Genomic DNA, 55,791 nt, shown 5'->3' on the forward strand with positions numbered 1-55,791 from the left:
AGGGCAGGCCCGGCGGTGTCCGGTGCGTGCGATCGCAAGGCGGAGGGTCGCCCCGATACTGGTTGTATCGGGGCGACCCGACAACGCGGCGAGCGGGCGTGCCGGGCGCCGCCGGGCAGACGGGACTTTCGACACACGCCCTAGGGGGCCCCGCAGCCGCTCAAGGCACCTCGCCCCGGCTGCGCGCGTTGACGTGCGCGGTGGCGGCGCTCAGGCGCTCGGCCGAGGTGGCCTCCCGCACCCCCTCGGGCTCCACGTCCCACTCCCGCCCGCCGCCCAGCGGGCGGATCTGGACGTAGGGCCCCTCGTGCCCCATGAGCCTCCCGACCCGTCCGGTGCGGATCTCGACGACGTACGACCCGATGGACAGCGTCACGATCGACTCTCCTCCCTCGGCAGTACGGCGGCGGCGAGGAGCCGGGCCGTTTCCACCGTGCAGCATCCCAATTCCACGAGCGGCCTCGGGGGATCGGCGGCGAGGGTGACGACGTCGAGGCCGAGCGAGGGAAGGGTGATTCCCGCACTCGCGAGCGCCTCGCGCAATTCCGCCACCGCCTCCTGCGCGGCTCCGACCGTCCCCGTGGACGCCTTCGTGATGTCTTCCTTCACCAACGTATGCCTTTCTGAATCCATTTCCCGCTTCGCCTCTCCAGAGTGACCCCTGATCCGTAGAATCGACAGCTGCGCACGCCGACAACTGCGCGGTAGGACAGGGGAGTTAAGTCATGGCCAGAGGCAAGCGGCAGGACGTGTGGGAGTTCTTCGGAGAAGTTCTGAAGGAACGCAGGGAGGCGGCGGGACTCTCCCAGGGCGACCTGGGCGGACGGGTGTTCGTTTCGGGCGGCTACATCGGTCTGTTCGAGCAGGGAATTCGAAAACCACAGCTCGATGTGGCGAAACGAATCGACGAGGTCCTACAAACCGGCGGTATTTTCGAACGAACATGGCGCAAGCTCATCGACAACTCACCGTACGCGTCCTATTTCCACGCGGTCGCGGAGCTGGAGCGGGTGGCGACCAGGATCTGCGAGTTCGCCCCGATGGCCATGCCGGGCCTGCTCCAGACGGCGAGCTACACGAAGGCCCTGACAGTCGCCACGTATCCGTTCGCCACGGAGCAGTACATCGACGAGCAGATCACCGGCCGACTGGAACGGGCTGCGATCCTCCAGGACGCTACAAGGCCCGAGTATTGGGTCGTACTGCACGAGAACGCGGTACGCGCCTCCGTGGGCGGCGCCGCCATCATGGCCGAGCAGCTGGAGCACATTCTGGCGCTGGCCCGGAAGCGGTGGGTGCTGGTGACAGTGGTACCGCGCGCGGTCGGAGCACACGCGCACATGACCGGGACACTCAAGCTCATGGAGTTCGCGGACCAGCCGCCAACGGCCTATACGGAGACGGAGTTTTCGGGGACGCTCCTCGACGATCCGGCGGTGGTGAAGCAGGCACAGCACGCCTACGATCTGCTCAGGGTTGCCACCTTGTCGCCGGAGGCGTCCCTCGAACTGATCGAGTCGGCGGCGGAGGACTTCAGACGATGCGCTCGTACGACCTGACTCACGCCAACTGGTTCAAAAGCAGCTACAGCAACGCGTCGGGCGGCGACTGCGTCGAAGTCTCGTACGACTTCGCTGGCGCCGCCTGGCGCAAAAGCACCTACAGCAACGGTGAGGGCGGCAGCTGCGTCGAGGTCCTCGACGACGTCCCCGGTGTCGTCCCCGTCCGGGACAGCAAGAACCCCGGCCCCGTCCTCGTCGTCCCCGCCACCGCCTGGGCCGCCTTCGTCGCCGGCGTGCGGAGATGACGACGACCCCGTCCATACCCGTCGTCCAGGGCGCGAAGAAGACCTCGCTCCGGTTCGACGGCGACGCGCTGCTCCTGAGCAGGCCGCACGAGGAGGCCCGCATACCGCTGGCGGCGGTGGGACGGGTCCTGGCCGAGGGCCGGTCGGTCACGGTCGAGCTGACGGCCCCGGCGGGCTCCGTACCGTCCGCGCACCGGATCGACGGGACGAGCGAGGCGGCGGCCACGATGTTCGCGGCGGCCGTCAACGCCGCCCTGCCGGGCGCGGCCGGGCGGGACACGACGGTCGACGGGGCCGACCTGGTCGAGGCCCGCACCCTTTCCCTGAGCCGGCGGGCGCGGAAGCTGCGAATCATCAAGCGGGGGTCGTACGGCCTGCTCGGCGCGCTCGTCGTCGCGGGCGTGCTCGTCTGCGCGCTCGGGGACCCGTTCGTCCTGATCATGCTCGTCCCCGGCGGCGTCGTGGGGACGGCGGGCCTCGCCGCCGGGGCGAACGCGCTGGCTAACTGGTACCGCGAGTGGCGTCTGGTCCGGCACGGCGTCACGACCTTCGCGGCGGAGAATCCGCAGGAGCCGGGAACGTACCTCTACGTGGACCCGGCGGGCCTGATCCGCCACGTGTTCACCTGGCCGGGCCGCATGGGCGTCAAGATCAGTTACGACTCCCGGGACCCGGGGAACGTCGTCCTGCCGAGGGCGGCCCTGCTGCGGCGCGGGGAGTTCTGCGCGGGACTGTTCCTCGTGCTCCTGGGCCTGGGCGCGTACGCCTCCGCGATCGCCATGGCCGTCCTGACGATCCTCGATCCCACGGCGCTTGACGGCCCCGCCTAGTCATACTTATGGAAGTCATAAGGTGGACTTATGACCTCATAGGCAGGGGCGGGGTACCGCTCCGGGTCGTGCATTATTTAGGGTGACCTAAGTGTCGGCGGCTCCGCCGCCATGTCGCTGCGAAGGGAACCCAGTCATGCCCCGCCCCCTCCGGGTCGCGATCGTCGGCGCCGGCCCCGCCGGAATCTACGCCGCCGATGCGCTGCTGAAGTCCGAGGCCGCCGCCGAGCCGGGCGTGTCGATCGACATCTTCGAGCGGATGCCGGCGCCCTTCGGCCTCATCCGCTACGGCGTCGCCCCCGACCACCCGCGCATCAAGGGCATCATCAACGCGCTGCACCAGGTGCTCGACAAGCCGCAGGTCCGCCTGTTCGGCAACGTCGACTACGGCACCGACGTGCACCTGGACGACCTGCGCTCCTTCTACGACGCCGTGGTCTTCTCGACCGGCGCCATGGCGGACCGCGAGCTGAAGATCCCCGGCGTGGAGCTGGACGGCTGCCTCGGCGCCGCCGACTTCGCCTCCTGGTACGACGGCCACCCGGACGTCCCGCGCACCTGGGACCTGTCCGCCGAGAAGGTCGCCGTCCTCGGCGTCGGCAACGTGGCCCTCGACATCGCCCGCATCCTGGCGAAGACGGCGGACGAGCTGCTGCCGACCGAGATCCCGGCCAACGTCCACGAGGGCCTGAAGGCCAACAAGGCCCTTGAAGTGCACGTCTTCGGCCGCCGCGGCCCGGCGCAGGCGAAGTTCAGCCCGATGGAGCTGCGCGAGCTGGACCACTCCCCCAACATCGAGGTCATCGTCAACCCCGAGGACATCGACTACGACGAGGGCTCGATCGCGGACCGCCGCAAGAACAAGCAGACCGACATGGTCGCGAAGACCCTGGAGAACTGGGCGATCCGCGACATCGGCGACCGCCCGCACAAGCTCTTCCTGCACTTCTTCGAGTCCCCGGTCGAGGTCCTCGGCGAGGACGGCAAGGTCGTCGGCCTGCGCACCGAGCGCACCGAGCTGGACGGCACCGGCAACGTCAAGGGCACCGGGCAGACCACCGACTGGGACGTCCAGGCCGTCTACCGCGCGGTCGGCTACCTCTCGGACGAGCTGCCGAAGCTCCCGTGGGACGCCGTCAGCGGCACCGTCCCGGACGAGGGCGGCCGGGTGATCCAGGAGAACGGCGAGCACCTGGCGTCGACCTACGTCACCGGCTGGATCCGGCGCGGCCCGGTCGGCCTCATCGGCCACACCAAGGGCGACGCCAACGAGACCGTGGCGAACCTCCTGGACGACTTCGCGAACGGGCGCCTGCTCGACCCGGCCACCCCGGAGACGGACGCGGTCGTGGCCTTCCTGGAGGGCAAGGGCCTCACGTACACCACGTGGGAGGGCTGGTACGCCCTGGACGCCGCCGAGAAGGCGCTCGGCGAGCCGCAGGGCCGCGAGCGCGTGAAGATCGTGGAGCGCGAGGACATGCTGCGCGCGAGCGGCGCGATCCAGTAGCCGTCGCTCCGGTACGTCGACCGCGAGGGCTCGGAGGGGATCCGGGTCCTCGCGGAGTCGTCTCCCGGGACTTCTCCCGGCTCAGGAGACGGTCCGCGCGGAGGTGAGCAGCCGGACGGTGTCGTCCGGGGCCAGCGAGAGCGCGTTGCCGACGGTGCCGAGGACCTCCATCTCGGCCGGGATGTACGGGCCGTCGGCCAGGGCGATCCGGGCCGCCTGGACGAGGATCGACTCCCGTCCGGAGGGGGCCAGGTGCGGGGAGAGCGGCTCCAGGGCCTCGTGGAGCTCGATCGCGAGGAGCGTGCCCTCGGGGTTCACCTCGGGCATGAAGCGCCCCGTGTCGGCCTCCAGGGCCTCCACGAGGTCGACGAGCTGGACGGCCGTGCACTCCGTGAAGCCGGCGGAGCGGACCGCGCTGACGGCCCGGTCCAGGACGGCGCGGGAGTCGGTGCCGCCGGCCGCGAGGACGGCCAGGGCGACGGTGTGCACCCCGTCCCGCAGCATCGCGGAGAAACGGCTCGTCGTCGGGTGGTCGAGCACCTCCGTACCGAAGTGCGTGTGACAGGCCGCGCACTCGACGACGGGGCCCGTACAGCCCCGGGGCAGGACGGGGACGCCCAGGACGGCGAACCTGCGGCGGCCGGTGCGGCGCCGGTAGTTGCGGTCGCCCCCGCACACCTCGCAGAAGAACTCGCCGTCCCCCACGGTGTTCCAGGAGGTGCGGATCCCGCAGATGCCCACTTTCCCACCACGTGAATTCCGGGCAGACCGCATACGCACCTCCTCGACGCCCCGGCTGCGCTGCCGGCGTGGGCGTGATGTTAGCCACATCCGTGATGTGGCGTCAGTACCCCGTCGTCAGTTCACCGGGGAGATGGCCGAGACACGTCACCGTTCGACCGCCCCGGAATCACCCTCACGAGTGGTCCCGCGACCGCCTCCCCGCCCGTGCACGGCGCTGCCCCGCACCCTCCGGGAGGGTGCGGGGCAGCGGTGCCGGAGCAGGTCAGCGGGCGGAGCGGTTGACCGCCGAGATGACCGCCTTCAGGGAGGCGCGGGTCGTGTTGGCGTCGATGCCGATGCCCCACAGGACCTTGCCGTCGATGGCGCACTCGATGTAGGAGGCGGCCTGCGCGGAGGCGCCCTCGCTCATCGTGTGCTCCTGGTAGTCCAGCAGGCGGGCGTCCACGCCGACGGCCTGGAGGGCGGCGAAGAAGGCCGAGATCGGGCCGTTGCCGGAGCCGGTCAGGACCGTGTCGACGCCGTCCACGACCGCCTCGACGGTCAGCGTGTCCGTGCCGTCGGTGTCGGAGGTGGTCTGGCCGGAGCGCAGCTGGATGCGACCCCAGCGGGCCGCGGTGTCGTCCGGGCTGGGCAGGTACTCGTCCTGGAAGACGGACCAGATCGCGGCCGGCGTGACCTCGCCGCCCTCGGTGTCGGTCTTCTGCTGGATGATCCGGGAGAACTCGATCTGCATCCGGCGGGGCAGGTCCAGCTTGTGGTCGTTCTTCAGGACGTACGCGATGCCGCCCTTGCCGGACTGCGAGTTGACCCGGATGACGGCCTCGTAGGAGCGGCCGACGTCCTTGGGGTCGATCGGCAGGTACGGGACGGCCCACTCGATGTCGTCCACGGTCTTGCCCCGGGCCGCCGCGTCGGCCTCCATGGCGTCGAAGCCCTTCTTGATGGCGTCCTGGTGGGAGCCGGAGAAGGCGGTGTAGACCAGGTCGCCCGCGTAGGGGTGGCGCGGGTGGACCTCCATCTGGTTGCAGTACTCGCTGGTGCGGCGGATCTCGTCGATCTGCGAGAAGTCGATCTGCGGGTCGACGCCCTGGCTGAACAGGTTCATGCCCAGGGTCACCAGGTCGACGTTGCCGGTGCGCTCGCCCTGGCCGAACAGGCAGCCCTCGACGCGGTCGGCGCCGGCCATGACGGCCAGCTCGGCCGCCGCCACGGCCGTGCCGCGGTCGTTGTGCGGGTGGGCGGAGATGCAGACGTACTCGCGGCGGGTCAGGTTCCGGGACATCCACTCGAACCGGTCCGCGTGCGTGGACGGCGTCGAACGCTCCACGGTGGCGGGCAGGTTGAGGATGATCTCGCGGCCCGGGCCCGGCTGCCAGACGTCGCAGACGGCCTCGCAGACCTCCAGGGCGAAGTCCAGCTCGGTGTCGGTGAAGATCTCGGGGCTGTACTGGTAGCCGAAGGTCGTCTCCGGGCCCAGCAGCTTCTCCGCGTACTCCATCACCAGGCGCGTGCCGTCCACGGCGATCTGCTTGATGTCCTCCTTCGAGCCGCGGAAGACGACCCGGCGGAAGGTGGGCGCGGTGGCGTTGTACAGGTGGACGGTGGCCCGCTTGGCCCCGACCAGGGACTCGACGGTCCGCTCGATCAGGTCCTCGCGGGCCTGGGTCAGGACGGAGATGGTGACGTCGTCCGGGATCGCGCCCTCTTCGATGATGGAGCGCACGAAGGCGAAGTCGGTCTCGCCGGAGGACGGGAAGCCGACCTCGATCTCCTTGTAGCCCATGCGTACGAGCAGGTCGAACATCTCGCGCTTGCGGGCCGGGGACATCGGGTCGATCAGGGCCTGGTTGCCGTCGCGCAGGTCGGTGGACAGCCAGCGGGGGGCCTTGGTGATGCGCCGGTCGGGCCAGGTGCGGTCGGGGATCTCGACGGCCTCGTACCGGCCGTACTTGTGGATCGGCATCCCGGACGGCTTCTGCAGCGGGGCCTCGTTGGTGACGGGCGTGGGGCGGCCGATGAACGGGGACTGCGACATTGCGTAGGGCTCCTCGGGTCCAGCGGAGAGAAGGACGGCCGACTGTCGAACGCAACACCAGGTCCCGCGGGGAGGGGGTCGGCCTACGACTACAGGCCCTCGCCGCGGCAGCTAAGGAGAAGCAGCCCGAAACGCATGATGTGCCGCAGCTTAGCCCAGGGACGTGGAAGCGGACGTCCCGTTCCAGTATGCGGGACGGCCCCGGAATCAAACTCGAACAGTGACGGATCACTCCATTTCGCCAATCCTCGTCTCTCCTGGTGACAGCGCCGTCACGCACTGCCACATTGCTGGAATGACCACTCACACGCCTGTCTTCTGTTCGATCGTGCCGCCGCACCTCCTGGAGCATCTGGCCCAGTCCTCCGACGCCGCCGTGGCCGCCGCCGCCCGCCGCACCCTGGCCGCGGACGCCTCGGCCCGCTCCTTCCGGGCGCTGTCCCGGCCGGGCTCTCCCCCGACGGCCGCCCCCCGCGCCGCCGCCGCGCCGCACCGCACCGTCCACGACTGCCGGCACGGCACCGGCCTGCCGGGCGCGAAGGTCCGCGCCGAGGGCGGGGAGGCGACCGGCGACGCCTCCGTCAACCGCGCGTACGCGGGCCTCGGCGCCACGTTCGACCTCTTCCTGAACGCCTTCGGGCGCGACTCGATCGACGGCTCCGGGCTGCCCCTGGTCGCCTCCGTCCACTACGACCGGAACTACGGCAACGCCTTCTGGAACGGCGAGCAGATGGTGTTCGGGGACGGCGACGACGAGATCTTCCTCGACTTCACCCTGCCCGTGGACGTCATCGGGCACGAACTGGCCCACGGCTTCACCCAGTACACGGCGAACCTGGAGTACTTCAGCCAGTCCGGCGCCCTCAACGAGTCCGTCTCGGACGTCTTCGGCGCCCTCGTGAAGCAGTACGCGCTCGGGCAGGGCGCCGAGGCGGCGGACTGGCTGATCGGTGAGGGCCTCTTCCACCCGGACGTGCAGGGCAGGGCCCTGCGCTCCATGAAGGCCCCGGGCACGGCGTACGACGACGACGTCCTCGGCAAGGACCCGCAGCCCGCCCACATGGACGACTACGTCCGCACGAGCCGCGACAACGGCGGGGTGCACATCAACTCCGGCATCCCCAACCACGCCTTCTACCTGGCGGCGACCGAGCTGGGCGGCAACGCGTGGGAGCGGGCCGGGCAGATCTGGTACGACGTGATGACCGGCGGCACCCTCACCCCGGAGACCCGGTTCGCCGAGTTCGCGGCGGCGACGGCGAAGGCGGCGAAGGACCGGTACGGCGACGGGGCCGAGATCCAGGCCGTCCTGAAGTCCTGGGCGGCGGTGGGCGTGCCGACGGACTGAGCCGGGGTAGGACAAGGTCCATGCGGATTCGAGTACGGCGCACGGGCGGTTTCGCGGGCATCGAGCGGTCGGCGGAGGTGGACACCGCGGGCCGCCCCGACGCCGGGGAGTGGACCGCCCTGGCCGGGGCGGTCCTCGCGGCCGACGGAGACGGTGACGGCGGGGACGGTGACCGCTCCGGCGTCCGGGACGGCTTCTCGTACGAGATCACGATCGACGGGCACACGGTCCGGTGCGGCGACCCGGCGGTCACGAAGGAGCAGCGGGCCCTGATCACCCGGCTCCTGAAGGAAGGCGCGTAACCGGACGCCCCTCCCTCCTCCCCTCTCTCTACTTTCGCCCTGACGTTCGAGTTTCGCCGCGCGGCTTGAAAGGATGGCGCGGCCCGTCAACCTCGCGAAAGTGAAGCCCACATGAATGCCAGTCAGCTCAACCGGCGCGACTTCCTCTCCCTCGGCGGTGTCACCGCCCTGGCCGTCGCCGGGCTCGGAACGGCGGCGGGGACCGCGAGCGCCGCGAGCACGGGCGCCGGGACGGCGGCCACCGCCCTGGCACTGCCGCCGTCGAAGCTCATCCGCGTCGAGGGCAACACCGGCCCGGCCTACTTCCGCGAGAAGGCCGTGCACCGGGGAACGGTCATCCAGTCCCTCGGCTTCGACAACGTCAACCGGCGCCTCTACTTCGCCCAGCTCATCGGCGGCGGCCTCCAGCTCAAGGGCGAGTCCGCGCCGGTCTCCGCCGACGTCCGCGACCTCCACGGCGACCTGGCGATCACCGAGTGGACCCTCGGCGCCGACACGGCGGAGGGCGCCGGAAGCGCGAGGATCACGGGCTACATGTACCTGCGGGGCTTCGGCCACGGCGTCGGCATCGGCGTCGAGCCCTCGGGCAGCAGCACCTACCTGTGGACCGAGGTCGACGCGGTCCAGGACACCAAGGAGGGGACGAGCCGGGGCCGCCGCCTCTGCCGCTTCAAGTTCGCGAGCTCCAGCACGCCGCTGGACGCCACCAGCACCTCGCTGCAGAAGTTCACCCCCGTCCCCGGCAGCGTGAACAACACGGCGGGCGTCGACCCGCTGAACAACCGCCTGGTGGTCCGGTACAGCCTCAACGGGATGCACTACCGGATCTTCGACCTGGCGGCGGCGCGCGCGGGCGACTTCAGCACGCCGCTGGCCGAGATCGCCGAGCCCGCGATCTCGATCGACCGCAACCGCTACGGGAAGCCCTCGTTCCAGGGGTACGCGGTGGCCGGCCAGTACCTGTACATGCTGCACGGCAACTCGTACGGCTACAAGCAGGACCACGACGGCAACGAGTCGACGCCCGAGATCGTCATCTCCCCGCCGGGCGAGGGCAACACCCACCTCACCTCGGTGGACCTGAACACCGGGCAGATCGTCCGGACCTTCCACTCGAAGGCCGGCTACACCCTGCCGTTCCGCGAGCCGGAGGGCCTGGGCATCCAGATCCCGAAGGCGTCCGAGCCCGACGTGTTCCGCCTCTGCATGGGCTTCGCCTCGGGGGAGACCTCGGGCGGGCGCACGGCGTCGGTCTACTACAAGGACTCGCTGATCCAGCCGTGAGGCACCACGACGGCGTGACGGCGTGACGGCATGAGGAAGGGCCGCGTCCGGGGCGTCCCGGGCGCGGCCCCTCCTCATGGGTCCTTCTAGAAGCCCAGCTTCCTGAGCTGCTTCGGGTCGCGCTGCCAGTCCTTCGCGACCTTCACGTGCAGGTCAAGGAAGACCGGGGTGCCGAGCAGGGCCTCGATGTGCTTGCGGGACTTCATCCCGACCTCCTTCAGGCGGCTGCCCTTGGGGCCGATGATGATGCCCTTCTGGCTGGGGCGCTCGATGTACACGTTGGCGTGGATGTCGAGCAGCGGCCGGTCCGCCGGGCGGTTCTCGCGGGGGATCATCTCCTCCACGACCACCGCGATGGAGTGCGGCAGCTCGTCCCGCACGCCTTCGAGCGCGGCCTCACGGATCAGCTCCGCGACCATGACCTGCTCGGGCTCGTCCGTCAGGTCGCCCTCCGGGTAGAGCGGCGGGGACTCGGGGAGGAGCGGGACGAGCAGGTCCGCGACGAGCTGCACCTGCTTGTCGCCGACGGCCGAGACCGGGACGATCTGCTCCCACTCGAAGCCCAGCTCCTTGCCGAGCTGGTCGACGGCGATGAGCTGCTCGGCGAGCGTCTTGGAGTCGACCAGGTCGGTCTTGGTGATGATCGCGACCTTGGGGGTCTTCTTGATCCCGGCCAGTTCCTTGGCGATGAAGCGGTCGCCCGGGCCGAGCTTCTGGTCGGCGGGCAGGCAGAAGCCGATCACGTCGACCTCGGCCCAGGTGGTGCGCACGACGTCGTTGAGCCGCTCGCCCAGGAGGGTGCGCGGCTTGTGGAGGCCGGGGGTGTCGACCAGGATCAGCTGCGCGTCCGGGCGGTGCACGATGCCCCGGACGGTGTGCCGGGTGGTCTGCGGCCGGTTCGAGGTGATGGCCACCTTCTGGCCGACCAGAGCGTTCGTGAGGGTGGACTTGCCCGCGTTGGGGCGGCCGACGAAGCAGGCGAAGCCGGCCCGGTGGACGGCTTCGGTTTCTTGGTTGCGAGCGCTCATGGGGGCCATTGTCCCCGATGAGCGCCCGCGCCACGCACCCAGTGGGTGCGGAGGGTCCGGCGGGGTGCGCTCCGAAGCCCCCGGCGGCTCCCGGCAGGGCACGGCTCCGAAGCCCCGGCGACTCCCGGCAGGGCGCCTCAGCCCGCCGTGACGGCCTGTCGCAGCTTCCCGTCCGGGCCCGCGAGCAGGACCGGGGTCTCCGGGCCGCCGAGGTCCCGCACGGCCGCGCGGTCCGCGTCCGAGGCCGCCTCGGCGGTCGTCACGACGGCCGCCGCCTCCAGGGACTCGGCGCCGCTGGCCACCGCCATCGCGACGGCGGTCTGCAGGGCGCTCAGCCGGAGCGATTCGAGGGCCACGGTCCCGGCCACGTAGGTCCGGCCGGTCTCGTCGCGCACGGCCGCGCCCTCGGCCACGCCGTTGCGGGCCCGCGCGCTCCGCGCCAGGGTGATGATCTTGAGGTCCTCGGCGCCGAGGTCGCCGTGCTCGCTGCTGAGTGTCATGGAGCGAGCATAGGCGGGGCCTCCGCACGCCCCGGACGGGACCTCAGCCCGCCACCGGGTACATCGCCCCGCGCCGCCCCTCCGGGGAGACCAGCCACTCCAGCTTCGCGGCCGTGTCGGCCTCCGGGAGCGGGGTGTGCATCACGACGACCAGGTCGGGACGGGCCGGGATCCTGAGCTGGGTCGCCTCGACGACCAGCGTGCCGACCAGCGGGTGCTCCATCTCCTTGCGGTTCTGGCCGCCCGGCAGGACGTCCCGCCGCTCCCACAGCTCCGCGAACTCCGCGCTCCGCGCCCTGGCCTCCTCGACCACCGCCCGGAAGCCCTCGTCCTCGGGGTTCTCCGAGCAGGCCGACCGGAACTGCGCGACCACCCTCGCCGCCAGCTCCTCCCAGTGGCCCGCCCGGGCGCGGTACAGCGGGTCGGTGAAGAAGGCGACCAGGCAGTTCTGGGAGATTCCCGGCCGCATCCCGAGCACGATCGACGCCGCGTCGTTGTACAGGACCGTGTTCCAGTACGCGTCCATGATGTGCGCCGGGAACGGCATCCACGCGTCGATCAGCCGCCGCAGCCCGTGGCACATGTCCCGGTCCTCGGGGGCCGTCTCCAGGGCCGGCGGGTTCAGGGCCGCCAGGACGTACAGGTGGCGCCGCTCGGCCGGGCTCAGGCGCAGCACCCGCGCCACCGAGTCCAGGACCTGGGGCGAGACCGTGATGTCCCTGCCCTGCTCAAGCCACTGGTACCAGGAGACCCCGACGCCCGCGAGGACGGCGACCTCCTCGCGGCGCAGGCCCGGGGTGCGGCGGCGGCCGCCGTCCGGGAGGCCGGCCTCGGCCGGCCGGACCCGGGCCCGGCGGCTCATCAGGAACTCGCGCAGTTCACCGAGGCGGTGCCGCTTCGCGTCGGTGCTCTCGGCAGCGGTGGCCACGTGTGCTTCCTCCCCCTGGACGCCTGGTGGTGCGATCGGCCCGGATGCCCGGCGGTGCGCGGGCGACCGTCGCCTGGTGGTGCGACCAACAGGATAAGTTCCCGCTCCCCAGCCCTGTTCCCGCCCGCCCAGGGTGGAGCCATGGCAACCCTGACCCCTTCCTCCTCCCCCTCCCCCTCCCCGGACGGGGCCGAGGCCCCCGCTCCCCCGGCCCTCGGCCGGCGCGACCGGCTCGTCCTCTTCGTGCTGTGCGCCGCCCAGTTCATGGTGGCGCTCGACTTCTCCGTGCTGAACGTGGCGCTGCCCGTCCTCGGCCCCGACCTCGGTCTCGACCACTCGGCCCTCCAGTGGGCCGTGACCGCCTTCGCCCTGCCCTCCGGCGGCTTCCTGCTGCTCTTCGGGCGGATCGGCGACCTCTACGGGCGCAAGCGGCTCTTCCTCGCCGGGCTCGCCGTCTTCGGCGCGGCCTCGCTGCTCGCCGCCCTCGCGTGGAACCCGGCCGCCTTCCTCACCGGGCGCGCCCTCCAGGGCCTCGGCGCCGCCGCGATCGTGCCCACCGGCATGTCCCTCCTGACGACCACCTTCCCCGAGGGACCGCTGCGGGACCGGGCGCTCGGCATCTCCGGCACCCTGCTCTCGCTCGGCTTCACCGTGGGCATGGTGCTCGGCGGAGTCATGACCGACACCCTCGGCTGGCGCTCCACGATGGGCCTGCTGGCTCTCTTCACCCTGATCGTGCTGCCGCTGGCGCCGGGCCTGCTGCCCGAGTCGCGGACGCCCGATCGGCCCCGGCTCGACGTGCCCGGCGCGGTCACCTTCACCGGCGGCCTGCTCGCCCTGATCTACGCCCTGTCGACGGCGGCCGAGCGCGGCTTCGGCGGCACGGACGTGCGGATCACCCTGGCGGCGGGCGTGCTGCTGCTCGCGGCCTTCGTGCGGGTCGAGTCCCGGCACGCGGCCCCGCTGGTCTCGCTGCCGATGCTGCGGCGGGGCACGATCGCCTTCGGCAACCTGGGCGGACTCGTCACCTTCGCGATGATGTCGACCGTCGTCTTCGTCCTGACCCTGTACCTCCAGGAGACCCTGGGCCTCTCGGCCTTCGCCACCGGTCTGGTCTTCGGGGCGCAGGGCGTGCTCTCGGTCGTCGCCGGGACACTGGCGCCGAAGGTGATCGGCCGGATCGGCGCCCGCCGCACCCTGGTGGCCTCGCTCGCCGGCCAGGGCCTGCTGACGGCCGCGCTGCTCGGCACGGCCGAGGACTCGGGCGCGGTCCTGGCGACGGTCGCGGTCTCGCTGGCCTCCATGTGCCACCTGGGCGCGATCATCTCGTACGGCCTGACCGTCACCTCCGGCGTCCCCGACGAGGAGCAGGGCCTGGCGACGGGGCTCGTGACCACGACCCAGCAGGTCGGCATCACGATCGGGATCCCGCTGCTCGGGGTGCTCGCCACGACGGGCGGGGACCTGTACGGGGGCGTCCGCACGGTCCTCGCCCTGGACGCGGCGATCGTCCTCGGCACGGCACTGCTCGTCGGCCTGGGCCTGCGGCGCCGGTCCTGAGGACCGTGACGGAGGTCCCGGTTCAGGGCCGGTCGAGGCGGAGCCGTACCGCCTTCGGCAGGCCCGCGACGACGAGGTCGTACGAGTCCTCGACCAGCTCCCGGACCATGGGGGCCGGGAGCTCGCCGACGGTCACCGTGTTCCAGTGCCGCTTGTTCATGTGGTAGGCGGGGGCGATCGCCGGGTGCTCCTCGCGGAGCCGCACGGCCTCGTCCGGGTCGCACTTGAGGTTGACGCGCAGCGGCTCGGAGTCGAGCGCCGACAGGGCGAAGAGCTTCCCGGTGACCTTGAAGACGGAGGTGTCCGGGCCGAAGGGGAACTCCTCCGTCGCGTCGTCGAACTCCAGGCAGAGGGCGCGCAGCTCGTCGGGGGTCACTCGGGCTCCTCGGGGGTCACTCGGGCTCCTCGGGGGTCACTCGGGGTCGGCGGGGGTCACTCCGGGTCGGCGGGGGTCACTCGGATTCCTTCTCCGCTCCGACCGGCTCCACCGGTTCCACGAGGACGGTGACGATCTTGTTCCGGCGGCCGGCCGGGGACTCGGCGGTCAGCCGCAGCGAACGCCCGTCGGGCAGCTCCACCACGGACTTCGCGCCCGAGATGGGGACGCGGCCGAGGGCCTTGGCGAGCAGGCCGCCGACGGTCTCCACGTCCTCGTCGTCGTACTCGTCGGGGCCCAGGCCGTAGAGCTCGCCGAGGTCCCCGATGTCGAGGCGGGCGGTGACCCGGTACCGGTCGTCGCCGAGCTCCTGGACCGGCGGCAGCTCCCGGTCGTACTCGTCGGTGATCTCGCCGACGATCTCCTCCAGGATGTCCTCGATGGTGACGATCCCGGCCGTGCCGCCGTACTCGTCGACGACGACGGCGACGTGGTTGCGCTCCTGCTGCATCTCGCGCAGCAGGTCGCCGGCGTTCTTGGTGTCGGGCACGAAGGCGGCCGGCCGCATCGCGGTCGACACCAGGTCGGACTCCGACTCCCGGTTGACGTGGGTCCGGCGGGCCAGGTCCTTGAGGTAGACGATGCCGACGATGTCGTCCTCGTTCTCGCCGGTGACCGGGATCCGGGAGAAGCCGGAGCGCAGGGCGAGGGTGAGGGCCTGGCGGACGGTCTTGTACCGCTCGATGCAGATCAGGTCGGTGCGGGGCACCATGACCTCGCGCACCAGGGTGTCGCCCAGCTCGAAGACGGAGTGCACCATGCGGCGCTCGTCGTCCTCGATCAGCGACTCCTGCTCGGCGAGGTCGACCAGGGCCCGCAGCTCGGCCTCGGAGGCGAAGGGGCCCTTGCGGAAGCCCTTGCCGGGGGTGAGCGCGTTGCCGATGAGGATCAGGAGCTGCGGGATCGGGCCCATGATCCGGGCGAGGGGCACCAGGACGTACGCGGCGGCGGTCGCCGTGTTCAGCGGGTGCTGGCGGCCGATGGTGCGCGGCGAGACGCCGACGGCCACGTACGAGACGAGGACCATGACGGCGATGGCGACGAGGAGCGCCTCCCAGGTCTCCGGGAAGGCCTCCAGGCAGGCGTACGTCACGAGGACGCCGGCCGCCATCTCGCAGGCGACGCGGACGAGCAGCGCCACGTTGAGGTAGCGGGTCGGGTCGGAGGCGACCCGGGCGAGCTTCTCGGCCCCGCGCCGCCCGGACCGTACGGCCTCGGCGGCGCGGAAGCTGGAGATCCGGGCGAGGCCCGCCTCGGCGCAGGCGGCGAGCCAGGCCACGACGACGAGCGCGACCGCCCCGAGGATCAGCGAGACGTCCATCGGGATCAGGAGACGGTCGGCGCCGGGGAGGGGCCGGTCAGGCCCTTCTCCGCGCGCCAGCCGTCGACGATCGCCGCCTGGAGGCCGAACATCTCGGCCTTCTCGTCGGGCTCCTCGTGGTCGTAGCCGAGGAGGTGCAGCACTCCGTGGACGGTGAGGAGCTGGAGCTCCTCGTCCATGGAGTGCTGCGTCGGCGCGTCCTTGCCCTGCTGGGTGGCGACCTCGGGGCAGAGCACGATGTCGCCGAGGAGCCCCTGCGGGGGCTCCGCGTCGTCCTTCGCCGGCGGGCGCAGCTCGTCCATCGGGAAGGACATGACGTCCGTGGGGCCGGGCAGGTCCATCCACTGGATGTGGAGCTGCTCCATCGCCTCCGCGTCCACGACGATCACCGAGAGCTCGGAGAGGGGGTGGATGCGCATCCGCGCGAGCGCGTAGCGGGCGATGTCGAGGATCGACTGCTCGTCTACCTCGGTGCCGGACTCGTTGTTGACGTCGATCGACATGGTGGTTCTGTGACTACTTCCCGTTGCGGCCGTTGCGGCTGTCGTACAGCTCGTACGCGTCGACGATACGGCCGACGAGCTTGTGCCGGACGACATCCTGCGACGTGAGCGTCGAGAAGTGGACGTCGGGGACCCCGTCGAGGATGTCGCGGACCTGCCGCAGACCGCTCTTCGTCCCGTTCGGCAGGTCGACCTGGGTGACGTCACCGGTGATGACGATCTTCGAGTCGAAGCCGAGACGGGTGAGGAACATCTTCATCTGCTCGGGGTTCGTGTTCTGCGCCTCGTCCAGGATGATGAACGCGTCATTCAGGGTGCGACCCCGCATGTACGCCAGGGGCGCGACCTCGATCGTCCCGCTCGCCATCAGCTTGGGGATCGAGTCCGGGTCGAGCATGTCGTGCAGGGCGTCGTAGAGCGGGCGCAGGTACGGGTCGATCTTCTCGTAGAGCGTGCCCGGCAGGAAGCCGAGCCGCTCGCCCGCCTCGACGGCGGGTCTGGTCAGGATGATCCGGTTGACCTGCTTGGACTGCAGGGCCTGGACCGCCTTGGCCATGGCGAGGTAGGTCTTGCCGGTGCCCGCGGGGCCGATGCCGAAGACGATCGTGTGCTTGTCGATGGCGTCGACGTACCGCTTCTGGTTGAGCGTCTTGGGACGGATCGTGCGTCCTCGGCTGGAGAGGATGTTCTGCGTGAGCACCTCGGCGGGAGTCTCCTCGCCGCCCTCCGCCGTTCCGTCCCCGCTCGCCCTGAGCATGGCGATCGAGCGTTCCACTGCGTCCTCCGTCATCGGCTGACCGGTGCGGAGCACCAGCATCATCTCGTCGAACAGGCGCTGGATCAGAGCGACTTCCGCCGCGTCGCCGACCGCGCTGACCTGGTTGCCCCGGACGTGGATGTCGGTCCCGGGGAACGAGCGCTCGATGACGCGGAGCAGGGAGTCGCCGGAGCCCAGCAGGGTCACCATGGGGTGCTTGGCGGGGACCGCGAAGTGGGCGCGGGCCTGTCCGTGCGCCTCGTCGCGGGGCGCTCCGTCGTGGGCTGTGGGTGTGTGAGTCATGGGCCGGCACTGTGGCCTGCGCATACCTCCCGTACGCGGGGTTCTCGCGGCTCGACAACCTCTCGATCACCAAGCCTACGACCTGGCACCGACAGTGCCTAAGGGGTTTACGAAGGGCCGTTCGAGTGGTGTGTCCGGGAACGGGTCCTACGAGGCGGCCGCGCGGAAGCCGATCGTCGGGACCGCCCTGCGCAGCGGCCAGGGGCGGGCGGGGGCGGGCAGGAGGCGCTCCAGGAAGGCGTAGCGGCCGCGCAGGGCCTCGGGGTCCTGTCGGGCGTCGCCCTGGGCCCGCTGCCACCAGGCGGCGATCTCGTCCCAGGTGGGGGCGGAGAGGGAGCCGCCGAACTCCTGGACGGAGAGGGCGGCGGTGAGGCCGGCGAAGGCGAGCCGGTCGGCGAGGGGCCAGCCGGCGAGGGTGCCGGTGACGAAACCGGCGACGAAGACGTCCCCGGCGCCGGTCGGGTCGAGGGCGGAGACCTGGATGGCGGGGACCTCGGCGGTCTCGCCGGTGGCGCCGTCGACGGCGTAGGCGCCCTCGGCGCCGAGGGTGACCACGGCGTAGCGGACCTTGTCGGCGAGGGCGCGGGCGGCGGCCCGGGGGCAGTCGGTGCGGGTGTAGCGCATCGCCTCGGCGGCGTTGGGCAGGAACGCCTCGCAGTGCTCCAGGTCCGGGAGGGCCGCCAGGTCCCAGCGGCCGGTGTCGTCCCAGCCGACGTCGGCGAAGACCTTGGCACCGGCGCGGGCGGCCTGGGCGACCCACTCCTCGGGGCGGCCGGGGGCGAGGGAGGCGACGGCCGCGCGCGCGTGCGGCGGGCAGGCGGGCAGGGCGCCCTCGGACGGCGGGGCCTCGTGGCCGTGCGAGACCATCGTGCGCTCGCCCTCGTAGGCCATGGAGACGGTGACCGGGGAGTGCCAGCCGGGAACCGTGCGGGAGAAGGAGAGGTCGATGCCCTCGCCCTGCTCCAGGGCGTCCCAGCAGTACTCGCCGTAGTGGTCGTCGCCGAAGGCGGCGGCGAGGGAGGTGTGCAGGCCGAGGCGGGCGAGGGCAGTGGCCATGTTGGCGACACCGCCGGGGCTGGAGCCCATGCCGCGGGCCCAGGACTCGGTACCGCGGACGGGGGCGCTGTCGAGGCCGGTGAAGATGATGTCGAGGAAGACCGTGCCGGTCAGGAAGACGTCGCAGGCGGGGTCGGTGGGCTCGCGCAGGCGCTCCAACGGGTCGACCTCGGCGTCGTGTTGCGGCTGCTCTCCCCTGGGTGTGGTCACGGCGGGCTCCCCGGTCGCGGTGCGGATCCGCCCAGTGTGCCCGATGGGGGTCGGGAGACGGGTGGGACGCACGAGGAGGACGTCTTCTTTACCCGGAAACCGCCCCGCCAAACAGGAAGTGTCGCGGATCACATCCCGTACCGGTGGAAACCGTCTTCTCCCACCCCTCGCCCGCTTGATACACATGATCCCGCGACCCCGTGCCTCTCACGCACCACCGGGCGCTCCACCCCTCCCCTTCTTGTTCCTGGGAACGCCCATGTCGTCGCGGTCTCGCGGCGCGGGGGCCCTCGTCGCCCTCGTCGCACTCTTCACGGCCGGTTACCTGGCCCCGTACCTGCTGCCGACCGTCGTCGGCCGCCTCTCCGCCGGGCTCGGCCTCACCCCCGCGCAGGCGGGCCTGGTCGGCTCCGTGCTGCTGCTCGGCTCCTCGTCCGCCGGTTTCGCGCTCGCCGCGCGCGGGGAGCGGGTCGGACCGCGCCGGGCGGCCCGCGCGGGCCTGCTCGCCATGATCGTCGGGTACGGCTCCGCCGCCGCGACCGGCACCGTGCCGCTGGTGGTCGCGGGTGCCGTCCTCGGCGGCCTCGGCTCGGGCACGGCGACGGCGGTGGCCGCCGCCGGGATCGCCGGGCGGCCGGACCCGCACCGGGCCTCCAGCCTGGGCTTGCTCTCCGTCTCGGCCACGGCGGGCGCCCTCTATCTGACGCTCCCCCACCTGGGCTCCGGCCACGCGCCCCCGCTGCTCGCGATTGCCTGCGCGGCGGTCCTGGTGTGGCCGGTGACGGGCCGTCTGCCGGGCGGTACGCGTGCGGATGCGGGCGCGGGCCGGAAGTCGTCCGCCGGGTCCGTGGCGTCCGTGACGGGCCCGCTGCCGTACCGCCGGGCGGGGGCCGTCCTCGCGGGCGGCATCCTGTGCTGGTCCCTCGCGCAGAACGCGCTGTGGGGCGTGAGCGGCCGCATCGGGACCACCCAGGCCGGGCTCTCCGAGGTCACCGTCGGCGCGGTCTTCGCGGCGGCGCTCGGCGCGGGGCTCGCCGGGGTCACGGCGGCGGGGGCGCTCGGCTCGCGCCTGGGCCGGGCGGTGCCGATCGGGGCCGGCACGGTCCTCATCGCCGGCTGCGTGCTGCTGAGTTCGTCCGCCGGCGGCCTGGTCTCGTTCGCGACCGGCGAGATCCTGTGGAACGCCTTCTACCCGGTCGTCCTGTCCTACCTCCTGGGCCTGGCCGCCTCCCTCGACCCGCGCGGCCGCTGGGCCGTCCTGGTCGGCTCGGCGTCCTCCCTGGGCGTGGCCTGCGGCCCGGTGACCGGCAGCCTCCTCTCGGAGGGCGCGGGCTACCCGGGCATGGGCGCGGTCCTCTGCGCCCTGCTCCTCCTGGTCGCCGCCCCCATGACGGCCGTGGCCCGGCACGTCTCCGGCCGCCCCCTGGTCCCCGGCTCGATCCGCCGCCGCGGCGGCGCCCCCGCGGCCGTCCTGGCCGGCAACGCCTCGGCGACGCCGTCCCTGGTGCCCCAGGTGGGCGCGCCCGAGCAGCCGGTGGCTCCGATCCGGGTCCCGGTCGCGGCGGGCCGTCGGCGGTTGACGAAGTCGACGTTCGGGCTGGCGAGGCCGAGCGATCGGGGGTGAGGGGGGTGGGGGTGCGCGGGGCCGGGTGCGGGTCGGGGGCGCCTGCGGCGGGCTTCTTCCCCACCCCGCCCCTTCCCGAAACCGGGGGCGAGCCCCCGGACCCCGTACGCCCTCCGGGCGTGTCCTCAAACGCCGGACGGGCTGAACTGCAGCCCCGCCGGCGTTTGAGGCGCGGGGTCCGGGGCGGAGCCCCGGTTACGGGAAGGGGCGGGGTGGGGGAACAGGCCCGCCGCAGGCGCCCCCGACCCGCACCCACCCCGCCCCGCCCCGCCCCACGGGCGCCTACGCCCCGCCACCCCCGAACGCATACGCCTCCACCTCCGCCAGATACCGCTCCCGCCGCCCCTCGTCGTCCTCCAGGAACGACGCCAGGAAGGAGTTGCGGGCCAGCTCCCGGAGCTGTTCCTCCGTGAGGCCGAGCGCGGTGCGGACGCCGTCGTAGTTGTCGCCCGCGTAGCCGCCGAAGTAGGCGGGGTCGTCGGAGTTGACGGTGACGAGGAGACCGGCCGACATCATCGCGCGGAGCGGATGGTCGGCGAGGGTGTCGATGACGCGGAGGCGGACGTTCGACAGGGGGCAGAGGGTGAGCGGGACCCGCTCGCGGGCGAGCCGGGCGACGAGGTCGGGGTCCTCCATGCAGCGCAGGCCGTGGTCGATCCGCTCGACACCGAGCACGTCGAGCGCCTCGCGGACGTACGCCGCGGGCCCCTCCTCGCCCGCGTGCGCGACGCGGCGCAGACCGAGCCGGGCGGCCTCCTCGTACACCTCGCGGAACTTGGCCGGCGGGTGGCCGACCTCCGCCGAGTCCAGGCCGACGCCGGTGATCCGGTCCAGGTACGGCTTCGCGGCCTCCAGGGTGGCGAGGGCCGACTCGGCGGACTCGTCGCGCAGGAAGCACATGATGAGCCGGGTGGAGATCCCGTACCGCTCCTCGGCCCGGTCGAGGGAGGCGGTCAGGCCCTCGATCACGGTGCCGATCGGGACGCCGCGGGCGGTGTGCGCCTGCGGGTCGAAGAAGATCTCGGCGTGCCGGACGCCCTGGGCGGCGGCCCGCTCCAGGTAGGCGTCGGCGAGTTCGGTGAAGTCCCCGGCGGTGCGCAGGACCGCCATCAGGCCGTAGTACAGGTCCAGGAAGGACTGGAGGTCGCTGAAGCGGTACGCCTCGCGCAGGGCGTCGGTGTCCGCGTACGGCAGGGTGACGCCGTTGCGCGCGGCGAGCGCGAAGGCCAGCTCGGGTTCGAGGGTGCCCTCGATGTGGAGGTGCAGTTCGGCCTTGGGGAGGGGCCCGGTAGGGAGGTGCATGGTCACGTTCGTTTCGGTACGGGGACCCTCATGAGGTCCTGGGCAATGCTCAGCTCGCCGTCGAACCCGGCCGCCCGCGCCTGCCGTTCGAACTCGGCGGGGTCGTGGTAGCGCTGCGAGAAGTGGGTGAGGACGAGGTGCCGCACGCCCGCGTCCCGGGCGACCGCGGCGGCCTGTCCGGCCGTCAGGTGGCCGTGGTCGGCGGCGAGGCGGACGTCCTCGTCGAGGAAGGTCGACTCGATGACGAGCATGTCGGCGCCGTCGGCGAGGGCGTGCACGCCGTCGCAGAGCCGGGTGTCCATGACGAAGGCGAAGCGCTGTCCGCGCCGGACCTCGCTGACCTCGTCGAGGGTGACGCCGTTCAGGACGCCGTCGCGCTGGATCCGGCCCACGTCGGGGCCCGCGATGCCGTGCTCGGCGAGCTTCCCGGGCAGAATGCGGAGCCCGTCGGGCTCGACGAGCCGGTAGCCGTAGGACTCGACGGGGTGGGAGAGCCGGTGCGCTTCCAGGGTGTACGCGTCGGTGACGGCGAGCGGCCCGTCGGCGGAGACGGGCGCCTCGACCAGCTTCACGGTCTCGCGGTAGGCCGTGGCGTACCGCAGCCGCTCGAAGAAGCGCTGTCCGCTCGCCGGGTAGTGGGCGGTGACGGGGTGCGGGACCTGGTCGAGGTTGATCCGCTGGATCACCCCGGCCAGGCCGAGCGAGTGGTCGCCGTGGAAGTGCGTGACGCAGATCCGGTCGAGGTCGTGCGCGGCGACCCCGGCCCGCAGCATCTGGCGCTGGGTGCCCTCGCCGGGGTCGAACATGATGCCCTGGCCGTCCCAGCGCAGCAGGTAGCCGTTGTGGTTGCGGTGCCGGGTCGGGACCTGGCTGGCGGTCCCGAGGACGACCAGTTCGCGTACGGACACGGCTTATCCGGGCGGCCAGTTGAGGCCGCGGCCGCCGAGCACGTGCGCGTGGGTGTGGAAGACGGTCTGGCCCGCGCCCGCGCCGGTGTTGAGGACGATCCGGTAGCCGGTGCCGTCGGTCTTCTCCTGGGCGGCGACCTCGCCAGCCTCGCGGAGCAGGTCGGCGGCGACGTCCGGCGCGCCGGCCGCGAGGGAGGCGGCGTCCGGGTAGTGGACGCGCGGGATCACCAGGACGTGGGTGGGCGCCTGCGGGTTGATGTCGCGGAACGCGACGGTCGTCTCCGTCTCGCGCACGATCGTCGCGGGCACCTCCCCCGCCACGATCTTGCAGAACAGGCAGTCGCTCTGCGGCTCTCCGGCCATGGTCCGGGCCTCCTCGCCTCCGTCGGTCAGTACACGCGCATGCTATCCGCCGCCACCGACGGGCCCGTTCTTCCGGCCGGTTCAGTCCTTGGGCGCGCGCCGGTTCAGGAACGAGCGGCTCACCCAGTACGTGATGACCACGCCCCAGAACAGCGGCGTCCCGAGCCCGCCGACCACGCCCGCGTCGAGGGACCAGAGGGCCGTCGTCGCCACCGAGTGGAGGCCGAGCAGCCCCACGGCCGTCGCCATGGCGATCACCGGCCGGCAGCCGCGCGCCACGAGCAGCAGCGGGCGGCGCAGCCGGGGCGGCAGCCGGCGGCTCATCCACAGCACCCAGCCGCCCCAGGCGCCGACGAGGATCGCCGTGCCGATCAGGAACTGGACGACCGCCCCGGTCCCGGTCCCGCCGGTGCGGACGGCGGCGGTGGCGTACACGGAGGCGATGAAGCCGATCAGGGCGACCCAGCGGGCCCCGGCGACGGTGTTCCAGGCCATGGCCTCCAGGTTGTAGCGGGCCTTGCGGTCCTGGAGGTCGAGCGCGGCGGAGGCGACGAACCCCTCGGCGGCCTGCGTCCACGCCCCGCGCCGGAACCAGCGGCGCCGCAGCCGGAGCAGCGAGAGGTTGTTGTGGGCCTCGCTGCTCTGCGGGTTGAGGCGCAGCGCCGTCTCGTAGGCCCGCTGCGCGGTGGCGTGGTCGCCCCGGCGCTGGGCGGTGAGGCCGACCAGGAAGTGGGCCGCGTCCTCCTCGGGCGCGAGGTTCACGGCGGTCCGGGCGGCCTCGTACGCCTCGACGGTACGCGCGCGCGTGAAGAAGCGCTCGCCGTGTTCGCCGTGCTCCGCGAGGGCGGTGCCGAGCGCGTAGTGGGTGCCCCAGTAGTGCGGGGCGAGCGTGACGGAGTGCCGGGCACTGGCCTCGGCCTCCTGGTAGCGCTTCTGGGAGAGGAGGATCTGGACGCGCATCAGCCAGGCGCCGAGCAGTTCGGGCTCGGCCCGCAGCGCCTGGTCCGCGGCGGCCAGGGCCGCGTGGTGGTCGCCGCCCCGGTGGTGGCAGCGGGCGAGCAGGACGAGCGCCTCGGCGTCCTCCGGTTCGGTCGCCAGGTGCTGGGCGGCCAGCGCCCCGGCCCGCTCGTACCGTCCGGCCTCGTACAGCGCCTCGGCGCGCCGCAGGGCGGTGCCGTGGGCGCCCCGGGCCTCCGCCTCGCTCACAGCTTGCGCTTCCGCTTGAGGTGGGCGAGCAGGTCGTCGTAGAGGCCGCCCTCGTTGGCGAACATGGCGACGTTTCGGGCGGCGGCGAACCACGGCTCCGTGGACGGCTTGATCTGCTTGGCCGCGCCGAGCAGGTCCTTGGTGGTGATCAGGCGTACGGAGCCGCTGCGGGCGGAGTCGAGGAGCGCGGCCTCGGCGGCGGTCTCGCAGACGTGCGCGAGGTCGGCGCCGGAGAAGTCCTCGGTGGCCTTGACGAGCTTGCCGAGGTCGACGGCCTCGATGGGCCGCTCGCGCAGGTGGTAGCGGAGGATCGCCTCGCGGGCGGCGGCGTCGGGCGGCAGCACGAGCAGGGTGCGGTCGAGGCGTCCGGGGCGGCGCAGCGCGATGTCCACGTCCCAGGGGACGTTGGTGGCGGCGAGCACGAAGACGCCCTCGTTCCCGGCGCCGCTCGCGATGCCGTCGAGCTCGGTGAGGAGCTGGTTGACGACGTTGCGCAGGCCGCTGTGGTGGGTGCGGGAGCGCTTGGCGCCGAGGGCGTCCAGCTCGTCGAGGAAGACGACGCAGGGCGCCTGGCGGCGGGCGGTCTCGAAGATGTCGTGGATGTTCTTCTCGGAGGCGCCGATCCACATGTCGAGGACGTCGGAGAGCGAGACGGTGAGGAAGCTCGCGCCGAGTTCGCCCGCGACGGCCCGGGCGATGAAGGTCTTGCCGCAGCCGGGCGGGCCGTAGAGGAGCAGGCCGCCGCGCAGCGACTTGCCGTACAGCCTGCGCAGTTCGGGGTTGCGCATGGGGGCGAGGAAGGCTGCCTCCAGGCGGTCCTTGACCTCCTCCATGCCGCCGACGTCGCCGAGGCGCACGGAGCCGGGGGCGTCGACGTCCCAGGCGTCCGCGTCGCCTGCGGTCCCGTCGCCGTCGGCGGCCTGCGGGTCCTCCAGGAAACGGGGCCCGACGAGGTCCTGCACCTGCTGCTCGGCGGCGTCCCAGTCGAAGGAGGGGGCGGGGGCGGAAGCGGCCTGTGCGGGCTCGTCCGGGGCCGGGGTCTCCGCGACGGCCGGCGACGGGTCCTCCACGGCGGTCGGCGCCGGGGTCTCCGCGGCGTTCGGCGCCGGGGTCTCCGCGGCGGGCAGGCCCATCGCGCGGACCATCAGGGCGCGGGCGCCCGCGTCCCCGGGCGCGTGCTGGAGGGCGACGGCCGCCTCCGCGACGGCCTCGTCGTTGCGCCCCTCCGCGAGGAGGAGTTCGGCGAAGTGGAGACGCAGGGGCACGTCGCCGGGGGCGGCGGCCACGGCGGCGCGCAGACTGCGGATCAGGGGGGACTCGTCGGCCATGCGGCCACCCTAAGGAGCCGCGGGGGGCCGTCGTCCACCGGGTGCCGCACATCCCCCGTCCGTACACTGCGCCGCATGAGACGGGACGGGGCCCTGCGCGGGCTGACGGTGGACGACGGGACGGTCTGGCTCTGGAACGTCCGGCACCGGCACCCCGACTGCCGGACCGTGCTCGCCCTGCGCCGCGCCGAGCGCCCGCACGCCCTGCTCCGGCTGGTCTTCCGGGAGGCGCCGGGCCGCGCGGTGGCCGGGTTCACGATGGGCAGGCACGAGGTGCTCGCCGTCGACGGCGGCTGGCTCAACCTCGACGAGCCCGGGGTCGTGCGCCGGTTCCTCGACGCGGCGGTCGCCCGGGGCCTCGTACCGACCGCGAACGGGGTTCGGGAGGAGGACGGCCGGCCGCTCTTCGACGAGCTGACGGCGGACGGGGGCTGACGGCCCCGAAGGGCACCCCTCAGCCCCAGCGGCCCGTGCGCCCCAGGACCAGGGCCGTCGCCGCCGTGCCCGCCGTGGAGGTGCGCAGGACGCTGCGGCCCAGCCGGTACGGCTTCGCCCCGGCCGCCTCGAAGGCGGTCAGCTCCTCCGGGGAGACCCCGCCCTCGGGCCCGACGACCAGGACGACCGAGCCCTTCGCGGGGAGGTCGGCGGTGGCGAGCGCGCCGCTGGGGTGGTCGCGGTCCTCGTGCAGGACGGCCGCGAAGTCGGCGCCGGCGAGGAGGGCGGCGACCTGCTTGGTCGTCATGAGGTCTGCGACCTCGGGGAAGCGGGTGCGGCGCGACTGCTTGCCGGCCTCGCGCGCGGTGGACCGCCACTTGGCGAGCGCCTTGAGGCCCCGGTCGCCCTTCCACTGGGTGATGCAGCGGGAGGCGGCCCACGGCACGATCGCGTCCACGCCGGTCTCCGTCATGGTCTCGACGGCCAGCTCGCCCCGGTCGCCCTTGGGCAGCGCCTGGACGACGGTGATCCGGGGCTCCTCCTCGGGGTCCTCGTGGACCTCGGCGATCCGCACGGTGAGCTGGTCCCTGCCCTCGGCGGCGAGCACCTCGCAGGCGGCCCAGCGGCCCCGGCCGTCGACGAGGACGAGCTCCTCGCCCTCCCGCAGCCGCTTCACGGAGACGGCGTGCCGCCCCTCGGGGCCGTCCAGGAGGAAGCTCCCGGCGCCGGGGACGGCGTCGACGACGAAGACGGGTGCGGTCACGAAGTGCTCCTGGGGGCCTGTTCCGAGAGGGCGGTGTCGAGTTCGGCGGCGAGGAGCCCGACCAGTCGCCCGGCGGGGAGTTCGCGGGCGAGGCGGTGGCCCTGGCCGGCCCAGAGGGCCATGCCCTGGGCGTCGCCGGCGGTGGCGGCGGCCTTGCGCAGCGGGGCGGTGAGGTGGTGGACCTCGGGGTAGGCGGCGGGGGCGTACGGGCCGTGCTCACGCATGAAGCGGTTGACGAGGCCGCGCGCCGGGCGCCCGGAGAAGGCCCGGGTCAGGGCGGTCCGGGTGAACAGCGGGTCGGTCAGGGCCCGCTTGTGCAGCGGGTGGGCGCCCGACTCGGGGCAGCCGAGGAAGGCGGTGCCGAGCTGGGCGGCGCCGGCCCCGGCGGCGAGGACGGCGGCGATCTGGGCGCCGCGCATGATCCCGCCGGCGGCGACGAGCGGGAGGCCGGTGCTCTCGCGGACCTGGGTGACCAGGGTGAGCAGGCCGGTGCCGGGCGTGCCGTCCTCGTCCGGGTCGTCGCGGTGCGTCCCCTGGTGCCCGCCCGCCTCGACGCCCTGGACGCAGACGGCGTCGGCCCCGGCGCGCTCGGCGGCGAGGGCCTCCTCGGCGGAGGTGACGGTGACGATCGTGTACGTGCCGACGCGGGCGAAGGAGGCGAGGACGTCGGGCGCGGGGCAGCCGAAGGTGAAGGAGACGACGGGGACCGGGTCCTCCAGGAGGATGGCCAGCTTGGCGTCGTAGGCGTCGTCGCGGGAGTCGTCGGTCTCGCCGAGCGGGGTCCGGTACCAGTCGGCCTCTCCGGCGAGCTGGTGGCGGTAGACCTCGACGGCGGCGGGGTCGGCGGGCCGTCCGGTCTGCGGCATGAAGAGGTTGACGCCGAAGGGGCGCCCGGTGAGCCCGCGTACCTGCTTGATCTCCTGGTAGAGGCCGCCGGCCGTCTTGTAGCCGCCGGCCAGGAAGCCGAGCGCGCCGGCCTCGCAGACGGCTCCGACGAGCTCGGGGCAGGAGGCGCCACCCGCCATGGGGGCCTGCACGATCGGGAACCGAGAGAGATCGTTCAGTGCGGTGGTGGACATATGGGCATCGTGTCATGCCGCGGGGGAGGGACATGGAAAGGGGCGGTATCCATAGATGGACACCGCCCCTCCCCGTGCTCAAGCCCGTACGTACGGGCCGGGCCTACCGCCCGTTGAACGCGTCCTTCAGCCGCGAGAACAGCCCCTGCTGACCGGGCTGGAACTGGCCGGTCGGCCGTTCCTCGCCGCGCAGCTTGGCGAGCTCGCGCAGGAGGCGCTCCTGCTCGGCGTCGAGCTTGCCCGGGGTCTGGACCTCGACGTGCACGATGAGGTCGCCGCGCCCGTTGCCGCGCAGGTGGGTGACGCCGCGCCCGTGGAGCGGGATCGACTGGCCGGACTGGGTGCCGGGCCTGATGTCGATCTCCTCGACGCCGTCGAGGGTCTGCAGCGGCACCTTGGTGCCGAGCGCGCCCGCCGTCATCGGGATCGTCACCGTGCAGTGCAGGTCGTCGCCGCGCCGCTGGAACATCTCGTGCGGGGTCTCGTGGATCTCGACGTACAGGTCGCCGGCGGGGCCGCCGCCGGGGCCGACCTCGCCCTCGCCCGCGAGCTGGATGCGGGTGCCGTTGTCGACGCCGGCCGGGATCTTGACCGTGAGGGTGCGGCGGGAGCGGACCCGGCCGTCGCCCGCGCACTCGGGGCACGGGGTCGGGACGACGGTGCCGAAGCCCTGGCACTGCGGGCAGGGCCGGGAGGTCATGACCTGGCCCAGGAAGGACCGGGTGACCTGGGAGACCTCGCCGCGGCCGCGGCACATGTCACAGGTCTGCGCGGAGGTGCCGGGCGCGGCGCCCTCGCCGGAGCAGGTCGTGCAGACGACCGCCGTGTCGACCTGGATGTCCTTGGTGGTGCCGAAGGCCGCCTCATCGAGGCTGATCTCCAGGCGGATCATGGCGTCCTGGCCCCGGCGGGTGCGCGAGCGCGGGCCGCGCTGCGAGGCCGTGCCGAAGAAGGCGTCCATGATGTCGGAGAAGTTGCCGAAGCCGCCCGCTCCGAAGCCGCCCGCGCCGCCTCCGCCGGAGGCCGAGAGCGGGTCGCCGCCGAGGTCGTAGACCTGCTTCTTCTGCGGGTCCGAGAGGACCTCGTAGGCGGCGTTGATCTCCTTGAAGCGCTCCTGCGTCTTCGGATCGGGATTGACGTCCGGGTGCAGCTCGCGCGCGAGCCTCCGGAACGCCTTCTTGATCTCGTCCTGGGAAGCGTCGCGGCGCACGCCGAGTACGGCGTAGTAGTCCGTGGCCACTTACGACTCCGCCAGGATCTGTCCGACGTAACGTGCCACTGCGCGTACCGCTCCCATCGTTCCGGGGTAGTCCATGCGGGTCGGTCCGACCACGCCGAGTTTGGCGACTGCCTCGCCGCCCGAACCGTAGCCGACCGAGACGACGGACGTGGAGCTCAGCCCCTCGTGGGCGTTCTCGTGCCCGATCCGTACGGTCATGCCCGATTCCTTGGCCTCGCCGAGCAGCTTGAGGAGGACGACCTGCTCCTCCAGAGCCTCCAGGACGGGCCTGATCATCAGGGGGAAGTCGTGTCCGAAGCGGGTGAGGTTGGCGGTGCCGCCGATCATCAGCCGCTCCTCGTGCTCCTCCACGAGGGTTTCGAGGAGGGTCGCGAGCACGGTCGAGACCGTGGCGCGGTCCTCGGCCTCCTCGAAGGACTCGGGGAGGTCCTGCACCAGCTGCGGCACGTCGGCGAACCGGCGGCCGACGACCCGGCTGTTGAGCCGGGCCCGCAGGTCGGCGAGGGAGGTCTCGCCGAAGGGCGCGGGGCAGTCCACGACCCGCTGCTCGACCCGGCCGGTGTCCGTGATGAGGACGAGCATCAGGCGGGCCGGGGCCAGCGAGAGCAGTTCCACGTGCCGGACGGTCGAACGGGTCAGCGAGGGGTACTGGACGACGGCGACCTGCCGGGTGAGCTGCGCGAGCAGCCGGACCGTGCGGCCGACGACGTCGTCCAGGTCGACCGCGCCGTCGAGGAAGTTGTGGATGGCCCGCCGCTCGGGCGTCGACAGCGGCTTGACCCCCGCGAGCCGGTCGACGAACAGGCGGTAGCCCTTGTCCGTCGGGATGCGGCCGGCGCTGGTGTGGGGCTGGGCGATGTAGCCCTCGTCCTCGAGCACGGCCATGTCGTTGCGCACGGTGGCGGGCGACACGCCGAGCTTGTGGCGCTCCGTGAGCGCCTTGGAGCCGACGGGCTCCTCCGTCCCGACATAGTCCTGGACGATGGCGCGCAGCACTTCGAGTCTGCGTTCGCTGAGCATCGTGCGCACCTCCAGCTGTCGTCGGTCGATCCGGTTGCTCCGCTTTTGGCACTCGCCCTGTCCGAGTGCCAGCGATCCCCGGCCAGTGTACGGCGGCACACATCGCTCCTGGCAAGGAGGCGACGCCCCACCGGTTAGCGTCGGTGCATGGACGTCGACTGGGAAGCACGGGGATGGGAACGGCTCGCGGACGGGGTGGGCCGGCGCCGGCTGCCCGTCTGGGACGCCACGGTGGGGCTCGTCGTGGGCGAACGGGCGGTGCTGCTGTACGACACGGGGTCGTCCCTCGCGGAGGGCGCGGAGCTGCGGGCGGAGGTGGCGGAACTCACGGGCGGCCGGAGGGTGACGCACATCGCACTGAGCCATCCGCACTTCGACCACGTGTTCGGCACGGCGGCCTTCGCGGGCGCGGAGGTCTTCGGCGCGGTCGGCACGGAGGAGCTGCTCGCCCGGGGACGGGACCGGGAGGAGCTGCGCGCGGACGGGGTGCGGCAGGGTCTCGACCCGGCGGCGGCCGCGGAGGCGGCGGACGTCCTCGTGGCCCCGCGGCACGTGGTCTCCGGCGAGTGGACGCTCGACCTGGGCGGCCGGCAGGTGCTCCTGGCGAACGTCGGCCCCGGGCACACGGGCCACGACCTGGCGCTCCTGGTGCCCGGTCCGCCGGAGGTGGTCTTCTGCGGGGACCTGGTGGAGGAGTCGGGCGAGCCGCAGGCGGGCCCGGACGCGATCCCGTCCCGCTGGCCGGACGCCCTGGACCGGCTCCTGTCGCTCGGCGGCGGGGACGCGGTGTACGTGCCGGGGCACGGGGCGGTGGTGGACGCCGCGTTCGTACGACGCCAGCGGGAGGAACTGGCGACGCGCTTCTCCGTCGCATAACGTCGCCCGGATGCGCGGCCACGAACCGGACTTGACGCCCTCCTGGCAGCGTCTCCCGGGGGCCGCACCGGATTCCGGCGGTGTCGCGACGCCACGCCCTGGACAGGATGGAGCTCATGCGCAGCTACAACCCGGACCTGACGCCCCCCTGGAAGAAGTCGGCGCCCGTCCCCGAGGTCCCGGCCGACCGCGACCTCGTCGTGGAGGAGGTGGGGACGGGCTTCTGCGGGGCGGTGATCCGCTGCGAGGCGGGCACGGTGACCCTGGAGGACCGCTTCGGGAAGCACCGGGTCTTCCCGCTGGAACCGCGCGGCTTCCTCCTGGAGGGGAAGGTCGTGACCCTGGTCCGCCCGGCCTCGGGACCGGCCCGCCCGACCCGTACGGCCTCCGGCTCGGTCGCGGTGCCGGGCGCACGCGCGCGCGTGGCGCGGGCGGGCCGGATCTACGTCGAGGGCCGCCACGACGCGGAGCTGGTCGAGCGGGTCTGGGGCGACGACCTGCGGATCGAGGGCGTGGTCGTGGAGTACCTGGAGGGCGTCGACGACCTGCCGGCGATCGTCGCGGAGTTCGGCCCGGCGCCCGACGCGCGCCTCGGCGTCCTGGTGGACCACCTGGTCCCGGGCTCGAAGGAGTCCCGGATCGCGGCACAGGTGACCTCGCCGGACGTCCTGGTCGTCGGCCACCCGTACATCGACGTCTGGGAGGCGGTGAAGCCGTCCTCGCTCGGCATCCCGGCCTGGCCGACGGTCCCGCGCGGCCAGGACTGGAAGACGGGCGTCTGCCGCGCCCTGGGCTGGCCGGACCACACGGGCGCGGCCTGGCAGCACATCCTGTCGAGGGTGACGTCGTACAAGGACCTGGAGCCGGCGCTGCTGGGCCGGGTCGAGGAGCTGATCGACTTCGTGACGGCGCCGTAGGACGCCGCCGGACACGCCCTAGTCCACCAGGTCCCGCACCACCGCGTCCGCGAGCAGCCGGCCCCGCAGGGTCAGGACCGCCCGCCCCGCCCCGTACGGGCCGGGGTCCAGGAGGCCGTCCTCCAGGGCCTTGCGGGAGGCGGCGAGGCCCGCGGGCTTGAGCAGGGCCAGCTCGACCCCCTCCCGGAGCCGCAGCTCCAGCAGGATCCGCTCCACCCGCCGGTCCTCCTCGGAGAGGAGCTCGCGGCCCGCGCCCGGCGTCCTCCCGGCCGCGAGGGCCGCCGCGTACGTGCCGGGGTGCTTCACGTTCCACCAGCGGACCCCGCCCACGTGGCTGTGCGCGCCGGGCCCGGCGCCCCACCAGTCGGCGCCGCGCCAGTACAGCTCGTTGTGGAGGCAGCGCCCGGCCTCCGAGGTGGCCCAGTTGGACACCTCGTACCACTCGAAGCCGGCCCCGGACAGCACCTCCTCGGTGATCAGGTACCGGTCGGCGTGCACGTCGTCGTCGGTCATCGGCACCTCGCCGCGCCGGATGCGGCGGGCGAGCTGCGTGCCCTCCTCGACGATCAGGGCGTAGGCACTGACGTGGTCGGGACCGGCGCCGATCGCCGCGTCGAGCGAGGCCCGCCAGTCGTCGTCGGACTCGCCGGGCGTGCCGTAGATCAGGTCGAGGTTGACGTGGTCGAACCCGGCGGCCCGCGCCTCGGCGACGCACGCCTCGGGGCGTCCGGGCGTGTGGGTGCGGTCGAGGACCTTCAGGACGTGCTGCCGGGCGCTCTGCATGCCGAAGGAGATCCGGTTGAAGCCGCCCTCGCGCAGCTCCGCGAGGTACGCCGGGTCGACCGACTCGGGATTCGCCTCGGTGGTGACCTCGGCGTCGTCCGCGAGCCCGAACTCGTCGCGGATCGCCCCCAGCATCCGTACGAGGTCCCCGGCGGCGAGCAGCGTGGGCGTGCCGCCGCCGACGAAGACGGTCCGGACCGGCCGGGGGTCGTCGCCGAGGACCTTGCGGGCGAGCCGGACCTCCTCGGCGACCTGCTCGGCGTAGTTGTCCCGGGAGGCGAGCACGCCCCCCGTGCCGCGCAGCTCGCTCGCCGTGTAGGTGTTGAAGTCGCAGTACCCGCAGCGCGTCGCGCAGTAGGGCACGTGCAGGTAGAACCCGAGCGGGCGCTCCCCGGCCCCTTCCAGGGCGTGCGGGGGCAGCGCCCCGTCCTCGGGAACGGTCTCACCATCGGGCAGTACGGAAGGCATGAGCCCATTGTCCCGTACTGCCCGGGGTGGGCCGGCTGCCTGTGGACAACCGGCTCCCGTGCTGGTCGCCCCCGGTGCGGGGGCGCCGGTCAGGACTCGCGCGAGCCCGCGTACATCTCCTCGATGAGGTGCTTGTACTCGCGCTCCACGACCGGGCGCTTGAGCTTCAGGGACGGGGTCAGCTCGCCGTGCTCGATGTCGAGGTCGCGCGGCAGCAGGCGGAACTTCTTGATCGTCTGCCAGCGCTGGAGGCCCTCGTTGAGGCGGTCCACGTAGCCCTGGATCAGCTTCTCGGTCTGCGGGGCGGCGACGACCTCGGCGTACGACTTGCCCGCGAGGTCGTGGTCGGCGGCCCAGCCGAGGATGGAGGGCTCGTCGAGGGCGATCAGGGCGGTGCAGAAGTTCCGGTCGGCGCCGTGGACCAGGATGTTCGAGACGAACGGGCAGACGGCCTTGAACTGGCCCTCGACCTCGGCCGGCGCGATGTACTTGCCGCCGGACGTCTTGATCAGGTCCTTCTTGCGGTCGGTGATCCGCAGGTAGCCGTCGGCGGACAGCTCGCCGATGTCGCCGGTGTGGAACCAGCCGTCGGACTCCAGGACCTCGGCGGTCTTCTCGGGCAGGCCGTGGTAGCCCTCCATGATGCCGGGGCCGCGCATCAGGATCTCGCCGTCGTCGGCGATGCGGACCTCGGTGCCGGGGAGCGGCTTGCCGACGGTGCCGGTGCGGTAGGCCTCGCCCGGGTTGACGAAGGAGGCGGCGGAGGTCTCGGTGAGGCCGTAGCCCTCCAGGATGTGGATGCCCGCGCCGGCGAAGAAGTAGCCGATCTCGGGGGCGAGGGCGGCGGAGCCGGAGACGCACGCGCGCAGGTTGCCGCCGAAGGCCTCGCGGATCTTGCCGTAGACGAGGGCGTCGGCGACCTTGTGCTTGACGCCCAGGCCGAAGGGCGCGGAGGCGGTGCCGGTGCGGCGGAAGTTGTCCTGGGTGGTCTTCGCGTAGTCGCGGGCGACCTCGGCGGCCCACTGGAAGATCTTGTACTTGGCGCCGCCGGCGGCGCGGGCCTTGGCGGCGACCCCGTTGTAGACCTTCTCGAAGATGCGGGGCACGGACGCCATGTAGGTCGGCTGGACCACCGGCAGGTTCTCGATGATCTTGTCGACGCGGCCGTCGACGGCGGTGACGTGCCCGACCTCGATCTGGCCGGAGGTGAGGACCTTGCCGAAGACGTGGGCGAGCGGCAGCCAGAGGTACTGCACGTCCTCCTGGGTGACGAGGCCGGTCGCGGCGATGGCCTTGGCCATGTACGACCAGTTGTCGTGCGGGAGGCGGACGCCCTTGGGGCGGCCGGTGGTGCCCGAGGTATAGATGAGGGTGGCGAGCTGCGTGGAGGTGATCGCGGAGACCCGCTCCTTGACCGCCTCGGGGTGCGTCTCCAGGTACGCCCTGCCGCGCTCCTCCAGCTCGGCGAGGGTGAGGACCCAGTCGCCGTCGCTCTCGACGCCGGCGGCGTCGACGACGACCACGTGGCGGAGGTTCGGCAGCTCGGCGCGGCGCTCGACGGCCTTGGCGAGCTGGGCCGCGTCCTCCGCGATGAGGACCCTGGACTCGGAGTCCGAAAGGATGAAGGCCGACTCCTCGGCGTTGGTCTGCGGGTAGACCGTGGTGGTCGCGGCGCCCGCGCACATCACGCCGAGGTCCGCGAGGATCCACTCGACCCGGGTGGAGGAGGCGAGGGCGACCCGCTCCTCGGGCTGCACGCCGAGGTCGACGAGGCCGGCGGCGATCGCGTAGACCCGCTCGGCGGCCTGCCCCCAGCTGAGCGACTTCCAGTCGTCCGGGCCGGTGCCGGACGCGGCGGGTACCGGGTAGCGGTAGGCCTCCGCGTCGGGAGTCCGCTCGACGCGCTCAAGGAAGAGGGTCGCCACGGAGGGCGGCCGGTTCTCGATCTGGGTCTGTGTGTCGCTCACGACGTCCTCCGGGCGGCGGCGGTGCCTTCTGGTGGTTCGTAACTAACTGGCGAGTAACCTTCGAGCCGGGATCAGACTAAAGGCCCGAGGTCCGGCGCGTAAGGCCTTGCCGTGCGTCGCTTCATAACGAACGGGTCCACGCGCACCGTGCGCGTGGACCCGTTCGTGTACCGCGTGGGACGGGGGGCGGGCCTCGCGGCCCCGCCTCCCGTCACGCCCTCCGACCGTCTCCCGACGGTCCGAGGTTGGCTACTTCTTGCCCTTGCCGGAGGACTCGTCGCTCGACAGGACGGCGATGAAGGCCTCCTGCGGCACCTCCACCGAACCGACCATCTTCATGCGCTTCTTGCCCTCCTTCTGCTTCTCGAGGAGCTTCCGCTTCCGGGAGATGTCACCGCCGTAGCACTTGGCGAGGACGTCCTTGCGGATGGCGCGGATGGTCTCGCGGGCGATGACCCGGGAGCCGATCGCGGCCTGGATCGGCACCTCGAAGGCCTGCCGGGGGATGAGCTCGCGCAGCTTGGCGACGAGCCGCACGCCGTAGGCGTACGCGGCGTCCTTGTGGGTGACGGCGGAGAAGGCGTCGACCTTGTCGCCGTGCAGCAGGATGTCGACCTTGACCAGGCTGGAGGCCTGCTCGCCGGTGGGCTCGTAGTCGAGGGAGGCGTATCCGCGCGTCTTGGACTTCAGCTGGTCGAAGAAGTCGAAGACGATCTCGGCGAGGGGCAGGGTGTAGCGGATCTCGACCCGGTCCTCGGAGAGGTAGTCCATGCCGATCAGGGTGCCGCGCCGGTTCTGGCAGAGCTCCATGATCGCGCCGATGAACTCGCTGGGCGCGAGGATCGTGGCCCGGACGACGGGCTCGTACACCTCGTCGATCTTGCCCTCGGGGAACTCGCTCGGGTTCGTGACCGTGTGCTCGCTGCCGTCCTCCATGACCACGCGGTAGACCACGTTGGGGGCGGTGGCGATCAGGTCGAGGCCGAACTCGCGCTCCAGGCGCTCTCGGATCACGTCCAGGTGGAGCAGGCCGAGGAAGCCGACGCGGAAGCCGAAGCCGAGCGCGGCGGAGGTCTCCGGCTCGTAGACGAGCGCGGCGTCGTTGAGCTGGAGCTTGTCGAGGGCCTCGCGGAGGTCGGGGTACTCCGAGCCGTCCAGCGGGTAGAGGCCCGAGAAGACCATCGGCTTCGGGTCCTTGTAGCCGCCGAGCGCCTCGGTGGCGCCCTTGGCCTGCGAGGTGATCGTGTCACCGACCTTGGACTGGCGGACGTCCTTCACACCGGTGATGAGGTAGCCCACCTCGCCGACGCCGAGACCGTCGGACGGCGTCATCTCCGGGGACGAGACGCCGATCTCCAGGAGCTCGTGGGTGGCGCCGGTCGACATCATCCTGATGCGCTCGCGCTTGTTGAGCTGCCCGTCGATGACACGCACGTACGTCACGACGCCCCGGTACGAGTCGTACACCGAGTCGAAGATCATCGCGCGGGCGGGGGCGTCGGCGACGCCGACCGGGGCCGGGACGTCCCGGACGACGCGGTCGAGCAGCGCCTCGACGCCCAGGCCGGTCTTCGCGGAGACCTTGAGCACGTCCTCCGGCTGGCAGCCGATGAGGTTGGCGAGCTCCTCGGCGAACTTCTCCGGCTGCGCGGCCGGCAGGTCGATCTTGTTGAGGACCGGGACGATGGTGAGGTCGTTCTCCATCGCCAGGTAGAGGTTGGCGAGGGTCTGCGCCTCGATGCCCTGCGCCGCGTCCACCAGGAGGATCGTGCCCTCGCACGCCGCGAGGGACCGCGAGACCTCGTAGGTGAAGTCGACGTGCCCGGGGGTGTCGATCATGTTCAGGATGTGCGTGCGCCCCTGCTCCGGCCCCTCGGTGGGAGCCCACGGCAGACGGACGGCCTGGGACTTGATCGTGATGCCGCGCTCACGCTCGATGTCCATCCGGTCGAGGTACTGGGCGCGCATCTGCCGCTGGTCGACCACACCGGTGAGCTGGAGCATCCGGTCGGCGAGCGTGGACTTGCCGTGGTCGATGTGCGCGATGATGCAGAAGTTGCGGATCAGAGCCGGGGCGGTACGGCTCGGCTCGGGCACGTTGGTAGGAGTCGCGGGCACGCAGGCTTCTCGTCTCGGGCGATGTTCTGAACGGATACGTAGGCTCCATGGTCCCATGCCCGGCGGCCGACGCCCGGTTTGGGCGGGCGCGAGGGCGGCTGATACCGTGGACAGCTGTGTCTCGTCTGCCCTCTCAGCTCGCGAGGCACTTCCAGAAGGAACACCGAACCTGTAAAGGCTCTTTTCGTGGCGAACATCAAGTCCCAGATCAAGCGGAACAAGACGAACGAGAAGGCGCGCCTGCGCAACAAGGCCGTCAAGTCGTCGCTCAAGACCGCGATCCGCAAGGCCCGTGAGGCTGTCGCCGCCGGCGACTTCGAGAAGGCCACCGTCGCCACTCGTGCCGCCTCGCGTCAGCTCGACAAGGCTGTCTCGAAGGGCGTCATCCACAAGAACGCCGCCGCCAACAAGAAGTCGGCGCTGGCCACCAAGGTTGCCTCCCTCCAGGGCTGAGCTCTGATGTGACCGGCCGCACGGGATCCAGCGGGCCCTCTCTCCCGCTCCCGCCCGGCCACCCCGGACTCGCACGCGGACGCGTTCGCCACGCGGGTGCGAGCCCACTCGCTTGAACCTCGAAGGCCCCGTCGCCTCCTTCCCCAGGAGACGACGGGGCCTTCGACGTGCGGGGGGGCTTGTACGGGGCGGGGCCGGGCCGGCCGCTGCGGGACGGAGCAGGGCCAAACTTCGACGGTACGAGACGGGGCCGGGACACTGCGATCGAGGCGGGGCCCGACCCCTGCCGCACAGCGAGCCCCCGACAGAGCCCCCTTCCCGGGCCCGGTCAGGCGTCCCGGCGCATCCTCGCCGCACGGGCCACCGCGACGACCGCCTTCTCCAGGGCGTACTCGGGGTCGTCGCCCCCGCCCTTCACGCCCGCGTCCGCCTCGGCGACCGCGCGCAGGGCCAGCGAGACCCCGTCGGGGGTCCAGCCGCGCATCTGCTGCCGCACCCGGTCGATCTTCCAGGGCGGCATGCCCAGCTCCCGGGCGAGGTCGGCGGGGCGGCCGCCCCGGGCCGAGGAGAGCTTGCCGATGGCCCGTACGCCCTGGGCGAGCGCGCTGGTGATGAGCACGGGCGCGACCCCGGTCGAGAGCGACCAGCGCAGGGCCTCCAGGGCCTCGGCCGCCCGCCCCTCGACGGCGCGGTCGGCGACGTTGAAGGAGGAGGCCTCGGCGCGGCCCGTGTAGTACCGCCCGACGACGGCCTCGTCGATCGTCCCGTCCACGTCGGAGGTCAGCTGCGCGACGGCGGACGCGAGCTCGCGCAGGTCGCTGCCGATCGAGTCGACCAGGGCCTGGCAGGCCTCAGGGGTGGCCGAGCGCCCGAGCGCCCGGAACTCCTGCCGCACGAACGTCAGCCGCTCGGCCGGCTTGGTCGTCTTCGGGCAGGCCACCTCCCGCGCCCCGACCTTGCGCGCGGCGTCGAGCAGGCCCTTGCCCTTGGCTCCGCCCGCGTGGAGCAGGACGAGGGAGATGTCCTCGATCGGGTCGCCGAGGTAGGCCTTGACGTCCTTGACCGCGTCGGCGGAGAGGTCCTGCGCGTTCCGCACGATCAGGACCTTGCGCTCGGCGAAGAGCGAGGGGCTGGTGAGCTCCACGAGCGCCCCGGGCTGGAGCTGGTCGGGGGTGAGGTCGCGCACGTCCGTGTCGGCGTCGGCGGCGCGGGCGGCCGCCACCACCTCCTGGACGGCGCGGTCGAGGAGCAGGTCCTCCTGTCCCACGGCGAGCGTCACGGGACCGAGGAGGTCGTCGGGGGAAGTCTTCCTGGTGGCCATCGCGGTCCAGCATCCCACGGGCCGCTGACAGCCGTGCCCATCGCCGGTCGTGCCCACCGACAGCCGTGCCCACCGACGGTCCCGGCCACCGACGACCATGCTCACCGGCGGCCGTGCCCATCGACGGCCGCGCTCACCCGCAGCCGTGCTCACCGGCCGTCGTGTCCATGCCCGAGAATGGCGGGGTGAGTGAACGACACGTACTGGTGCTCCCCGACCGCGACGCCGCCGAGGAGGTCGCGGGGGAGCTTCCCGACCGCTTCGGCGTCGCCGAGGAACCGCAGCTCGTGCGGGACGCCCTGGCCGGGGAGGACGACGCCGAGGACGCACAGTGGCTGGTGGTCGTCGAGGACCCGGACGGCCGGCTCGACCCGGCGGCCCTCGACGGCCTGGCCGCCGAGTACGAGGGCTGGCTGGAAGCCCCCTGACCCCTCCCGGTCCTTCCCGGCCCCTTCAGCTCCCCGGCTTCAACGGGCGCCGAGGGTCACCGTGCGGCTCACGCCGTGGAGGGTGGGCGCCCCGGTGACGGCCCAGCGGCTGCCGCCCCGGTGGGTGAAGCGCTCGCTGTGGAACTCCAGCGTCGGGCACGCGCCGACGTCGAGGAAGTCGCCCGGCTCCGGGAGCCGGGGCTGCGGGGCGACCTGGAGCCGGACGTCGCCGAGGCCGGTGTGGACGCCCTCGGCGACGACGGCGGTGCCGTGGTGCGGCATGTACCCCTCGGCGGTGACCGCGAGCCGGTGGCGCAAGTGTCGGCAAGTGTCACCGGGAGTCCGAGTCGGCGTTCTCCTCCCGCGCGAAGGGCGGCGATACGACGGGCAGCGCGTCGAGCTCGATGCCGAACAGCTCCCGGTACGCCTCCCGCACCTCGTCGTCCCCGTCGAGGACCCGCTCGTCGCGCTCATCACGTGCTCTTGTGATCGACTTCGTGCCGCTGAGGGTGATCCGGCCCTCCTCGGTGAGCCGGGAGCAGACGAGGGAGCCCGTGAAGTGCGAGTCGGGCGAGGTCCGGTGGTACCAGGACCCGGCCGCGAAGTCGGCGAGCTCACGCGGCCGGACCTCCACCCGGTACTGCGGCTCCCCGTCCCGCAGCACCTCCAGGTCTCCGCCGGCGGTCTCCGCGATCCGGAAGACGCCTCCCGGGTCCTCCTGGTCGTCGCGCGCGTCGAGGACCAGCGGAAAGTGGCTGTGGTCGCCGAACCCGACGTCGGCCAGCCACCGCTCCCCCTCCACCGTCTCCACCCGCAACGCCATGTGGTCGTACGGGATGCCCAGCCTCCCGCCCTCCCCGACGACCCGCGCCTGGAGCAGCTCGACCCCGTACCCGAGCCCCCTCAGCAGGACGGCGAACGCGGCGTTGACCTCGTAGCAGAAGCCGCCCCTGCGCGCGTCGACCACCTTGCCGAGGAGCGCCTTCTCGTCCAGGACGACGGGCTCGCCGAGGTGAATCGAGAGGTTCTCGAAGGGCACGGTCCGCAGATGGAGCAGGTGCAGTTCGCGCAGCGCGGCGGCGTCCGCGCGCACCGGCCGCTCCGCCCCGATGCGCCGCAGATAGGCCTCGACATCGGACGGAGCGGGCACGAAGGGCGCGGACGGGGCGGGAGGGCCCTGCGGCGCCGGGGACTCGGGCTGGACGGCGGGCGTCGGCTGTGTGGTCATGCGCCCAGTCTGCCGGGCCGGAACCCGGCCCCCTTCCTCGACGAACACCACCTCCCTTCCCCCGCCGGGCAGTTCACCCGCCTCTCGGAACGGCCACGAGCCCCCTTCCCGCTCCCACCACCGCGATCGCCCCGTCCCGATCGGTCCGCAGCACCCGCGCCCCACCGCCCCGCAGCGCCTCCAGCGTCCGGGGCGAAGGGTGGCCGTACGGGTTGTCCCGGCCCGCCGAGACCAGCGCGAGCCTCGGCCGCACGGCCCGCATCAGCGCCGGGTCCTGGTGCGCGGACCCGTGGTGCGCGACCTTGAGGACGTCCACCGGCGCCAGGTCCGGATGGATCCGCGACAGCGCCCGCTGCGCCGGTGGCTCCAGGTCCCCGAGGAGCAGCAGACTCAGCCCTCCGGCGGCACGGACCAGCAAGGTGACACTGGCGTCGTTGGGCCCCTCGAACGGCTCGCTCCTCCCTCCCGCGCCCTTGGGCCCCTCGAACGGCCCGCTTCTCCCTGCGGTCCGCACGGCCCTCGGCCACGGCCAGAGCACCCGCCACTCCAGGGACCCGATCCTCCGCCGCTCCCCCGGCTCGGCCCGGATCATCGGCACCCCGGCCCCGGCCGCCGTCCGGCGCACGAACGCGGCCTGGGCGGGCGGCTCTTCGAGCCCGGTCGTCTGGATCGCCCCCACCGACCGCCCCCGCAGCACTCCCGGGAGCCCGGCCACGTGGTCCGCGTGGAAGTGGGTGAGCACCACCAGCGGCACCCGTCTCACCCCGAGTTCGCGCAGACAGCGGTCCACCGGCACCGGGTCGGGGCCCGCGTCCACCACGACGGCGGAGTCCCCGCCCGCCGCGAGCACGGTCGCATCCCCCTGGCCCACCTGGCACATCGCGAACACCCAGCCCGGTGGCGGCCATCCGGTGGCCCACCGGGACAGCGGCGCAGGCCGCACCACGGCGAGCAGGAGCAGAGCGGCGGCGAGCACGCCGACCGCACCCCGGTACGGCAGCCCGCGCGCCCCGAGGACCACGGTCGCGGTGAGCAGCGCGAGGGCCAGTCCGCCCCACCACCCGCCGGGCCAGGCCAGCTCGGCCCCCGGCAGCGCGCTGCCGGTGCGGGCCACCCACGCGATCCACCCGACCGGCCACCCCGCCAGCCACGCCAGACCCTCCGCCGCCGGCATCCAGAGCGCCGCCAGGGCCAGCGCGGCGAACCCGCACACCGTCGCGGGCGCCACGGCGAGTTCGGCGAAGAGGTTCGCCGGGATCGCGACCAGGCTCACCCGAGCCGCGAAGACCGTCACGACCGGAGCGCACACCGCCTGCGCCGCCAGGGCCGCGGCCAGCGCCTCCGCCAACCGGCCGGGCACCCCGCGCCGGCGCAGCGCGTCGCTCCACCGGGGAGCCATCGTCAGCAGCGCCCCCGTCGCCAGGACCGAGAGCAGGAACCCGTAGCTCCGCGCGAGCCAGGGGTCGTAGAGCACCAGGACGAGGACGGCGGCGGCCAGCGCGGGGATCAGCGACCTCCTGCGCCCCGTACCGATCGCGAGCAGCGCGACGCATCCGCAGGCGGCGGCCCGCAGCACGCTCGGGTCGGGCCGGCAGACGACCACGAAGGCGAGCGTCAGACCTCCCCCGGCCAGCGCGGTGACCCGCAGCGACAGCCCGATCCGGGGCGCGAGCCCGCCCCGCTCCGCCCGGTGCGCCTGCCCGGGACGCCCGATCAGCAGAAGCAGCACGATCGTCAGATTGCTTCCGGAAACCGCCAACAAGTGCGTGAGATCGGTGGCTTCGAAGGCGTCCTTCAGCTCGGGGCCGATCCTGGAGGTGTCCCCGACGACCAGGCCGGGCAGCAGGGCCCGCGCGTCGGGATCGAGCCCTTCGGTCGCCCTCCGCAGCCCCGCGCGCAGCTCCCCCGCCGTCCGCTGGAGCGCGTTCGGCCGGCCCACGATCCGGGGCGGGCCCCCGCCGTCGACCTTGAGGACCGCGGCGAACGGTTCGCCCGGGTGCGACGGCGGTGCGAGCCGGCCACCGACCCGCAGCCTGGTCGAGGGCAGGAGCCGCAGCCACTCCTCGCGCCCCTCCCCCGGCGGCACGATCAGCAGGACCGGCGCCCGGGTCCGGTGGACCGCGCCGTCCGACCGCTCGACCCGGGTCACCTCGCCGTCCAGGACGACCGAGACCGGGGCCATGGCGTTGCCCCGCACCTTGGGCCGGGTGAGCCGCGGATCGGAGGCCACCACCAGCTCGAAGCGTGCCCGCGCGTACTCCTCGGCCAGTACCGGCACGGGCCCGCGCCGCAGATCCGCCGCGTGCAGCCCCGCCGAGGCGGCCCCGGCCGCGGCACACAGCAAGACCCCGGCCCACGCGGTGGCCCGCAACCGGCGCCCGGCGGTGCCTCCCGGCGGGACCGCGCCACGATCCCCTCGCCGGACCGCCCCACGGCCTCCCTCGGGGCCTCCGCGCCGCCGGATCACGCCCCGCACCAGCAGGACCGCCGCTCCCACCAGACAGGCCGTGACACCGGTGACCGCCCACCACCCGGTGACACCCACGGCCCAGGCCGCCGCCGCCCAGGCCGCCGCCGCGAGGGGAACGAGCCGCAGATCGGCCGGCCCTTCCCACCGACCCGACTCCCGCGTCTCCGTCTCTGCCCCTGCCACCCTTTCCGCTCCTGCCTCCGCCTCCCTGGTCGCTCCCCGGGCCCGCCTCACGGCCGGACCAGCGGTTCGAGGTCGGCGAACCGTCGCTCGCCGATGCCGCTGACCTCCCGCAACTCGCTCACCGACCGGAAGCCGCCGTGTTCCGTGCGGTGGTCGATGATGTGCTGGGCGAGGACCGGTCCGACGCCCGGGAGGGTGTCGAGCTGTTCCACCGTGGCCGTGTTGAGGCTCACCGGCGTTCCCGGCGCCCCTCCCCCACCTGCTCCTCCCGCGCCGCCTCCGCCTCCGGGGCCGGGCCCGCCGACCTGCACGCCCGGCACGTCGACCAGGACCTGTTCGCCGTCGGACAGGACACGCGCCCGGTTGATTCCGGTGAGATCCGCGCCGGACCTCACCCCGCCCGCCGCCCGCAGGGCGTCCGCCACCCGCGCACCTGCGGGCAGGGTCAGCACGCCCGGCCTGAGCACCTTCCCGCCGACGTCGACGACGACCTTCGCGCCGGAAGAGGCGGACGGTGCGGGCGCCACGGCGGGAAGCGGTCCGGCCTCTTCGCGGACCTCCGGCCCGGCCCGCCCTGCGGGCGCGACCGTCGCAGGTGCGGCGCGAACCAGCTCGGGGGCGTGCACCGGCTCCGGGCGGCCCATCCAGAAGTAACCGCCCGCGAGCCCCGCAGCCACGAGCAGGACCACCGTCAGCGCGGCCAGCGTCCTCGGCTCCAGCCCGCACCGCGTCTGCACCCACAGCGGTGTCCGGTCCCGGATCCCCGCCACCAGCCGCTCCCGCGCCCGGGGCGGAGAGACCGGCGGAGCCACCCGCCCCGGCGCCTCGGGCACCTCCCTCGCTTCGGACACATCGGGCTCGGCGTACGACTCCGTCTCCGACGGAGGAGCCGTCGGGAACAGCGCGTCCCCCCGTCGCCGTACACCCCCTCCGGGCACTTCCACGGGCCGCCGCCCGATCCGGGTGCGCCGCTCCCGCCCGGGGGGCGAACCGCGCCCTCCGGGGCGGCTGCGCCCGTCCGAACCGGCCGCCCGCCCCGGCCCGCTCGTCGGGCCGCGGGTCACCCTCACGGCCCCGGGAACACCGGTGACAGCCGTGTCCGTAGTGCCGGCGACGGCAATGGTCGATGCGGTATCAGCGGTCGATGCCCTACGTGTACGAAGCGTCATGCCCGTGACGGTAGGGATCACGGATGCCCCGTGCCGGACTCACCTGCGGTCCGTGGAGGAGGGCCCCGCTGTGGAAAACTCCGTCACTCTCACGAGTGGCCGCACCCCCAGGTGACCGACCCGCCGCCGGGGTCTCAGCGCGGCGAGACGACGACCGCGAGGAGCCCGGGGCCCGTGTGGGCGCCGATGACCGCGCCCACCTCGCTGACGTGGAACTCCCCGATCGACGGGACGCGTTCCCTGAGCCGGTCCGCGAGCGTGGCGGCACGTTCCGGCGCGGACAGGTGGTGCACGGCGATGTCGACCGGCCCGGAGCCGGCCCGCTCCACCGCGATCTCCTCCAGGCGTGCGATGGCCTTCGAGGCCGTCCGCACCTTCTCCCGCAGCTCGATCCGCCCGCCGTCGAGTTCGAGGAGGGGTTTCACCGCGAACGCGGAGCCCAGCAGCGCCTGCGCGGCGCCGATGCGCCCGCCCCGGCGCAGATAGTCCAGGGTGTCGACGTAGAAGAAGGCGGAGATCCCGGCGGCGCGCTTCTCGGCCGCCGCGACGGCCTCGTCGAGCGAGCCTCCGGCCTCCACGGTCTGCGCCGCCGCAAGGGCGCAGAAGCCCAGCGCCATTCCCATCATGCGGGTGTCCACCACGCGTACGGGCACGGGGGCGTCCTTCGCGGCCAGCACGGCCGCGTCGTAGGTCCCGGACACCTCGGCGGACAGGTGGAGCGAGACGACGCCCCGCGCACCGGCCTCGGCGGCCTCGCGGTAGGTCTCGGCGAAGACCTCGGGGCTGGGGCGGGAGGTGGTGACGGACCGCCGCTTCTGGAGGGCCTGGGCGAGGGCTTCGGCCGAGATCTCCGTGCCCTCCTCCAGGGCTCGGTCGCCGATGACGACGGTCAGCTGGACCGTGGTGATGGCGTGCCGCTCCCTCGTCTGGCGTGGCAGGTAGGCCGTTGAATCGGTGACGATCGCGACATGCCGGGACATGAGCGGGAGGTTACCCGCCAGAACCCCCGCACGGCAGCCCGGCCCCCCACGGGATCACCGGGCGTCGGCGAGCGCCCCTCGCCGTCCCGCCCCCGCTTCCGCCTCCGACCGGCCCCGGTCGGCCGTACCGTCAGGTGGTGGTCTCCGGGCGGGCCGACTTCTCCCAGGGGTACGCGGTCAGCCGGGGGTCGGGCCCCGTGATCGCGGACGGCTCGCTGCGGGGCCCGGGCCCGGCGTCCGTCGCCCGGCCGGTGGCCCCGGCGGGACGTCCCCGCTCCTCCGCACCCGCGGTGGTGGCGCCCGGCGCGGGCTCCGGGTCGGCCCAGTGGCGCAGGGCTCCGGCCTCGACGTCGATCTGGGCGCTGAGCGTCGACAGGTCGTCCTCGGCGAACCGCACGGCCCGGTCCCGGGCGGCGCGGCGCAGCGCGTCGGCCGAGCTCGTGATCCGCTCGGTCCGCGCGGTGAGTTCGGGGAGCTGTCCGGCCACCCACGCCCGGTCGGGCTCCCGCTCCAGGCGCTTGAGGTCGGCGTCGAGTTCGAGACCGTGTCCGCTGAGCCGGTTGAACAGGTCGAGCGACTCCTTCAGCGAGGCGTCCTGGCCGACGCCCGCCTGGAGCGCCTCCTGCGTGGCGCGCATCGAGGTGCGCAGCGAGAGCCGCAGCCGGGCCAGCTCGCCCGCCGCGCCGGCCTGGCCGAAGCTCTTGGCCCGCAGCGTGGTGTCCTCGACCGTGCGCCGGGCCTGGTCCAGGGTGCGGTCGACACCGCGCTTGGCGGCCTTGGTCACCTTCACGGTGGCGTACACCCCGAGCGCCACGAAGGCGACGAAGAGTAGCGCCAGGATCGTGAGAATCGCTTCTTCCATGGGCGCGCCCCTCCGGCATCGGTCGTCTCACCACGCGGTTGTGGTTCTTCCACGGTAAACGGAACGGGCAGGCCGAGGGTTCCATCGGAACCCCCAACCTGCCCGTAGGGGAAACCCCTATGCGCGACCGTTCACCGAGCCGCGCGTAAGCGGTCCGCTAGCCCGCGACGATGTTGACCAGCTTCGGCGCGCGCACGATCACCTTGCGGATCTCGGCACCGCCCAGCGCCGCGACCACGTGCGGGTCGGCCAGGGCCAGCGCCTCCAGGTCCGCGTCCGTGATCGACGGGGAGACCTCCAGGCGGGCCTTGACCTTGCCCTTGATCTGCACGACGCAGGTCACGGTCTCGTCGACGACGTACGCCGGGTCGGCGACCGGGAAGTCCCGGTGGACGACCGACCCGGTGTGGCCCAGCCTGCGCCACAGCTCCTCGGCGATGTGCGGCGCCAGTGGGGCGACCAGCAGCACCAGCTGCTCGGCGACCGGGCGGGAGAGAGCGCCCCCGGTCTTGGTCAGGTGGTTGTTCAGCTCGGTGATCTTGGCGATGGCGGTGTTGAAGCGCATCGCGGCCATGTCCTGCGCGACGCCGTCGATCGCCTTGTGCAGGGCGCGCAGCGTGTCCTCGTCGGGCGCGGCGTCGACGACGGTGACCTCGCCGGTCGACTCGTCGACGATGTTGCGCCACAGTCGCTGCAGCAGCCGGTACTGGCCGACCACCGCGCGCGTGTCCCAGGGGCGCGACACGTCCAGCGGGCCCATCGCCATCTCGTACAGGCGCAGGGTGTCGGCGCCGTACTCGGTGCAGATCTCGTCCGGCGTCACGGCGTTCTTCAGGGACTTGCCCATCTTGCCCAGGACGCGGGAGACCTTCTCGCCCTGGTACCAGAAGCCGCCGTCGCGCTCCTCGACCTCGGCCGCCGGCACGGCGATCCCGCGCGCGTCCCGGTAGACGAAGGCCTGGATCATGCCCTGGTTGTACAGCTTGTGGAAGGGCTCGGCCGAGGAGATGTGGCCCAGGTCGAACAGGACCTTGGACCAGAAGCGCGCGTACAGCAGGTGCAGCACGGCGTGCTCGGCGCCGCCGACGTACAGGTCGACGCCACCGGTCGGCATGCCCTCGCGGGGACCCATCCAGTACTGCTCGACGGCGGGGTCGACCAGCTTCTCGGAGTTGTGCGGGTCCAGGTAGCGCAGCTCGTACCAGCAGGAACCGGCCCAGTTGGGCATGGTGTTGGTCTCGCGGCGGTACTTCTTGGGGCCGTCGCCCAGGTCCAGGGTGACGTTCACCCAGTCCTCGTTGCGGGACAGCGGGGTCTCCGGGCGGGTGTCCGCGTCGTCCGGGTCGAAGGTGCGCGGCGAGTAGTCCTCGACCTCGGGCAGCTCCAGCGGCAGCATCGACTCGGGCAGCGCGTGGGCGACGCCGTCCTCGTCGTAGACGATCGGGAAAGGCTCGCCCCAGTACCGCTGGCGGCTGAACAGCCAGTCGCGCAGCCGGAAGTTGACGGTGCCCTCGCCGATGCCGCGGTCGGCCAGCCAGGCGGTGATCCGGGCCTTGGCGTCGACGACGCCCAGACCGTCCAGGGAGATCTCGTCGTTGGCGGAGTTGACCAGCTTCGCCTCGTACGAGGCGAACGCGTCGTCCCACGTGGACGGGTCGGTGCCGCGGTCGTCCGAGGGCTCGACGACGCAGCGCATCGGCAGCTCGAAGGCGCGCGCGAAGGCGAAGTCGCGGCTGTCGTGCGCGGGGACGGCCATGATGGCGCCGGTGCCGTAGCCCATCAGGACGTAGTCGGCGATGAAGACCGGGACCCGCTCGCCGCTGACCGGGTTGGTCGCGTACGCGCCGGTGAAGACGCCGGTCTTGTCCTTGGCCTCGGCCTGGCGCTCCACGTCGGACTTGGAGGCGGCCTGCTTGCGGTAGGCGTCGACGGCCTCGGCGGGGGTGGCGTGGCCGCCGGTCCACACCTCGTGGGTGCCCTCGGGCCAGGCGGCCGGGACGATCTTCTCGACCAGGTCGTGCTCGGGGGCCAGGACCATGTAGGTGGCGCCGAACAGGGTGTCCTGGCGGGTGGTGAAGACGGTGATGGCACCGGTGTCGCCGACCTGGAAGTCGACGCGGGCGCCCTCGGAGCGGCCGATCCAGTTCCGCTGCTGCAGCTTGATGGCCTCGGGCCAGTCCAGCGCGTCCAGGTCGTCCAGCAGGCGGTCCGCGTAGGCGGTGATCCGCATGTTCCACTGGCGCAGCTTGGACTTGAAGACGGGGAAGTTGCCGCGCTCGGAGCGTCCGTCGGCGGTGACCTCCTCGTTGGCCAGGACGGTGCCCAGGCCGGGGCACCAGTTGACGGGCGCGTCGGAGGCGTACGCCAGGCGGTACTCGCCCAGGACGTCGGAGCGCTCGGCGGCGCTCAGCTCGCTCCACGCGCGCGTGGTGCCGGGAATCTCACGCGTGCCGTTCGCGAACCGCTCGACCAGCTCGGCGATCGGACGGGCCTTACCGGCCTCGTCGTCGTACCAGGAGTTGAAGATCTGCAGGAAGATCCACTGGGTCCACTTGTAGTACTCCGGGTCGATCGTGGCGAACGACCGGCGCTTGTCGTGGCCCAGACCCAGTCGGCGCAGCTGGACCTTCATGTTCTCCATGTTGGCCTCGGTGGACACGCGCGGGTGCGTGCCCGTCTGCACGGCGTACTGCTCGGCCGGCAGGCCGAAGGCGTCGAAGCCCAGGGTGTGCAGCACGTTGTGGCCGGTCATGCGCGCGTGGCGGGCGAAGACGTCCGTCGCGATGTAGCCCAGGGGGTGGCCGACGTGCAGTCCCGCGCCCGAGGGGTACGGGAACATGTCCATGATGAACTTCTTGGGCCGTGCGGCGACCGCGGGGTCGCCCGCCAGGTCACCGGTGGGGTTCGGGGCCTCGTACGTGCCCTCGGCGTCCCAGAAGTCCTGCCAGCGTGCCTCGATGTCGGCGGCCATGGCCGCCGTGTAGCGATGCGGGGCCGCCGTCTCGGCGGCCGTATTGATCTCGGTCATGGTCCTTGAAGCTCCATCGATCGTCTCTGCCCACGGCCACTGACTGCCGAAATGAAAAATCCCCTCGCACAGGAGGGGATGCCGCGCCGACTCCGACGGAATGTCTGTCGTCCGTCGGGACTGGTCAGCGCGGCTCGATAAGCAGGAGGCGTACGGCACGCATGGCGCCAGGGTACCGCAGCGGCCGCACGGGCCGCACCGGCGTTCCGTGGGGCGGGACACGAGAGAGCGGGCCACCCGATCCGGGTGACCCGCTCTCCGTTCCACGATCTTCCGTGGATTTTCTGTGGAGCTAAGGAGAATTGAACTCCTGACCTCCTGCATGCCATGCAGGCGCTCTACCAACTGAGCTATAGCCCCTTGCTTTCCGTCTCCGTTCCGGTTTCCCTCGCGGCGACAGACAGAACATTAACCGGCTCCCCGGCAGATCTCCAAATCGATTCCCGGAGGCCTTCGGGACCGCCGGGTAGGGTCGCCGACTGTGTCCGTCTCCGTGCTCTCGAAAACCCGTGCCCGGCCGTGGCCCCTGGTCACCGCCGCGGCGGTCTGTCTGCTCTCGCTCGCGGCCTTCTGGGTGGCGCAACGCCTCGCCCACGTGAACATGCTCGACGTGATGGTCTACCGGGCCGAGGGGGAGACGGTCCGGGCCGGCGGCGACCTGTACGCGATGCGCGCCACCTCGGCGAACCTCGGCATGACGTACCCGCCCTTCGCGGCCCTGCTGTTCGTCCCGCTGACCCTGGTGGGCGTCCCCCTGATGCGGGCCCTCACCACCGGGGGGAACCTGCTCCTGGTGGTCGCCCTGGTCCAGCTCTCGGTCCGGCTGGTCCGCCCGTCGCTGTCCCGCGCGGACCTGTGGCGCACGACGTTCTGGATCGCCGCGGTCGTGGTCTGGTGCGAGCCGGTGTGGACGACCCTGAGGTACGGCCAGATCAACCTGCTCATAGCCGTGGCGGTGCTCTGGGACCTCACGCGCCGCGCGGGCAGCCGCTGGGCCGGCCTCGGCATCGGCCTGGCGACCGCGGTGAAACTCACACCGGGACTCTTCGTCGTCCTGCTGCTCGTCGCGGGTCTGCTGCTGTGGCGCCGGGACCGCTCCTGGAACCAGTGGCTGCGCACGGCGGCGACGGCGACGGGGGTCTTCCTCGGGACGACGCTGGCCGTGGTGGTCGCGCTGCCCGCGGACTCGAAGAAGTTCTGGACCGAGACCCTGTTCGAGACGGGCCGGGTCGGTTTCGCCGAGGAGACCGCCAACCAGTCCATCCGCGGCGTCCTGGCCCGGCTGATGCACACCGACGACCCGGGCATGTGGTGGGCGGTGACGGCGGCCCTCATGGGCGGCGTCGCGATGGTGGTGGCGGTACGGGCCGCGCTGCGCGGCGACAAGGCCGTGGCGGTGGTCGTCTGCGCGTTCACGGCGCTGATGATCAGTCCGATCTCGTGGTCCCACCACTGGGTCTGGTGCGTGCCGCTGCTGATCCTGCTCGCGGACCGCGCCACGCGCGCGTGGCGGGTGGCGGGACCGGTGGCCCTGGTGTTCGCGTCGTTCGCGCTGTGGTGGGTCCCGCACGACCCGGGCCGCCCCGAACTGGACCAGAACGCGGGCCAGATGCTGCTCTCCGCCGTCTATCCGCTGACGACGACGGCGCTGCTCGTGGGGTACGTACTGACGCGGCGGAGGCTGCGCGGGACGGACACCGGCCGTACGGACGGGATCGGCGCGACGGCGGCGGAACCGCTCCTGGAGGCCGTACCGGAGCAGGAGCGTCCGGCGGTGGTGGAACAGGGGCGTCCGGGGGATCAGGGGCGTCCGGCGGCGCGGGAGCCTCAGGCCGTGGCGAAGGAGTAGAACCGCTTGAGGGTGCAGTGCTCGTCGAGGAGCCGACCGTAGATCGGCTCCCCCTCCAGCTCGCGGTAGGTCTCGATCGGGTCGCCTTTTATGATCAGCGCCCGCGCGCACTCCTCGCACCAGTACTGGAACTCGACGTTGACGGGGTCCATGTCGCGCACGATGGGCGTGCCGCTGCCGCACCAGTCGCACTTCCGCCTGTGTGCACCCATCAGTCAGCTCCAGCCGTGGCCGCGGGTCGCGGGCCCCGTCGTACGCCTGATCGTGCGCCTGGTCGTGCGCCGACAGGACACCCTGCCGTTGTCGCCGAGCACGTGGGCCACCCTCCCGTCCGGATCCTGTCCCCCTCCGGCCGTCCGATTCTGCCATGGCCCCGCAAGGGGGCCGGCGTACTCGGCACAACGTGGTGAAACGACGAATCCCGCCCCCTGGTGGGGACGGGATTCGGTGACTGTGGAGCTAAGGAGAATTGAACTCCTGACCTCCTGCATGCCATGCAGGCGCTCTACCAACTGAGCTATAGCCCCTCGTGTTCTTCGCGCTCCGCGCTGCGAACAAGAAGAACTCTAGCCTGTGACCTGCCGGAAAGTGAAATCCGGGTCCGGCAGGCCCGTCGCGGGCTCCGCGGGGCTCAGTCGTCGTCGCCGAGGACCGGCTCGGGCAGCGTGCCGGCGTTGTGCTCCATCAGGCGCCAGCCGCGCGCGCCCTCGCCGAGGACGGACCAGCAGCAGTTCGAGAGCCCGCCCAGGCTCTCCCAGTGCCGGGACTCCAGGCCCAGGAGCCGGCCGATGGTGGTGCGGATGGTGCCGCCGTGGCTGACCACGACGAGCGTGCCGTTCTCGGGGAGCTTGTCGGCGTGCTCCAGGACCACGGGTGCGGCCCGGTCGGCCACCTCGGTCTCCAGCTCGCCGCCGCCCCGGCGCACGGGCTCGCCGCGCTTCCAGGCGGCGTACTGCTCGCCGTACCGCGCCACGATCTCGTCGTGGGTCAGCCCCTGCCACTCCCCCGCGTACGTCTCGCGCAGCGCGGCGTCGTGGGCGACGTCGTGGCCGGTGAGCGCGGCGAGTTCGGCGGCGGTGGCCGCCGCCCGCTTCAGGTCGGAGGCCACGACGGCGTCCGGCTGGAGCGCGGCGAGCAGCCGTGCGGCCCGGCGCGCCTGGGCGACGCCGGTCTCCGTCAGCTCGATGTCGGTCGAGCCCTGGAAGCGGCGCTCCAGGTTCCAGGAGGTCTGGCCGTGGCGCCAGAGGACGATGCGGCGGCCGGTGCCGCCCCTGGTGGTGCTCAGCTCAGCTCACCGTCCGGTCCGTCGGGCAGGCCGGAGGCGTGGCCGGCGGTGTCGACGCCGGTCAGGGCGGCGTGCTCGGCGCCCTTGCCGCGGGTCTTCGCGGCGTCCTCGGGCAGCTCCAGCTCGGGGCAGTCCTTCCACAGCCGCTCCAGGGCGTAGAAGACCCGCTCCTCGCTGTGCTGGACGTGGACGACGATGTCGACGTAGTCCAGCAGGATCCAGCGCGCGTCGCGGTCGCCCTCGCGGCGGACCGGCTTGGCGCCGAGCTCCTTGAGCAGCCGCTCCTCGATCTCGTCGACGATCGACTTGACCTGGCGGTCGTTGGGCGCGGAGGCGAGCAGGAAGGCGTCGGTGATCGACAGCACGTCGCTGACGTCGTAGGCGATGATGTCGTGCGCGAGCCGGTCGGCGGCCGCCTGGGCGGCGGTCTTGACGAGCTCGATGGAACGGTCCGTGGCGGTCACAAGCAGGCTTTCGTCGGCGGTCAAGTACCCCTCCAGGGTCTCACGGACCGCCGACGGCGCCGTCTGACTTTTCCGAGCGCCGTCGGGGCGTCTCCGGCGGGTCGTCGCCGGACGCTCCCTAGCGGGCCTCCGGGAGCTTGTAGTCCCGGCCCAGGACGACGGTGACGGCGGCCGATCCCGCGGTCTCGCCCTTGCCGACCGAGGCGGCCGGGAGGCCGAGCGTCTTGGCCACCTCGGCGGCCGCCGCCTTCTGGGCGTCGTCGCGGTAGAGGACCTCGGACTTCTCCTGGACCGGCGCCCCGGTGCCGCCCACGAAGGCGTAGCCGCCGTTGACCAGCACGATCCGGGCGGCCTCGGTCGCGTTCTTCCCGGAGCCGTCCCGCAGGGAGACCCGGGTGACCCCGTCCGTCTCGGGGGCGGTGACCTTGCCACCGAGGATGTCCTTGACGACGCTGTCGCTCGCGCCGTCGGTCAGCGCGCCGTCCTCCTCCACCGGGAGCAGGGCCGTCTTGTAGGAGCCGACCTTGGCGTGCTCGGCGAGCTTGGCCAGGGAGGCGCCGAGGTCCTTCTCCGGGAGCGAGGGGTCGAGGATCTGCTGGAGGGTCTCGATGGTGATCGTGGCGGCCGCGGGGTCGTCGGAGATCTTCCGCAGCACCCCGTACAGGACCTGGCCGAAGCGCTGGAGCTGCTTGGCGTCGGCCTCGCCGGGGGCCCGGTAGGTGGCGTAGGCGACGGCCGCGCGGCCGTTCAGCGTCTGCTTCTCGCCCTTCCTGACGAGCGGCTCGGCGCCGTTCTTGGGGGCGGGCACGTCGGTGTCGGTGTCGGTCTCGATGCCGCTGACGACCTCGACGAGGTTCTCCAGGTACGGGGTGTCCAGGCGCCAGGTGCCGGTGATCTTCGTTCCGAGGAGGTTGCCGATCGACTCCCGGGTGCCGCTGGAGCCGTCGTCCTCGACCGACTTGCCGAGGGTGGTCGCGGAGCCCTCGGAGTCGGCGACGACGACGGAGGCGGGGAGCAGGACGGTGGTGCCCTGGCGGGTGGTCGCGTTCTCCACGAGCAGGGCGGTGGACGTTCCGCCGTTCGTGGTGTCGTGGAGGTGGACCACGATGGTGTCGCGCTTCTGGGGGCCGGTCGCGGTGGCCGCCTTCTGCTCGGGGGCGGAGGTGCCGGGGAGCAGGCCCGCGGACCACAGGTAGCCGACGCCGCCGACGACGGCGAGCACGAGGACGACGACGAGCGCGACGATCCTGTTGCGGCCCCGCCGTCTGGCCTCCTCGCGCCGCTCCGAGCGGCTCTCGGTGAACTTGAGCCAGTCGATGACGTCCTCGGAGTCCTCGTCGGGCTCCTCGATGAACGAGAACTGCTCGGTGCGGTACTCGCGGTCGTCGTCGTCGTCCGTACGGGACGGGGCGGGGCGCCCGGGTGCGGCCCGGCCCGGTGCGGGCCGCTCGGAGGCGGGGCGCTGGCCGGGGACGCCGGGCGGGGCGGCGACGGGCGCGGCCGGGGCCTCGGACGCCGGCCGGGCGGGCTCGGTCCGGGACTGCGGCCGGGGTTGGTGCTGCGGTTGGGGCTGGTGCTGCGGTTGGGCCTGGGGCTGCTGGGGCTGGGCGGCCCACTGCTGACCGGTCTCGGTCCCGGCTCCGGTGTCGTACGAGGGGTAGGCGTAGCCCTGTTGCCCGTACGGGTCGTACGAGTGCTGCGACGGCGGCTGCTGCGCCTGCGGCTGCTGCTGGGCGTAGGGGTCGTAGCCGTACGCCTGCTGCGGCTGCGCCGGCTGCTGCTGACCGCCGTACGGGTCGTAGTGCTGCGCGGGCTGCTGCTGCGCCTGCGGCTGCTGGTACACCGGCTGCCCGTATTCGTCGTAGCCGATGATCTGCGGCTGCGGATAGTACGGGTCGTACGGATGCTGCTGGTCGTTCACCGGTGCCCCTCCCCGAAGCTCACTCGCCGCGGTACAACTGGCGCTTGTCGATGTAGCGCACCACGCCGTCCGGCACCAGATACCAGACGGGATCGCCCTGCGCGACCCTCGCCCGGCAGTCGGTGGAGGAGATGGCGAGCGCGGGGATCTCCACGAGCGAGACCCCGCCCTTGGGCAGGCCGTCGTCGGTGAGGTCGTGGCCCGGGCGGGTGACGCCGATGAAGTGCGCGAGCGAGAAGAGCTCCTCCGCGTCGCGCCAGGTGAGGATCTGCGACAGCGCGTCGGCCCCCGTGATGAAGAAGAGGTCCGAGTCGGCGTTGAGGGAGGCCAGGTCCCGCAGGGTGTCGATGGTGTAGGTCGCGCCGCCGCGGTCGATGTCGATCCGGCTGACCGAGAACTGCGGGTTGGAGGCGGTCGCGATGACCGTCATCAGATAGCGGTCCTCGGGCGCGGACACGGCCTTGTCGCTCTTCTGCCACGGCTGCCCCGTCGGCACGAACACCACCTCGTCGAGGTGGAACAGGGCGGCGACCTCGCTGGCCGCCACCAGGTGTCCGTGGTGGATCGGGTCGAAGGTTCCGCCCATCACGCCGAGTCGGCGCTTGCCGCGCCCGCCAGTAGGCACTTCCTGCTCTCCCATGCGTGCAGAGCCTACTGGCACGGCAGCGTCCGCCGGATCAGCGGTGTCGGTTCAGCGGTCGCGGTTGAAGCGGGTGGTGATCCACAGCAGGAGCATCAGGGCGCCGAAGGCGCCGATACCGGTGAGGTAGGGGCTGAGGCTTTCGTGGTTGCCGCCGTGCTCGGCGCCCTCGGCGAGAGTGACCAGGTTGGCAGCGGTGCTGTGGAGGCTCATCTTCGGCAGACCTATCGATCGGGGATGGGAGCGGAGACTTCGCGCACATCGTATGCGGGCCGTCCGGACGCGCTCACGCCGACTCAGGCGTTCGCGTCGCGCTCCGTGTTGCCGCCCGCCCCGGCGGTGGTGTCGGTACCGGCGGTGGTGTCGGTACCGGCGCTGCCGTCCCCACCGCTCACGCCGTCGGTGCCGCCCGGCCCGGCGGCGCCGTCCCCGCCGCCCGTGTCGTCCGTGCCGTCGGTGCGGTAGCCACGCAGCAGGAACCAGGCGAGCAGGACCCCGCCCACGATCGAGGCGAGCAGCACGATCCGGAGCGTGTCGCCCGGGCCCTGGTCCGCGGCGGCGGCGAGCACGGCGGCAGCGGCGTCGGCGGTGGCGGCTGTGTCCGGCATGTCGGTCGTGCCCTTCGGTCGTCCTTGGTGCCCGAGTTATCCACAG

Annotated in this window: 53 protein-coding genes, 2 tRNA genes and 1 pseudogene; 15 read left to right on the top strand and 41 right to left on the bottom strand. The window is 72.6% G+C overall.

Features of this window, described 5'->3' with window-relative positions:
• Window positions 1-160: 160 nt before the first annotated feature.
• Both AB0398_RS13215 and AB0398_RS13220 read right to left on the bottom strand, forming a co-directional pair.
• The gene (locus AB0398_RS13215; protein ID WP_366374555.1) at window positions 161-376 is read right to left on the bottom strand and encodes a hypothetical protein; all 216 of its coding nucleotides are present in this window, start codon (window positions 374-376) and stop codon (window positions 161-163) included.
• Window positions 373-609 (bottom strand): hypothetical protein, encoded by a 237-nt coding sequence (locus AB0398_RS13220; protein ID WP_229991658.1) that lies wholly within the window; start codon window positions 607-609, stop codon window positions 373-375. Before AB0398_RS13220 ends, AB0398_RS13215 begins: the two co-directional genes overlap by 4 nt.
• 116 nt (window positions 610-725) lie before the next feature.
• Between AB0398_RS13220 and AB0398_RS13225 the strand changes: the two genes are divergently transcribed.
• From AB0398_RS13225 to AB0398_RS13240, 4 genes are all read left to right on the top strand, one after another.
• Entirely contained in the window at window positions 726-1,559 is an 834-nt protein-coding gene (locus tag AB0398_RS13225; protein ID WP_366374557.1) for a helix-turn-helix transcriptional regulator, read from the top strand.
• Window positions 1,541-1,807: a DUF397 domain-containing protein gene (locus AB0398_RS13230; protein WP_366374558.1), complete on the top strand. Its 267-nt coding sequence runs from the start codon at window positions 1,541-1,543 to the stop codon at window positions 1,805-1,807. Before AB0398_RS13225 ends, AB0398_RS13230 begins: the two co-directional genes overlap by 19 nt.
• Window positions 1,804-2,637, top strand: coding sequence for a hypothetical protein (locus AB0398_RS13235; RefSeq protein ID WP_366374560.1), 834 nt, complete (start codon window positions 1,804-1,806; stop codon window positions 2,635-2,637). Before AB0398_RS13230 ends, AB0398_RS13235 begins: the two co-directional genes overlap by 4 nt.
• 136 nt (window positions 2,638-2,773) lie before the next feature.
• Entirely contained in the window at window positions 2,774-4,144 is a 1,371-nt protein-coding gene (locus AB0398_RS13240; RefSeq protein ID WP_366374562.1) for an FAD-dependent oxidoreductase, read from the top strand.
• 81 nt (window positions 4,145-4,225) lie between these two features.
• On the opposite strand, the gene AB0398_RS13245 is transcribed toward AB0398_RS13240, so the two are convergent.
• Window positions 4,226-4,918: a TerB family tellurite resistance protein gene (locus tag AB0398_RS13245; protein WP_366374563.1), complete on the bottom strand. Its 693-nt coding sequence runs from the start codon at window positions 4,916-4,918 to the stop codon at window positions 4,226-4,228.
• Window positions 4,919-5,150: 232 nt separating this feature from the next.
• Window positions 5,151-6,923: a 2-isopropylmalate synthase gene (leuA, locus tag AB0398_RS13250; RefSeq protein ID WP_366374565.1), complete on the bottom strand. Its 1,773-nt coding sequence runs from the start codon at window positions 6,921-6,923 to the stop codon at window positions 5,151-5,153.
• 295 nt (window positions 6,924-7,218) lie between these two features.
• Here leuA and AB0398_RS13255 point away from each other — a divergent pair, with 295 nt between their 5' ends.
• The 3 genes from AB0398_RS13255 to AB0398_RS13265 all read left to right on the top strand — a co-directional run bounded on the left by AB0398_RS13255 (window position 7,219) and on the right by AB0398_RS13265 (window position 9,857).
• Window positions 7,219-8,271: a M4 family metallopeptidase gene (locus AB0398_RS13255; RefSeq protein WP_366374566.1), complete on the top strand. Its 1,053-nt coding sequence runs from the start codon at window positions 7,219-7,221 to the stop codon at window positions 8,269-8,271.
• A 20-nt stretch (window positions 8,272-8,291) separates the two neighbouring features.
• Complete coding sequence (locus tag AB0398_RS13260; protein ID WP_366374568.1) at window positions 8,292-8,573, top strand: protealysin inhibitor emfourin; 282 nt, start codon at window positions 8,292-8,294, stop codon at window positions 8,571-8,573.
• A gap of 111 nt (window positions 8,574-8,684) precedes the next feature.
• On the top strand, window positions 8,685-9,857 hold the full coding sequence (locus AB0398_RS13265; protein WP_366374570.1) for a teichoic acid biosynthesis protein C: 1,173 nt from the start codon (window positions 8,685-8,687) through the stop codon (window positions 9,855-9,857).
• Between the two features lie 86 nt (window positions 9,858-9,943).
• Here the strand turns inward: AB0398_RS13265 and era are convergent, their stop codons facing one another.
• From era to AB0398_RS13280, 3 genes are all read right to left on the bottom strand, one after another.
• A complete protein-coding gene (gene era, locus AB0398_RS13270) occupies window positions 9,944-10,885 on the bottom strand; it encodes a GTPase Era (protein ID WP_366374572.1) in 942 nt (313 codons plus the stop codon).
• Between the two features lie 137 nt (window positions 10,886-11,022).
• On the bottom strand, window positions 11,023-11,385 hold the full coding sequence (locus AB0398_RS13275; RefSeq protein ID WP_366374574.1) for a cytidine deaminase: 363 nt from the start codon (window positions 11,383-11,385) through the stop codon (window positions 11,023-11,025).
• 43 nt (window positions 11,386-11,428) lie between these two features.
• On the bottom strand, window positions 11,429-12,313 hold the full coding sequence (locus tag AB0398_RS13280; protein ID WP_366374575.1) for a helix-turn-helix transcriptional regulator: 885 nt from the start codon (window positions 12,311-12,313) through the stop codon (window positions 11,429-11,431).
• 141 nt (window positions 12,314-12,454) lie between these two features.
• Between AB0398_RS13280 and AB0398_RS13285 the strand changes: the two genes are divergently transcribed.
• Window positions 12,455-13,873, top strand: coding sequence for an MFS transporter (locus AB0398_RS13285; protein ID WP_366374577.1), 1,419 nt, complete (start codon window positions 12,455-12,457; stop codon window positions 13,871-13,873).
• 22 nt (window positions 13,874-13,895) lie between these two features.
• Here the strand turns inward: AB0398_RS13285 and AB0398_RS13290 are convergent, their stop codons facing one another.
• The 5 genes from AB0398_RS13290 to AB0398_RS13310 all read right to left on the bottom strand — a co-directional run bounded on the left by AB0398_RS13290 (window position 13,896) and on the right by AB0398_RS13310 (window position 18,459).
• Complete coding sequence (locus AB0398_RS13290; protein ID WP_366374579.1) at window positions 13,896-14,249, bottom strand: MmcQ/YjbR family DNA-binding protein; 354 nt, start codon at window positions 14,247-14,249, stop codon at window positions 13,896-13,898.
• 76 nt (window positions 14,250-14,325) lie between these two features.
• Window positions 14,326-15,630 (bottom strand): hemolysin family protein, encoded by a 1,305-nt coding sequence (locus AB0398_RS13295; RefSeq protein ID WP_366374581.1) that lies wholly within the window; start codon window positions 15,628-15,630, stop codon window positions 14,326-14,328.
• Between the two features lie 5 nt (window positions 15,631-15,635).
• On the bottom strand, window positions 15,636-16,133 hold the full coding sequence (gene ybeY / locus AB0398_RS13300; protein WP_030211030.1) for an rRNA maturation RNase YbeY: 498 nt from the start codon (window positions 16,131-16,133) through the stop codon (window positions 15,636-15,638).
• Between the two features lie 13 nt (window positions 16,134-16,146).
• Window positions 16,147-17,193: a PhoH family protein gene (locus AB0398_RS13305; RefSeq protein WP_366374583.1), complete on the bottom strand. Its 1,047-nt coding sequence runs from the start codon at window positions 17,191-17,193 to the stop codon at window positions 16,147-16,149.
• 147 nt (window positions 17,194-17,340) lie between these two features.
• A complete protein-coding gene (locus AB0398_RS13310) occupies window positions 17,341-18,459 on the bottom strand; it encodes a PfkB family carbohydrate kinase (protein WP_366374585.1) in 1,119 nt (372 codons plus the stop codon).
• Window positions 18,460-18,718: 259 nt separating this feature from the next.
• Between AB0398_RS13310 and AB0398_RS13315 the strand changes: the two genes are divergently transcribed.
• Window positions 18,719-20,083, top strand: coding sequence for an MFS transporter (locus AB0398_RS13315; protein WP_366374587.1), 1,365 nt, complete (start codon window positions 18,719-18,721; stop codon window positions 20,081-20,083).
• A gap of 282 nt (window positions 20,084-20,365) precedes the next feature.
• Here the strand turns inward: AB0398_RS13315 and AB0398_RS13320 are convergent, their stop codons facing one another.
• The 5 genes from AB0398_RS13320 to AB0398_RS13340 form a co-directional block, all read right to left on the bottom strand.
• The gene (locus tag AB0398_RS13320) at window positions 20,366-21,385 is read right to left on the bottom strand and encodes an adenosine deaminase (RefSeq protein WP_366374588.1); all 1,020 of its coding nucleotides are present in this window, start codon (window positions 21,383-21,385) and stop codon (window positions 20,366-20,368) included.
• A 2-nt stretch (window positions 21,386-21,387) separates the two neighbouring features.
• Window positions 21,388-22,293 (bottom strand): ribonuclease Z, encoded by a 906-nt coding sequence (locus AB0398_RS13325; RefSeq protein ID WP_366374590.1) that lies wholly within the window; start codon window positions 22,291-22,293, stop codon window positions 21,388-21,390.
• A 3-nt stretch (window positions 22,294-22,296) separates the two neighbouring features.
• Window positions 22,297-22,656 carry a histidine triad nucleotide-binding protein gene (locus tag AB0398_RS13330; RefSeq protein ID WP_121829312.1) on the bottom strand — a complete coding sequence of 120 codons (360 nt, stop codon included), beginning with the start codon at window positions 22,654-22,656 and terminating at the stop codon, window positions 22,297-22,299.
• A gap of 81 nt (window positions 22,657-22,737) precedes the next feature.
• The gene (locus tag AB0398_RS13335; protein ID WP_366374592.1) at window positions 22,738-23,862 is read right to left on the bottom strand and encodes a tetratricopeptide repeat protein; all 1,125 of its coding nucleotides are present in this window, start codon (window positions 23,860-23,862) and stop codon (window positions 22,738-22,740) included.
• Window positions 23,859-25,190, bottom strand: coding sequence for an ATP-binding protein (locus AB0398_RS13340; protein WP_366374593.1), 1,332 nt, complete (start codon window positions 25,188-25,190; stop codon window positions 23,859-23,861). The genes AB0398_RS13335 and AB0398_RS13340 overlap by 4 nt, the downstream gene beginning before the upstream one ends.
• A gap of 75 nt (window positions 25,191-25,265) precedes the next feature.
• Between AB0398_RS13340 and AB0398_RS13345 the strand changes: the two genes are divergently transcribed.
• Window positions 25,266-25,625 carry a hypothetical protein gene (locus AB0398_RS13345; protein WP_366374595.1) on the top strand — a complete coding sequence of 120 codons (360 nt, stop codon included), beginning with the start codon at window positions 25,266-25,268 and terminating at the stop codon, window positions 25,623-25,625.
• A gap of 19 nt (window positions 25,626-25,644) precedes the next feature.
• Here the strand turns inward: AB0398_RS13345 and AB0398_RS13350 are convergent, their stop codons facing one another.
• The 4 genes from AB0398_RS13350 to hrcA all read right to left on the bottom strand — a co-directional run bounded on the left by AB0398_RS13350 (window position 25,645) and on the right by hrcA (window position 29,727).
• Window positions 25,645-26,388, bottom strand: a complete 744-nt coding sequence (locus AB0398_RS13350; RefSeq protein WP_366374596.1) for a 16S rRNA (uracil(1498)-N(3))-methyltransferase — start codon at window positions 26,386-26,388, stop codon at window positions 25,645-25,647.
• Window positions 26,385-27,467 (bottom strand): nitronate monooxygenase, encoded by a 1,083-nt coding sequence (locus AB0398_RS13355; RefSeq protein ID WP_366374598.1) that lies wholly within the window; start codon window positions 27,465-27,467, stop codon window positions 26,385-26,387. Before AB0398_RS13355 ends, AB0398_RS13350 begins: the two co-directional genes overlap by 4 nt.
• A gap of 103 nt (window positions 27,468-27,570) precedes the next feature.
• Window positions 27,571-28,707: a molecular chaperone DnaJ gene (dnaJ, locus tag AB0398_RS13360; RefSeq protein WP_366374600.1), complete on the bottom strand. Its 1,137-nt coding sequence runs from the start codon at window positions 28,705-28,707 to the stop codon at window positions 27,571-27,573.
• On the bottom strand, window positions 28,708-29,727 hold the full coding sequence (gene hrcA, locus AB0398_RS13365; protein ID WP_366374602.1) for a heat-inducible transcriptional repressor HrcA: 1,020 nt from the start codon (window positions 29,725-29,727) through the stop codon (window positions 28,708-28,710).
• Between the two features lie 147 nt (window positions 29,728-29,874).
• Between hrcA and AB0398_RS13370 the strand changes: the two genes are divergently transcribed.
• Both AB0398_RS13370 and AB0398_RS13375 read left to right on the top strand, forming a co-directional pair.
• Window positions 29,875-30,603 carry an MBL fold metallo-hydrolase gene (locus AB0398_RS13370; RefSeq protein ID WP_366374604.1) on the top strand — a complete coding sequence of 243 codons (729 nt, stop codon included), beginning with the start codon at window positions 29,875-29,877 and terminating at the stop codon, window positions 30,601-30,603.
• Window positions 30,604-30,719: 116 nt separating this feature from the next.
• Window positions 30,720-31,520, top strand: coding sequence for a DUF3097 domain-containing protein (locus AB0398_RS13375; protein WP_366374605.1), 801 nt, complete (start codon window positions 30,720-30,722; stop codon window positions 31,518-31,520).
• Window positions 31,521-31,538: 18 nt separating this feature from the next.
• Here the strand turns inward: AB0398_RS13375 and hemW are convergent, their stop codons facing one another.
• The 3 genes from hemW to lepA all read right to left on the bottom strand — a co-directional run bounded on the left by hemW (window position 31,539) and on the right by lepA (window position 36,856).
• Window positions 31,539-32,771, bottom strand: a complete 1,233-nt coding sequence (gene hemW, locus AB0398_RS13380; protein ID WP_366374607.1) for a radical SAM family heme chaperone HemW — start codon at window positions 32,769-32,771, stop codon at window positions 31,539-31,541.
• A gap of 89 nt (window positions 32,772-32,860) precedes the next feature.
• Window positions 32,861-34,738 carry an AMP-dependent synthetase/ligase gene (locus AB0398_RS13385; RefSeq protein WP_366374609.1) on the bottom strand — a complete coding sequence of 626 codons (1,878 nt, stop codon included), beginning with the start codon at window positions 34,736-34,738 and terminating at the stop codon, window positions 32,861-32,863.
• 249 nt (window positions 34,739-34,987) lie between these two features.
• The gene (gene lepA / locus AB0398_RS13390; protein WP_366374611.1) at window positions 34,988-36,856 is read right to left on the bottom strand and encodes a translation elongation factor 4; all 1,869 of its coding nucleotides are present in this window, start codon (window positions 36,854-36,856) and stop codon (window positions 34,988-34,990) included.
• A 186-nt stretch (window positions 36,857-37,042) separates the two neighbouring features.
• On the opposite strand from lepA, the gene rpsT reads away from it, so the two are divergent.
• Window positions 37,043-37,309 (top strand): 30S ribosomal protein S20, encoded by a 267-nt coding sequence (gene rpsT / locus AB0398_RS13395; protein ID WP_150270330.1) that lies wholly within the window; start codon window positions 37,043-37,045, stop codon window positions 37,307-37,309.
• A gap of 328 nt (window positions 37,310-37,637) precedes the next feature.
• Here the strand turns inward: rpsT and holA are convergent, their stop codons facing one another.
• Window positions 37,638-38,630 carry a DNA polymerase III subunit delta gene (holA, locus tag AB0398_RS13400; protein WP_366374613.1) on the bottom strand — a complete coding sequence of 331 codons (993 nt, stop codon included), beginning with the start codon at window positions 38,628-38,630 and terminating at the stop codon, window positions 37,638-37,640.
• Window positions 38,631-38,815: 185 nt separating this feature from the next.
• Here holA and AB0398_RS13405 point away from each other — a divergent pair, with 185 nt between their 5' ends.
• Entirely contained in the window at window positions 38,816-39,058 is a 243-nt protein-coding gene (locus AB0398_RS13405) for a hypothetical protein (protein ID WP_125664369.1), read from the top strand.
• Between the two features lie 51 nt (window positions 39,059-39,109).
• Here AB0398_RS13405 and AB0398_RS13410 read toward each other — a convergent pair.
• The 8 genes and pseudogenes from AB0398_RS13410 to AB0398_RS13445 all read right to left on the bottom strand — a co-directional run.
• A pseudogene (locus AB0398_RS13410) lies at window positions 39,110-39,370 on the bottom strand (YceI family protein); the annotation flags it as partial.
• A gap of 19 nt (window positions 39,371-39,389) precedes the next feature.
• Complete coding sequence (locus tag AB0398_RS13415; protein WP_366374614.1) at window positions 39,390-40,286, bottom strand: arylamine N-acetyltransferase; 897 nt, start codon at window positions 40,284-40,286, stop codon at window positions 39,390-39,392.
• Window positions 40,287-40,359: 73 nt separating this feature from the next.
• Complete coding sequence (locus AB0398_RS13420) at window positions 40,360-42,939, bottom strand: ComEC/Rec2 family competence protein (RefSeq protein ID WP_366374616.1); 2,580 nt, start codon at window positions 42,937-42,939, stop codon at window positions 40,360-40,362.
• A gap of 47 nt (window positions 42,940-42,986) precedes the next feature.
• Window positions 42,987-43,709 (bottom strand): ComEA family DNA-binding protein, encoded by a 723-nt coding sequence (locus AB0398_RS13425; RefSeq protein WP_366374618.1) that lies wholly within the window; start codon window positions 43,707-43,709, stop codon window positions 42,987-42,989.
• 533 nt (window positions 43,710-44,242) lie between these two features.
• The gene (locus AB0398_RS13430; RefSeq protein WP_366374620.1) at window positions 44,243-45,088 is read right to left on the bottom strand and encodes a DegV family protein; all 846 of its coding nucleotides are present in this window, start codon (window positions 45,086-45,088) and stop codon (window positions 44,243-44,245) included.
• Between the two features lie 130 nt (window positions 45,089-45,218).
• Window positions 45,219-45,950: a hypothetical protein gene (locus AB0398_RS13435; RefSeq protein ID WP_366374622.1), complete on the bottom strand. Its 732-nt coding sequence runs from the start codon at window positions 45,948-45,950 to the stop codon at window positions 45,219-45,221.
• Between the two features lie 157 nt (window positions 45,951-46,107).
• Window positions 46,108-48,978, bottom strand: coding sequence for a leucine--tRNA ligase (leuS, locus tag AB0398_RS13440; protein WP_366374623.1), 2,871 nt, complete (start codon window positions 48,976-48,978; stop codon window positions 46,108-46,110).
• Window positions 48,979-49,265: 287 nt separating this feature from the next.
• A tRNA-Ala gene (locus tag AB0398_RS13445) sits at window positions 49,266-49,338 on the bottom strand.
• Window positions 49,339-49,459: 121 nt separating this feature from the next.
• Between AB0398_RS13445 and AB0398_RS13450 the strand changes: the two genes are divergently transcribed.
• Window positions 49,460-50,827, top strand: coding sequence for a glycosyltransferase 87 family protein (locus AB0398_RS13450; RefSeq protein WP_366374625.1), 1,368 nt, complete (start codon window positions 49,460-49,462; stop codon window positions 50,825-50,827).
• On the opposite strand, the gene AB0398_RS13455 is transcribed toward AB0398_RS13450, so the two are convergent.
• From AB0398_RS13455 to AB0398_RS13490, 8 genes are all read right to left on the bottom strand, one after another.
• Entirely contained in the window at window positions 50,806-51,039 is a 234-nt protein-coding gene (locus AB0398_RS13455; protein ID WP_366374626.1) for a hypothetical protein, read from the bottom strand. The two genes, AB0398_RS13450 and AB0398_RS13455, sit on opposite strands and share 22 nt — an antisense overlap.
• A 242-nt stretch (window positions 51,040-51,281) precedes the next feature.
• A tRNA-Ala gene (locus tag AB0398_RS13460) sits at window positions 51,282-51,354 on the bottom strand.
• Between the two features lie 104 nt (window positions 51,355-51,458).
• Window positions 51,459-52,112, bottom strand: coding sequence for a histidine phosphatase family protein (locus AB0398_RS13465; RefSeq protein WP_366375208.1), 654 nt, complete (start codon window positions 52,110-52,112; stop codon window positions 51,459-51,461).
• Window positions 52,109-52,576 (bottom strand): ribosome silencing factor, encoded by a 468-nt coding sequence (gene rsfS, locus AB0398_RS13470; RefSeq protein WP_366375210.1) that lies wholly within the window; start codon window positions 52,574-52,576, stop codon window positions 52,109-52,111. The genes AB0398_RS13465 and rsfS overlap by 4 nt, the downstream gene beginning before the upstream one ends.
• Window positions 52,577-52,694: 118 nt before the next feature.
• Window positions 52,695-54,497 carry an LCP family protein gene (locus AB0398_RS13475; protein ID WP_366374628.1) on the bottom strand — a complete coding sequence of 601 codons (1,803 nt, stop codon included), beginning with the start codon at window positions 54,495-54,497 and terminating at the stop codon, window positions 52,695-52,697.
• A 19-nt stretch (window positions 54,498-54,516) separates the two neighbouring features.
• Entirely contained in the window at window positions 54,517-55,137 is a 621-nt protein-coding gene (nadD, locus tag AB0398_RS13480; RefSeq protein WP_366374630.1) for a nicotinate-nucleotide adenylyltransferase, read from the bottom strand.
• A gap of 51 nt (window positions 55,138-55,188) precedes the next feature.
• Window positions 55,189-55,350, bottom strand: coding sequence for a hypothetical protein (locus AB0398_RS13485; protein WP_366374631.1), 162 nt, complete (start codon window positions 55,348-55,350; stop codon window positions 55,189-55,191).
• Window positions 55,351-55,433: 83 nt separating this feature from the next.
• Window positions 55,434-55,745 carry a hypothetical protein gene (locus tag AB0398_RS13490; RefSeq protein ID WP_366375260.1) on the bottom strand — a complete coding sequence of 104 codons (312 nt, stop codon included), beginning with the start codon at window positions 55,743-55,745 and terminating at the stop codon, window positions 55,434-55,436.
• Window positions 55,746-55,791: the final 46 nt, after the last annotated feature.

Origin of the sequence: Streptomyces sp. NPDC086147 (genome assembly GCF_040702165.1) — a bacterium.
In the GTDB taxonomy this organism is placed as follows: Bacteria; Actinomycetota; Actinomycetes; order Streptomycetales; family Streptomycetaceae; genus Streptomyces.

Bases quoted from the DNA above. Each gene is read 5' to 3' on its own strand.
- leuA (WP_366374565.1), bottom strand. From the start codon at position 6,923: ATGTCGCAGTCCCCGTTCATCGGCCGCCCCACGCCCGTCACCAACGAG.
- AB0398_RS13275 (WP_366374574.1), bottom strand. From the start codon at position 11,385: ATGACACTCAGCAGCGAGCACGGCGACCTCGGCGCCGAGGACCTCAAG.
- ybeY (WP_030211030.1), bottom strand. From the start codon at position 16,133: ATGTCGATCGACGTCAACAACGAGTCCGGCACCGAGGTAGACGAGCAG.
- AB0398_RS13375 (WP_366374605.1), top strand. From the start codon at position 30,720: ATGCGCAGCTACAACCCGGACCTGACGCCCCCCTGGAAGAAGTCGGCG.
- AB0398_RS13435 (WP_366374622.1), bottom strand. From the start codon at position 45,950: ATGGAAGAAGCGATTCTCACGATCCTGGCGCTACTCTTCGTCGCCTTC.
- AB0398_RS13240 (WP_366374562.1), top strand. From the start codon at position 2,774: ATGCCCCGCCCCCTCCGGGTCGCGATCGTCGGCGCCGGCCCCGCCGGA.
- AB0398_RS13225 (WP_366374557.1), top strand. From the start codon at position 726: ATGGCCAGAGGCAAGCGGCAGGACGTGTGGGAGTTCTTCGGAGAAGTT.
- hemW (WP_366374607.1), bottom strand. From the start codon at position 32,771: ATGCCTTCCGTACTGCCCGATGGTGAGACCGTTCCCGAGGACGGGGCG.
- AB0398_RS13305 (WP_366374583.1), bottom strand. From the start codon at position 17,193: ATGACTCACACACCCACAGCCCACGACGGAGCGCCCCGCGACGAGGCG.
- AB0398_RS13345 (WP_366374595.1), top strand. From the start codon at position 25,266: ATGAGACGGGACGGGGCCCTGCGCGGGCTGACGGTGGACGACGGGACG.
- AB0398_RS13415 (WP_366374614.1), bottom strand. From the start codon at position 40,286: ATGACCACACAGCCGACGCCCGCCGTCCAGCCCGAGTCCCCGGCGCCG.
- hrcA (WP_366374602.1), bottom strand. From the start codon at position 29,727: ATGCTCAGCGAACGCAGACTCGAAGTGCTGCGCGCCATCGTCCAGGAC.
- leuS (WP_366374623.1), bottom strand. From the start codon at position 48,978: ATGACCGAGATCAATACGGCCGCCGAGACGGCGGCCCCGCATCGCTAC.
- AB0398_RS13355 (WP_366374598.1), bottom strand. From the start codon at position 27,467: ATGTCCACCACCGCACTGAACGATCTCTCTCGGTTCCCGATCGTGCAG.
- AB0398_RS13340 (WP_366374593.1), bottom strand. From the start codon at position 25,190: ATGGCCGACGAGTCCCCCCTGATCCGCAGTCTGCGCGCCGCCGTGGCC.
- AB0398_RS13260 (WP_366374568.1), top strand. From the start codon at position 8,292: ATGCGGATTCGAGTACGGCGCACGGGCGGTTTCGCGGGCATCGAGCGG.
- AB0398_RS13490 (WP_366375260.1), bottom strand. From the start codon at position 55,745: ATGCCGGACACAGCCGCCACCGCCGACGCCGCTGCCGCCGTGCTCGCC.
- AB0398_RS13295 (WP_366374581.1), bottom strand. From the start codon at position 15,630: ATGGACGTCTCGCTGATCCTCGGGGCGGTCGCGCTCGTCGTCGTGGCC.
- AB0398_RS13320 (WP_366374588.1), bottom strand. From the start codon at position 21,385: ATGCACCTCCCTACCGGGCCCCTCCCCAAGGCCGAACTGCACCTCCAC.
- AB0398_RS13330 (WP_121829312.1), bottom strand. From the start codon at position 22,656: ATGGCCGGAGAGCCGCAGAGCGACTGCCTGTTCTGCAAGATCGTGGCG.
- AB0398_RS13485 (WP_366374631.1), bottom strand. From the start codon at position 55,350: ATGAGCCTCCACAGCACCGCTGCCAACCTGGTCACTCTCGCCGAGGGC.
- holA (WP_366374613.1), bottom strand. From the start codon at position 38,630: ATGGCCACCAGGAAGACTTCCCCCGACGACCTCCTCGGTCCCGTGACG.
- AB0398_RS13255 (WP_366374566.1), top strand. From the start codon at position 7,219: ATGACCACTCACACGCCTGTCTTCTGTTCGATCGTGCCGCCGCACCTC.
- AB0398_RS13315 (WP_366374587.1), top strand. From the start codon at position 18,719: ATGTCGTCGCGGTCTCGCGGCGCGGGGGCCCTCGTCGCCCTCGTCGCA.
- nadD (WP_366374630.1), bottom strand. From the start codon at position 55,137: ATGGGAGAGCAGGAAGTGCCTACTGGCGGGCGCGGCAAGCGCCGACTC.
- AB0398_RS13265 (WP_366374570.1), top strand. From the start codon at position 8,685: ATGAATGCCAGTCAGCTCAACCGGCGCGACTTCCTCTCCCTCGGCGGT.
- AB0398_RS13430 (WP_366374620.1), bottom strand. From the start codon at position 45,088: ATGTCCCGGCATGTCGCGATCGTCACCGATTCAACGGCCTACCTGCCA.
- AB0398_RS13235 (WP_366374560.1), top strand. From the start codon at position 1,804: ATGACGACGACCCCGTCCATACCCGTCGTCCAGGGCGCGAAGAAGACC.
- era (WP_366374572.1), bottom strand. From the start codon at position 10,885: ATGAGCGCTCGCAACCAAGAAACCGAAGCCGTCCACCGGGCCGGCTTC.
- AB0398_RS13230 (WP_366374558.1), top strand. From the start codon at position 1,541: ATGCGCTCGTACGACCTGACTCACGCCAACTGGTTCAAAAGCAGCTAC.
- AB0398_RS13370 (WP_366374604.1), top strand. From the start codon at position 29,875: ATGGACGTCGACTGGGAAGCACGGGGATGGGAACGGCTCGCGGACGGG.
- AB0398_RS13455 (WP_366374626.1), bottom strand. From the start codon at position 51,039: ATGGGTGCACACAGGCGGAAGTGCGACTGGTGCGGCAGCGGCACGCCC.
- AB0398_RS13245 (WP_366374563.1), bottom strand. From the start codon at position 4,918: ATGCGGTCTGCCCGGAATTCACGTGGTGGGAAAGTGGGCATCTGCGGG.
- AB0398_RS13285 (WP_366374577.1), top strand. From the start codon at position 12,455: ATGGCAACCCTGACCCCTTCCTCCTCCCCCTCCCCCTCCCCGGACGGG.